This window comes from uncultured Collinsella sp. (assembly GCF_959026545.1).
GTDB lineage: Bacteria > Actinomycetota > Coriobacteriia > Coriobacteriales > Coriobacteriaceae > Collinsella.
This window is the reverse complement of record NZ_CAUFLV010000014.1, coordinates 1-51834: the sequence shown is the minus strand read 5'-3', so window position 1 is coordinate 51834 and position 51834 is coordinate 1. Positions and strand designations below refer to the sequence as shown.

General features: G+C 62.1%; 35 protein-coding genes and 4 tRNA genes. 19 read left to right on the top strand and 20 right to left on the bottom strand.

Going from position 1 to position 51834, the window contains the following annotated elements:
* Positions 1-406 (top strand): iron-containing alcohol dehydrogenase (locus tag Q5Q88_RS07265; RefSeq protein ID WP_302742603.1); only part of this gene is annotated, 406 nt, incomplete at its 5' end.
* 107 nt (positions 407-513) lie between these two features.
* On the top strand, positions 514-1281 hold the full coding sequence (locus Q5Q88_RS07260) for a phosphotransferase family protein (protein ID WP_302742607.1): 768 nt from the start codon (positions 514-516) through the stop codon (positions 1279-1281).
* Between the two features lie 110 nt (positions 1282-1391).
* Here the strand turns inward: Q5Q88_RS07260 and Q5Q88_RS07255 are convergent, their stop codons facing one another.
* Complete coding sequence (locus tag Q5Q88_RS07255) at positions 1392-1994, bottom strand: thiamine diphosphokinase (RefSeq protein WP_302742601.1); 603 nt, start codon at positions 1992-1994, stop codon at positions 1392-1394.
* 503 nt (positions 1995-2497) lie between these two features.
* Between Q5Q88_RS07255 and glgB the strand changes: the two genes are divergently transcribed.
* The 7 genes from glgB (at position 2498) to Q5Q88_RS07220 (ending at position 15845) form a co-directional block, all read left to right on the top strand.
* Complete coding sequence (gene glgB / locus Q5Q88_RS07250; RefSeq protein WP_302742605.1) at positions 2498-4549, top strand: 1,4-alpha-glucan branching protein GlgB; 2052 nt, start codon at positions 2498-2500, stop codon at positions 4547-4549.
* A 92-nt stretch (positions 4550-4641) separates the two neighbouring features.
* The gene (locus Q5Q88_RS07245; RefSeq protein ID WP_302742599.1) at positions 4642-7068 is read left to right on the top strand and encodes a glycogen/starch/alpha-glucan phosphorylase; all 2427 of its coding nucleotides are present in this window, start codon (positions 4642-4644) and stop codon (positions 7066-7068) included.
* Positions 7069-7203: 135 nt separating this feature from the next.
* Positions 7204-8352, top strand: coding sequence for a glucose-1-phosphate adenylyltransferase (locus Q5Q88_RS07240; RefSeq protein WP_294123379.1), 1149 nt, complete (start codon positions 7204-7206; stop codon positions 8350-8352).
* 4 nt (positions 8353-8356) lie between these two features.
* Positions 8357-9466 (top strand): glucose-1-phosphate adenylyltransferase subunit GlgD, encoded by a 1110-nt coding sequence (gene glgD / locus Q5Q88_RS07235; protein WP_302742597.1) that lies wholly within the window; start codon positions 8357-8359, stop codon positions 9464-9466.
* Positions 9467-9610: 144 nt separating this feature from the next.
* Positions 9611-11806 (top strand): glycogen synthase GlgA, encoded by a 2196-nt coding sequence (gene glgA, locus Q5Q88_RS07230; RefSeq protein WP_302742595.1) that lies wholly within the window; start codon positions 9611-9613, stop codon positions 11804-11806.
* 234 nt (positions 11807-12040) lie between these two features.
* Complete coding sequence (locus Q5Q88_RS07225) at positions 12041-15337, top strand: 4-alpha-glucanotransferase (RefSeq protein ID WP_302742593.1); 3297 nt, start codon at positions 12041-12043, stop codon at positions 15335-15337.
* Positions 15338-15587: 250 nt separating this feature from the next.
* Positions 15588-15845, top strand: coding sequence for an FmdB family zinc ribbon protein (locus Q5Q88_RS07220; protein WP_302742591.1), 258 nt, complete (start codon positions 15588-15590; stop codon positions 15843-15845).
* A gap of 58 nt (positions 15846-15903) precedes the next feature.
* Here Q5Q88_RS07220 and Q5Q88_RS07215 read toward each other — a convergent pair whose 3' ends face one another.
* The 5 genes from Q5Q88_RS07215 to metK form a co-directional block, all read right to left on the bottom strand.
* A complete protein-coding gene (locus Q5Q88_RS07215) occupies positions 15904-17310 on the bottom strand; it encodes an RsmB/NOP family class I SAM-dependent RNA methyltransferase (protein ID WP_302742589.1) in 1407 nt (468 codons plus the stop codon).
* A gap of 109 nt (positions 17311-17419) precedes the next feature.
* Positions 17420-18343 (bottom strand): methionyl-tRNA formyltransferase, encoded by a 924-nt coding sequence (gene fmt / locus Q5Q88_RS07210; RefSeq protein WP_302742587.1) that lies wholly within the window; start codon positions 18341-18343, stop codon positions 17420-17422.
* 2 nt (positions 18344-18345) lie between these two features.
* Positions 18346-18882 carry a peptide deformylase gene (def, locus tag Q5Q88_RS07205; protein WP_302741724.1) on the bottom strand — a complete coding sequence of 179 codons (537 nt, stop codon included), beginning with the start codon at positions 18880-18882 and terminating at the stop codon, positions 18346-18348.
* Positions 18883-19035: 153 nt separating this feature from the next.
* The gene (gene priA, locus Q5Q88_RS07200) at positions 19036-21561 is read right to left on the bottom strand and encodes a primosomal protein N' (protein WP_302742585.1); all 2526 of its coding nucleotides are present in this window, start codon (positions 21559-21561) and stop codon (positions 19036-19038) included.
* A gap of 10 nt (positions 21562-21571) precedes the next feature.
* Positions 21572-22879, bottom strand: a complete 1308-nt coding sequence (gene metK, locus Q5Q88_RS07195) for a methionine adenosyltransferase (RefSeq protein WP_302742583.1) — start codon at positions 22877-22879, stop codon at positions 21572-21574.
* Positions 22880-23050: 171 nt separating this feature from the next.
* On the opposite strand from metK, the gene gltX reads away from it, so the two are divergent.
* Positions 23051-24526 (top strand): glutamate--tRNA ligase, encoded by a 1476-nt coding sequence (gene gltX, locus Q5Q88_RS07190; protein ID WP_118653782.1) that lies wholly within the window; start codon positions 23051-23053, stop codon positions 24524-24526.
* Between the two features lie 316 nt (positions 24527-24842).
* Complete coding sequence (gene sdaAA, locus Q5Q88_RS07185; RefSeq protein ID WP_118653781.1) at positions 24843-26462, top strand: L-serine ammonia-lyase, iron-sulfur-dependent, subunit alpha; 1620 nt, start codon at positions 24843-24845, stop codon at positions 26460-26462.
* Here sdaAA and Q5Q88_RS07180 read toward each other — a convergent pair.
* Positions 26459-28078: a L,D-transpeptidase gene (locus Q5Q88_RS07180; protein WP_302742580.1), complete on the bottom strand. Its 1620-nt coding sequence runs from the start codon at positions 28076-28078 to the stop codon at positions 26459-26461. The genes sdaAA and Q5Q88_RS07180 overlap by 4 nt on opposite strands.
* A gap of 257 nt (positions 28079-28335) precedes the next feature.
* On the opposite strand from Q5Q88_RS07180, the gene Q5Q88_RS07175 reads away from it, so the two are divergent.
* The 7 genes from Q5Q88_RS07175 to Q5Q88_RS07145 all read left to right on the top strand — a co-directional run bounded on the left by Q5Q88_RS07175 (position 28336) and on the right by Q5Q88_RS07145 (position 37865).
* Positions 28336-29025, top strand: a complete 690-nt coding sequence (locus Q5Q88_RS07175) for a response regulator transcription factor (RefSeq protein WP_302742578.1) — start codon at positions 28336-28338, stop codon at positions 29023-29025.
* Between the two features lie 147 nt (positions 29026-29172).
* On the top strand, positions 29173-30198 hold the full coding sequence (locus Q5Q88_RS07170; RefSeq protein WP_233546174.1) for a sensor histidine kinase KdpD: 1026 nt from the start codon (positions 29173-29175) through the stop codon (positions 30196-30198).
* Positions 30199-30419: 221 nt separating this feature from the next.
* Positions 30420-31100 carry an ABC transporter ATP-binding protein gene (locus tag Q5Q88_RS07165; RefSeq protein ID WP_302742576.1) on the top strand — a complete coding sequence of 227 codons (681 nt, stop codon included), beginning with the start codon at positions 30420-30422 and terminating at the stop codon, positions 31098-31100.
* 1 nt (position 31101) lies between these two features.
* Positions 31102-34281, top strand: a complete 3180-nt coding sequence (locus Q5Q88_RS07160; RefSeq protein WP_302742574.1) for an ABC transporter permease — start codon at positions 31102-31104, stop codon at positions 34279-34281.
* A gap of 127 nt (positions 34282-34408) precedes the next feature.
* Entirely contained in the window at positions 34409-35893 is a 1485-nt protein-coding gene (locus Q5Q88_RS07155) for an efflux RND transporter periplasmic adaptor subunit (protein ID WP_302742572.1), read from the top strand.
* Positions 35893-36633, top strand: coding sequence for an ABC transporter ATP-binding protein (locus tag Q5Q88_RS07150; protein ID WP_302742570.1), 741 nt, complete (start codon positions 35893-35895; stop codon positions 36631-36633). The genes Q5Q88_RS07155 and Q5Q88_RS07150 overlap by 1 nt, the downstream gene beginning before the upstream one ends.
* Positions 36630-37865: an ABC transporter permease gene (locus tag Q5Q88_RS07145; RefSeq protein WP_302742568.1), complete on the top strand. Its 1236-nt coding sequence runs from the start codon at positions 36630-36632 to the stop codon at positions 37863-37865. The genes Q5Q88_RS07150 and Q5Q88_RS07145 overlap by 4 nt, the downstream gene beginning before the upstream one ends.
* Before the next feature lie 400 nt (positions 37866-38265).
* On the opposite strand, the gene Q5Q88_RS07140 is transcribed toward Q5Q88_RS07145, so the two are convergent.
* The 13 genes from Q5Q88_RS07140 to Q5Q88_RS07080 form a co-directional block, all read right to left on the bottom strand.
* Positions 38266-38342, bottom strand: a tRNA-Glu gene (locus Q5Q88_RS07140).
* A 37-nt stretch (positions 38343-38379) separates the two neighbouring features.
* Positions 38380-38456: transfer RNA gene (locus tag Q5Q88_RS07135), tRNA-Glu, on the bottom strand.
* A 25-nt stretch (positions 38457-38481) separates the two neighbouring features.
* Positions 38482-38555: transfer RNA gene (locus tag Q5Q88_RS07130), tRNA-Gln, on the bottom strand.
* A 99-nt stretch (positions 38556-38654) separates the two neighbouring features.
* Positions 38655-40385: an ABC transporter ATP-binding protein gene (locus tag Q5Q88_RS07125; RefSeq protein ID WP_302742566.1), complete on the bottom strand. Its 1731-nt coding sequence runs from the start codon at positions 40383-40385 to the stop codon at positions 38655-38657.
* 9 nt (positions 40386-40394) lie between these two features.
* Positions 40395-41300 carry an ABC transporter permease gene (locus Q5Q88_RS07120; RefSeq protein WP_302742564.1) on the bottom strand — a complete coding sequence of 302 codons (906 nt, stop codon included), beginning with the start codon at positions 41298-41300 and terminating at the stop codon, positions 40395-40397.
* Positions 41287-42300, bottom strand: coding sequence for an ABC transporter permease (locus Q5Q88_RS07115; RefSeq protein ID WP_302742562.1), 1014 nt, complete (start codon positions 42298-42300; stop codon positions 41287-41289). The genes Q5Q88_RS07120 and Q5Q88_RS07115 overlap by 14 nt, the downstream gene beginning before the upstream one ends.
* A 1-nt stretch (position 42301) precedes the next feature.
* Positions 42302-43999 carry an ABC transporter substrate-binding protein gene (locus Q5Q88_RS07110; RefSeq protein WP_233546171.1) on the bottom strand — a complete coding sequence of 566 codons (1698 nt, stop codon included), beginning with the start codon at positions 43997-43999 and terminating at the stop codon, positions 42302-42304.
* 184 nt (positions 44000-44183) lie between these two features.
* A complete protein-coding gene (locus Q5Q88_RS07105; RefSeq protein WP_302742560.1) occupies positions 44184-45617 on the bottom strand; it encodes a CCA tRNA nucleotidyltransferase in 1434 nt (477 codons plus the stop codon).
* Positions 45618-45780: 163 nt separating this feature from the next.
* Complete coding sequence (locus tag Q5Q88_RS07100; RefSeq protein ID WP_118653771.1) at positions 45781-46713, bottom strand: 1-phosphofructokinase family hexose kinase; 933 nt, start codon at positions 46711-46713, stop codon at positions 45781-45783.
* 160 nt (positions 46714-46873) lie between these two features.
* Positions 46874-48577, bottom strand: a complete 1704-nt coding sequence (gene ptsP, locus Q5Q88_RS07095) for a phosphoenolpyruvate--protein phosphotransferase (protein WP_294123485.1) — start codon at positions 48575-48577, stop codon at positions 46874-46876.
* 134 nt (positions 48578-48711) lie between these two features.
* The gene (locus Q5Q88_RS07090; RefSeq protein WP_118653769.1) at positions 48712-48975 is read right to left on the bottom strand and encodes an HPr family phosphocarrier protein; all 264 of its coding nucleotides are present in this window, start codon (positions 48973-48975) and stop codon (positions 48712-48714) included.
* Positions 48976-49365: 390 nt separating this feature from the next.
* A tRNA-Arg gene (locus Q5Q88_RS07085) sits at positions 49366-49439 on the bottom strand.
* 47 nt (positions 49440-49486) lie between these two features.
* Complete coding sequence (locus tag Q5Q88_RS07080; protein WP_302742556.1) at positions 49487-51121, bottom strand: DUF4012 domain-containing protein; 1635 nt, start codon at positions 51119-51121, stop codon at positions 49487-49489.
* Positions 51122-51564: 443 nt separating this feature from the next.
* On the opposite strand from Q5Q88_RS07080, the gene Q5Q88_RS07075 reads away from it, so the two are divergent.
* Positions 51565-51804 (top strand): glycosyltransferase, encoded by a 240-nt coding sequence (locus Q5Q88_RS07075; protein WP_302742554.1) that lies wholly within the window; start codon positions 51565-51567, stop codon positions 51802-51804.
* Positions 51805-51834 lie beyond the last annotated feature (30 nt).

Sequence of the window (51834 nt, the reverse complement as noted above, 5' to 3'; positions counted from 1 at the left end):
CGGCATCGCCAACGCCGTCATCCTGACCCGCGTCATGCGCTACAACGCCGCCGAGTCCCCGGTGAAGATGGGCACCTTCTCCCAGTACCCCTACCCCAACGCGCTCGCCGCATACGCCGAGATGGCCCGCTACTGCGGCGTCGAGGGCAAGGACGATGCCGAGGTCTTTGAGAACTTCGTTGCCAAGCTCGAGGAGCTCAAGGATTTCATCGGCGTCAAGAAGACCATCGCCGACTACGGCGTCGACGAGGCCTACTTCCTCGAGACCCTCGACGATATGGTCGAGCAGGCGTTCAACGACCAGTGCACCGGCGCTAACCCGCGCTACCCGCTCATGAGCGAAATCAAGGAGCTCTACCTTGACGCCTTCTACGGTCGCGAGCCCCAGGACTACGCCGTCCTGTAGACCCGTCCGTTTCCCGCCCGATTTACGCCGCTCGCGCCATTCTCGGCCGAGCGGCGCCCCAGGCGTTCTACGATGGTGCAAGACCTATGAGAAAGGACGGTAGCGCCATGATTCTTCCCGAGTCCAAGACCGTGCTCGTCGAGCACTCCAACAAGAAGGTCTACGACCTCGGCGACAAGATCGCCAAGGTGTTCAACGCCAACAAGCCTGCATCCGATGTGTTCAACGAGGCCCTGAACCTCGCCCGCATCTCCGAGTCCGGCATCCGCACTCCCAAGCCTCTCAAAGTTTCCGAGGTCGAGGGCACTGGTTGGGCGCTGCTCACCGAGAAGGTTCCCGGCGTCACGCTTGCCGACAAGATGGCTGCCGAGCCCTCCAAGTTCTACGAGTATCTGGAGCAGTTCGTCGATCTTCAGGTCGAGATCCACGCCAACCGCTCCCCGTTGCTCAACCGCCAGCGCGACAAGTACGCCCGCATGATCAACGGCCTTCCCCACATCAACGCCACCACGCGCTACAACCTCATGGAGCGTCTCGATGGCATGAAGAAGGAGTTCCAGATCTGCCATGGCGACTTCAATCCCAGCAACGTTATCGTCGCTGAGGACGGTCAGCTCTATGTCTGCGACTGGGCCCATGCCACCCAGGGCTCTCCTGCAGCCGATGCCGCTATGACCTACCTGCTCTTCGCGCTCACCGACAAGCAGCAGGCCGATGCCTACCTCGAGCTCTACTGTGATCGCGCCGATGTGCCCATGCAGGTCGTCCGCCAGTGGATGTCCATCGTTGCCGCAGCCGAGCTCTCTCGCAAGCGCACCGATGTCAATGACGAGTTCCTCATGAGCTGGATCGACGTTGTGGATTACCAGGGCTAAAGCCCAACCACCTTCGCATACAGCGTCAAACCAAGGGTCTCCGAGCTTGCTCGGGGACCCTTTTGCCTATGTCGATGTCGACGGAACCAACCCAAAAACGTCATCCAACGTCAGCGGATGAGGTAGGCGGCTATAAGGCCCTCGTGGCAGATGATGCGAGCCCCTGCGTGAAGAACATTTGATATTCCAATATCCTCAAGGAGCTGTACACGACGATGGTCCAGTGTCCACTCCATCCCCTCTTCCGAGACGCTCGCAGAGGGGCTCAGAGGCACGAATGAAAACGTAGAGCCCTCGCATTCGTCTAAAGCCCAAGAATCTCCCGCCTTGAGCAAGCGAGCGGAATACGCGTCTTCTATCCAAGCGATAGGCGCTTTCCACCTGGCAACACAGCCAAGAGCCGCGAGCGCGTGATCAGTCCGGCCACCAGACAGGCACGTGCAGAGAATGGGGGCGTAACCCCAACGACACTCCACAGCGCGAAGGGCGAGGGACAAGTCGGTATAGTCCTTATACGGGTCATACCGTTCGACTTCGCCAACCAGGCTTTCCGCGCCTGACAAAGCCGCCTGTACTTGATCTCGTCCAAACGAGGACACCGAGTCGGCATCGCCGCAAAACAGGTCGCAGGGGACATGAGCTGAGATGAGGGAATCGAGGCCACGGTCGACAGCGACGACGTGCGCGCATGACTGCGCGAGACTTGTCAGCATTTCAGCCCCTGTTGCCTCCGGAGAACCGCCAACAATCAGCGTGTACGGAAACAAGTCATCAATGACCTTCGACGCAAACCGTACTCCCATTGAACACCCCCACCGACGGCGCCCAAAGGGCGACAAAACGGCATATTATGCAACCCATCATTTCCTTAACGCTCTTACGGCGTCTGTCAAGGAAGATTTTACCTGTTTCATCCAGAGGTCGAATCGCGCCAGTGACGGTATTTTTGTCCACTTTATGATGAGCAAGTGGTACGGTAAGAATGTCGATGGTTCCACATACGCCGCAGTGTGTGGACGAACGCAGAGCCATCTGCGTCCTCACCTACAGATTTGCGTATGCCGAGAGCCCGAGACGTTTTCGTTGGTCCACGGCAGAACGCCGCATATACGATGGAGAGGTTCAGATGGCTGCAACATCGACACCCTCGAAAACCAAATCCAATGCCCCCAACAAGGCACGCCCCTCGCGCACCAAGGACGACCGACCCTCCCTCATGCTCACGAGCGACGACATTTTTCTCTTCTCGAACGGTACGTGGCAACGCGCTTGGGAGAAAATGGGTGCGCACAGGGATATCCAGGATGGCGTGGAAGGCTGGCTGTTCCGCGTATGGGCACCGCAGGTCGCAAGCGTGCATCTCGTGGGCGATTTCAATGGCTGGGATCCCCTTTCAACGCCACTCACCCGCGCAGACAACAGCGACATCTGGAATGCCTTCGTTCCCGGTCTCCAACCCGGCGACCTCTACAAATATGCCATCGAGACCGACGAGGGCGAACTCCTGTGGAAGGCCGACCCTTTCGGGTTCCTTGCAGAAACCTGCCCCGGAACGGCTTCTAAGCTCTGGGACATCTCCGGCTACGCCTGGAAGGACACTACTTGGCTGCGCCGCCGCTCGGAGCGCGACATCATGAAGAGCCCCCTCAACATCTACGAGGTGCACCTGGGCAGTTGGAAGCGCCACGGAAACGAACCTCAGGGAGAGCCTCGCGAAGATGGCACCTGGCCTGGTCCCGGCGATCCGTTCCCCGCTCAACGAGGCACCTATTACACGTATGACGACCTCTCCGATGAGCTTGTAGCGTACGTCTCCAAGATGGGCTACACGCATATCGAGGTCATGCCCCTCATGGAGCACCCCTTTGACGGCTCATGGGGTTATCAAGCCACCGGGTACTATGCCGCCACCTCACGCTACGGCACACCACAACAGCTGATGCACTTCGTCGACGCCTGCCACAAGGCGGGCATCGGTGTCATTCTTGATTGGGTACCGGGCGGTTTCTGCGCAAACGCCGAAGGTCTTGCGACGTTTAACGGCCACATGCTCTTTGAACGTGAGGTCCACCCTAATTGGGGAACCCACAAGTTCGATTTCGGCCGCCCCGAGGTGCGCAGCTTCCTCGTGTCGAACGTCCTGTTCTGGATCGAACAGTTCCATGTCGACGGCATCCGCATGGATGGCGTCTCGAGCATGCTCTACCTCAACTTCGGCGTCGACAACCCTGCTGATAAGAAGTTCAACAAGTACGGCACCGAAGAGGACCTCGATGCATCGGCGTTCATCCGCCAGGTGAATTGCGCGGTGGGGCGCGAGTTCCCCGATGTCATGATGATCGCCGAAGAGTCCACCGCATGGCCCCTCGTCACGTACCCCGCCGAAGACGGCGGATTGGGATTCCACCTCAAATGGGATATGGGGTGGATGAACGATACCCTTCACTACATGCAGTGCGACTTCCCTTGGCGTCCGGGAAACCACAGCCTGCTCACGTTCTCCATCATGTACGCCTTCTCCGAGAACTTCGTACTGCCCCTTTCCCACGACGAAGTGGTAAACGGAAAATGTTCGTTGATAGGCCGCATGCCTGGTGACGACTGGCGCCGCTTCGCGGGCCTGCGTACGCTTGCCTTCTATCAGATGACCCATCCCGGTGCCAAGCTCAACTTCATGGGCAACGAGATCGGCCAACAAATCGAATGGCGCTACTACGAGGCCATCGAATGGTTCCTCGCTAAGGACTTCGACGCTACTCACGGCGCTCAGCAGCGCTTTATCGAGGCTCTCAACCACCTGTACACGTCGCAGCGTGGCCTATGGCAGAACGCCTACAGTGAGCAGGGCTTCGAATGGATCGATGCTGACAACTCGGATCAATCCATCGTGAGCTTCGTCCGCCACGGTGACAAACCCGCCGACGACCTGCTCGTGCTCATCAATTTCGACCCTGCCTCCTATGAGACGTATCGCGTCGGCACCCCGCGCGAGGGCGATTGGGAGCTCGTGTTCAACACCGACGACCCCGCATACGGCGGTTCCGGATTCCCGGTCATCGAGATGGCATCGTCCAAGCCCGAGCCCTGGAACATGCGCGACACGTCGATTGAGATCGGCGTCCCCGGCCTTGCCGGATTGGTGTACCGACGCCGCCGCACCTCTTCCTACAAACCACCCAAACCACTAAAGGTTACGTCCAAAAGTACAAAGAAACAAACACGCGGAACTAAAAAGCCGGCGTCATCGCGTGCGAAGATCATCAAATAACCCGACTAGAAGCCTACGCGAATAGCCTTCCACGCGCCGGGTCGACTGCGCGGAATGGATACCCGTACCCAACCCGAACCCGAAAGGAAACCATGGATAAGATCTACCAAAGCAAAGAAGAATTCGCCGAGCAGTATCGCCAGCATGTGCGCGCTCTTTCTGGCAAGGAATTTGAGGACACGAGCGATATCGACCGATTCACCGCTCTCGCCAAGATGATCGCAGGCGATTCGCGCGTCATCGCCGCCCAGACCGACGAGCGCAATCGCATAGAGGGGAAGAAGCGCGTCTATTATTTCTCGATCGAGTTCCTCATCGGCCGCCTTCTCGACAACTACCTGCTCAACCTTGGCATCCGCGACCTCGTCGCCGAGGCGATCGCTGACATGGGCGGCGACCTCGATGAGATCGAGCACCAGGAACCCGACCCGGCGCTCGGCAACGGCGGCCTCGGCCGTCTCGCCGCCTGCTTCCTCGACTCCATGGCACACGAGGGCATCGCGGGCTACGGTAACGGCATGCGCTACCGCTACGGCCTGTTCAAGCAGGAGATCGTTGACGGACGCCAGGTGGAAGTCGCCGATGAGTGGCTCTCCAAGGGCTATCCATGGGAGGTCAAGCGCCCGGACAAGGCGGTTCGCATCGGCTTTGGCGGGCACGTCGTCTCTCGTCAAGAAGGTGACCGTCTGATCTATTCCGTTGAGGACACCCAGGACGTCCTTGCCGTCCCCTACGACATCCCGATCGTCGGCTACGGCGGAAAGACGGTGAACAAACTGCGCTGCTGGAGCGCAGAGCCCATCGACGTGCACTTCGATCTTGAAGCCTTCAACGCCGGCGATTACACGGGTGCCGACCGCGACCGCGCCAACGCCGAGGCAATTTCCGCCATTTTGTACCCCAATGATGCCGGTGAGCACGGCCGCCTACTTCGCCTCAAGCAGGAGTACCTGTTTGTCGCGGCTGGTATCCGCACGCTTCTCGACACCTTTGAGCGCGAGCATGGTGACGCTTGGGATGAACTGCCCCGCTACGTCGCCATCCACACCAACGACACGCACCCCGCCATGTGCGGCCCCGAACTCATGCGCATCCTCATGGATGAAAAGGGCCTCAGCTGGGATGAGGCATGGGATATCGTGACCAGCACGGTGTCCTACACCAACCACACGATCCTTCCCGAGGCACTTGAAAAGTGGCCCATCTCCACGTTCTCCGTTCTACTGCCGCGCGTCTACCAGATCATCGATGAGATCAATCGTCGTTGGCGCGAAGGTTTTGACATGTCTCAGCCTGAAAGCGCAGAGCGCCTGCGTGCCACCGCCGTCCTGTGGGACGGAGAGGTGCGTATGGCCAACCTTTCGGTCATCTGCAGCCACTCGGTCAACGGCGTGGCGAAGATCCACACCGATATCCTCAAGGCGAGCACGCTCAAGGATTTTGCCGCCCTCAAGCCCGCGATATTCAACAACAAGACCAATGGTATCTGCCACCGCCGCTTCTTCGCCGAAGCAAACCCCACCTACGCGAAACTCGTCAGCGAGGCGATCGGCGATGCCTGGCTCGATGACGCCTCCGAACTTGAAAAGCTCACCGACTTCGAAGGTGATGCCTCCTTCCTCGAGCGCGTCGGCGCCTCCAAGCGCGCGAACAAGATTCGTCTCGCGGAGTACGTCAAACGCGAGTGCGGGCTCGTCATTGACCCGAACACCATCTTCGATGTCCAGGTCAAGCGCTTCCATGCATACAAGCGCCAGCTGTTGAACATCATGAAGGTGATGGATCTCTATAACCGCCGTCTGGCGGATCCCAATTTCAAGATCCAACCCACCACCTTCATCTTCTCCGGTAAGGCGGCGTCGAGCTACACCTTCGCCAAGGAGGTCATCCGCCTCATCAACGGGGTCGCCAACGTGGTGAACAACGATCCCCGCGTCAACGACATCATGAAAGTCTGCTTCATCCCCAACTTCCGTGTATCCAACGCTCAGTTGATCTACCCTGCCGCCGAGATCTCCGAGCAGATTTCCACTGCGGGCAAGGAGGCCTCGGGCACCTCGAACATGAAGCTCATGATGAACGGCGCCATCACCCTCGGGACCATGGACGGCGCCAATATCGAGATCGTCGACCTCGCTGGTCGAGAGAACGAGGCGATCTTTGGACTCACCACACCCGAGGTCGACGAGCTTCGCGCGAATGGCCAGTATTTCGCCTGGGATATCGTGAATTCCGATCGCACTCGACTGGGACGCATCATCGAGGAGCTCACCGATGGCACCTTTGCCGCCCTTTCCGGCAACTTCGAGAGTATCCACCACGAGGTCATGCTCAACAACGACTACGACCTGGTCCTCAAGGATTTCCACTCCTACGTGGATACTTGGGAGGCCCTCACCGCTACGTATCCCAATGCGCAGGATTGGAACAGGAGAGCCCTGCACAATACTGCGATGTCCGGCTGGTTCTCGTCCGATCGCACCATTCGCGAGTATCGTGACGAGATCTGGCACGCGTAAAGGAGGTAGGTCGCACCGGAACGCAGCCGGAATTCCAGGAATGCAACGGTGGCGGCGAGCACGGGAAAGCTGCCACCGGTCCCGATTTCCCGCTTAGACATCTATACATCCCATCGGACTTTAAGGGAGAAATTGATGGCAAGCAAAGAATGCATCGCGATGCTCCTCGCAGGAGGACAGGGCAGCAGGTTGATGGCGCTCACCTCGAAGATTGCCAAGCCCGCCGTCAGCTTCGGTGGCAAGTTCCGCATTATCGACTTCTCTTTGTCGAACTGCGCCAACTCTGGCATCGACACCGTCGGCGTCCTCACGCAGTATCGCCCCTATCAGCTGCATGAGTATGTGGGCTCCGGGCGCGCATGGGATCTGGCGGAACATGGAGCGGGCGTTTCGATTCTGCCCCCCTACGCCACCCAAGACGGCGGTGCGTGGTACGCGGGAACAGCAGACGCGATCACGCAGAACCTCGACTACATCAAGGGTCATGACCCCAAGTACGTGCTCATCCTCTCAGGCGACCACCTGTATCGCATGGACTACCGCAAGATGCTCGAGAGCCATATCGAGCATGGCGCCGACCTCACCGTCTCGGTCAAGCCCGTCCCGTGGGAGGAGGCCAGTCGCTTCGGCATCATCACCGCCAACCCGGACGATGGGCGCATCGAGAAGTTCACTGAAAAGCCCGAGGTGCCCGACTCGAACCTCGCCTCCATGGGCATCTACATCTTCTCGACGGACGTTCTGGTAAAGGCCCTCGAGGAGGACGCCGTCGACCAGCGTTCCAGCCATGACTTTGGTAACGACATCATCCCGAAGCTGCTCGGCGAAGGCAAGCGCCTGTACACCTATGAGTTCCACGGATTCTGGAAAGACGTCGGCACGATCGCGAGCTTCCACGAGACCTCGATGGACCTGCTGGGCGAGAACCCCGAGTTCGACCTATTCGACAAGACCTTCCCGGTCATGAGCAACGACTCCACTCGTCCGCCGCACTTCATCGGCCCCGACGGCCGCGTGGACGACTGCCTCGTTTCGAACGGATGCCGCGTCTACGGCACCGCGCGCCACTCGATCCTTTCCACCGACTGCATCGTTGGCGAGCGCGCCATCGTCGAAGACTCGGTGCTGCTGCCCGGCGCCGTCGTGAAGGACGGAGCACATGTGGTGCGTGCCATTTTGGGCGAGAACGCCATCGTGGAAGAGGGCGTCAAGCTCGGAAGCGTCGACATGACTAAGGACACCGCCGTCGTTGGAAACGACGTCGTCATCGGAAGGGGGGAATGATCCGATGATCAACCGTAAGGCCATCGGCTATATCACTGCCAACTATACAAGCAAGCAGCACAGCGCCCTGCTCGAGAGCCGCCCGCTCGCATCCGTCCCGTACATGGGCCGCTATCGTCTTATCGACTTCCCGCTCTCCAACATGATGAACGCGGGCATCCGCACCGTGGGCGTCGTGCTGCCCGGCAACTACCGCAGCCTCGTCGACCACCTTGGAAGCGGTCGAGAGTGGGAGCTCGATCGCAAGAAGGGCGGCTTGTTCCTGCTGCAGGGCAGCGCCTACGGCACCGCAAAGAAGGGCATTCGCTTCCTTCTACGCGACATCAACACGAACAAGATGCTGTTCCAGCGTGCCTCTGAGCCCTATGTGGTCATGAGTGCCACGAACATCGTCTTCAACATGGATCTCTCCGATGTCATCGACGCTCATGAGCGTAGCGGCTCGGGCGTGACCATGATCTATAAGAAGGCGGATCGCCAGATCGGCGATGTCATGAAGCTCGATATCGACGACAACGGCCGCGTGACCGACCTCGGCTCTGGCTGCGCCTACGGCGAGAACGAGTTCCTCGACTGCTTCATCATCAACCGCGATCTGCTCCTGCAGATCTGCGAGGAGTATGAGACGCTCGACTACCTCGACCTGTTCGACGCCATCCGCCCGGACTTCAGTCGCATCGACGTGTGCACCTATGAGTTCAAGGGTCTCGCCGTCGGCATGTTCAACGAGGAGACCTACTACCGTCGCAGCATGGAGATGCTCAACCCTGACGTCATGCACCAGCTGTTCACCCACAGCCGTCCGGTCATGACCAAGGCGCACGACACCCCGCCGGCAAAGTACAGCTCCGGGTCCAACGCCACGAACTCCTTCATCTCCGCCGGTTGCCGCATCGACGGCACCGTGCGCGGCTCCACCCTCTCCCGTGACGTCGTGGTGGAGAGTGGTGCCTACGTGGCCAACTCGATCATCATGCAGGGCTGCGTCATCAAACGCGGCGCCCGCGTGGAGAACGCGATCGTGGACAAGAACAACGTCATCGAGGCGGGTACCGTCATGACCGGCACTCCCGACAACGTCCTCGTAGTTCCCAAGGTCGCACTCGAGAATTAACAACCCCGCAAAACGCGCAACACGCGCTGAGCGTACAGAAGCGTTACCATGGATACGCCGCCTTGAGGATTCACCCCCGGGCGGCGTATCCGCACGGGCGCCTTTGACCCCGCGCTAGCACACATCAAGGAGATTGGTTACCCCATGTCCGATACCACCCCATCCAAGCTGCACATCGCCTTCGCCAGCGCCGAGGCGGAGCCCTTCGTGAAGACGGGCGGCCTGGGCGATGTCGCGGGCTCCCTGCCCCATGCCCTCAAGGCCGCCGGCGCCGACGTCGTCGTCTTCGTCCCCAGGTACGACACGATCGCCCAGGAATACAAGGACCGCATGGAGCACCTGTGCGATTTCTACGTGCCCTTGGGATGGCGCAACGAGTACTGTGGCCTCGAACGCCTCAACCATGAAGGCGTTGACTACTTGTTCGTCGACAACGAGCGCTATTTCAGCCGCGGCTACCCTTACGGCTTCTTTGACGACGGAGAGCGCTTTGCCTACTTCTCCAAGGCGATCGTCGAGGCGCTGCAATACCTTCCGCACACACTCGACAACTTCACCTGCGACGTGCTGCACTGCAATGACTGGCATACCGCCATGGCTCCCGTGTTCCTGCGCGAGTTCTACCAGGCGCTGCCCCTGTACCAGAACGTGAAGACCGTCTTCTCCATCCACAACATCGCTTTCCAGGGCCAGTACAGCGCCAAGGTCCTGAACGACATCCTCGGCCTCGCACACATCCCCGCCGCCGCCTTCCAGCTCACCTGCGGGCCGGACGCAGTCAACTACATGCAGGGTGCGCTCAACTACACCGACGCCATCACCACGGTCTCCCCCACCTACGCCGAGGAGATCAAGACTCCTGATTTCGGCGAGCACCTCGACGGCATCCTGCGCCGCCGCGCCCCCATCCTGCAGGGCATTGTCAACGGTATCGACACCACCGCCTTCGATCCCACGACCGATCCGCGCATCGCCGCGAACTACTCCGTTCAGGACCGTGCCGGCAAGGCGGAGTGCAAGGCACGCCTACAGCAGGAGCTCGGCCTTGAGGCACGCGACGACCGTCCGCTCATGGTCATGGTCACGCGTCTCACGCGCCAGAAGGGCATGGACCTCGTAACCTACGCTCTCGATCGTATCCTCTCTGGCGGCGTCCAGGTCGCGGTTCTGGGCACCGGCGACACCGAGTACGAGAACGCCCTGCGCTATTTTGAGGGCAAGTACCCCGGCACTATGGCGGTGCGCATCCAATTCGACCCCGCGCTCTCGCAGCGCATGTACGCCGGAGCCGACCTCTTCCTCATGCCGTCGCTGTTCGAGCCCTGTGGCTTATCGCAGATGATCGCCATGCGCTACGGCACGCTTCCCATCGTACGCGAGACGGGTGGCCTCAAAGACACGGTCATCCCGTACAACCAGTACACCGGGGAGGGCACCGGCTTCTCGTTTACCCACTTCAACGGTGACGAAATGGCTGACGCCGTCTTCCGTGCCGTCCACCTGTTCTGGGATAACCGTGATGCCTTCAACGGCTTGGTCGAAAACGCCATGAAGGCGGACTTTAGCTGGAAGCGCTCCGCCGACGCCTACATCACCCTCTATCACAACCTGCATCCCGAGATCCCGATGCCGCAGCCACAGTCCGAAGTTGTCGAAAAGCCCAAGCAGGAGCTCTCCCCCGCCGTCGAGACCGATGCTGAACCCAAGACGGAAGTGAAGAAGGAGTCTGCCGAGAAACCCGCTCCGGCGAAGAAGGCCACCACACGCAAGGCCGCCGCTAAGCCGGCCGCGTCCAAGACCGCCGCGACCAAGTCCACAGCGACCAAGAAGACCACGACGACCAAGGCCGCTGCTGCCAAAGCGAGCGCCGCCGCCAAGACGACCACCCCCGCAAAGGCACCGGCGACCAAGACCCCGACTGCCAAGGCGACCGCCGCTGCAAAGACGACGGCAAACACCAAGACGGCCGAAACGAAGGCACCTGTCGCCAAAGCAACAGCTGCCAAGACTGCCAAGACGAGGGCAGCAACCCCCAAGACCGCTTCGACAAAGGCGGCAGCAGCAAAGCCTGCCACCTCGAAGGCCAGCGCCACCACATCCGCGGCCCCAAAGGTCACTGCGACCAAGACGGCGGCCAAGACGGCTGCGGCAGCCCCTGCGGCCAAGCCTGCCACTACCACGTCCGCCGCAGCCGCCACTGTGACTAAGGCAACCACCGCCAAGCCGGCAACAACCACTGCTGCGACCAAACCCGCCGCAGCTGCCACCACGGCAAAACCGGCCTCCCAGCCGACCATGAAGACCGTTCCCAAGGCGACGCGCCGTGGGAGCAAGAAGTAGCCTTAATGCCCCCCCTTGCAACTCCACGAGCAAGTGAGCCGGATTTCATCCGGCTCACTATTTATTGCTTCGCCGCGCGTCCCATTCGCGGCATCACCGGCACAACAACGCCCCCGTCCAATGCCCCTGGCCTTGCGCCCAGCACACGCCGACCGCGCCGCTCGCAATTCCAGACGACCCCTCCTACCTGTATAATGTACGCGCATTATTCCCGAATCCCCAACGGTTACCCTCATGAAGCTGATTCACAACTCCCGCCGCTCAGAGCACCGCGTTCCCTTCGGTGCCGTTTGCGTCGGTACGACCGTCCACATCTCCCTCAGCGTCGAGGAGGCAGATGCGAGCTTCCTCAAGGGTGAAGTCCGCACCTGGGTCGATGGCCGAGGCGAAGCGCTCATCCCCATGACTCTCGGCGACAACAACACACTCGTCGCCGATATTCCCTGCCATGAGCCGTGCCTCATCTGGTACAGCTTCATCGTCACCACCTCCGATGGCGCCCAGGTGCGCGTGGGCGCGCGCGATGGTTCAACGGGCGGTCAAGGCGTGATGTACACCGACCGCAATGACGTTCCGTCCTTCCAAATCACCGTATACAAGCACCGCGAGCACCGCCCCTCGTGGTACGAACGGGGCATGGTATATCAGATCTTCCCCGATCGCTACCGCCGCGACGCCAAGTGGCGCGAGCGCGCGCAGGCAGTCGTTGCCAAACCGCGCAAAGGACCTGGCAAGCATCTGGTCGAACGCTGGGAGGAGCCTCCCGTCTATGACCGCAACGAGGACAAGTCGATTCGTAGCTGGGACTTTTACGGTGGCTCCCTTGAAGGCATCAGGGAAGACCTGCCGCGCCTTAAGGGCATGGGCATCACTGCCATCTACCTCAACCCGATATTCGAAGCGCTGAGCAACCACCGCTACGACACGGGCGATTACCTCAGCATCGACCCGATGCTCGGCACGGAGGAAGATTTCCGCCGCCTTGCCGATGACGCGGCCGCCATGGGCATCTCGCTTATCCTCGATGGCGTGTTCAACCACACGGGCGACGATTCCATCTACTTCAACCGTTTTGGAAACTACTCCGGCACGGGCGCGTGGCAAAGCGAGGATTCGCCCTGGCGCGACGCCTACTGCTGGCACGAGGATGGCACATACGACTCATGGTGGGGCATCGATAATATGCCCGCCCTCAACGAGAAATCCGAACACGTGCGCAATCTCTTGCTCGGCAAGGACGGCGTGATTCGCACATGGCTGCGCGCCGGCGCGCGCGGCTGGCGCCTCGACGTTGCCGATGAACTGTCCGATGAACTCATCGCAGAGATTAAGAGCGCAGTGCTCGAAGAGCGCTCCGATGGCCTGCTGCTGGGCGAAGTGTGGGAGGACGCCTCGAACAAGGTAAGCTACAGTGAGTTGCGCCGCTACTTGCTGGGCGATGAGCTCGACTCGGCCATGAACTACCCACTGCGCGACGCTATCCTTGGCTTCCTTGTGGGAGGCGAGACCGCGCATCAATGCGCCGAGCGTCTAGAGACCCTCCGCGAGAACTACCCGCCTGAGGCGCTCTCCTGCTGCCTCAACCTGCTCGGCAGCCACGACAAGCCGCGCATCGCCTCCGTGCTGGGCGGCGGCCCTGACGAGTCTCAACTGCCCGAGGAGGAGCGTGGGCGCTTCCGCTTGGACGAGAACTCGATGGGTCTCGCCAAAGGGCGCTTCTGGCTTGCCACGCTCATGCAGATGACGTTTCCCGGTGTCCCCTCCATCTACTACGGCGACGAATACGGCCTTGAGGGCCTCTCCGACCCCGGCAATCGCCGCACGCTGCCCACGCCCGAGGATGCGCGCGATCGCGACATGCTCACCATGGTGCGCAACACTTCGATGCTCCGTCGCGCGCTGCCGTTTTTGATCGACGGTACGCTCGAGAGCTTCGCTCTCAACGATGACGTGCTGTGTGTGAAGCGCCGCGGCGCCGACGGCCAGGTGGTCTCGCTACTCATCAACCATAGCCTTTCCAATACGCGCTCGGTGCGCGTGCCGGTGGAAAACGACGGCGCCGTGGACCTTATCTCGGGCGCGGACCTCGAGCGCGGGCAAGACGGCTGCGCCGAAGTGCGCTTGTGGCCGCTCGGCAGCTCCTTGGTGTATGCGCACCGCACGAAACGCCTGCAAAAGCCGCTCGACCGCGGCGCAGGCGTGGTGGCGCACATCACCTCGATTCCCAACACGGGCGGACGTTCCGGCACGCTGGGTGCCCCCGCGCGGCGCTTCATCGACCACCTCTCGACCATGGGCATGCGCTATTGGCAGGTCCTGCCGGTAAACCCCACCGACGCCTTCGGTTCGCCCTACGCCGGCCCCTCGGCCTTCGCGGGCAACGCGAACCTGCTGGAGGAGTCCGCCGTCGAGCTCGCTCATGCCTACAAGCAGTTCAAATCTCAAGGCGGATTCACGAGCAGGGAGTTCTTTGACTTCGCCTTGGAGAACGAGAGCTGGCTCGATCCGTACTGCGCCTTCATGGCCGTCAAAGATGCGCTGGGCGGCACCTCCTGGCATACATGGCCGGCCGAGCTGAGGCGCTACAACGTTTCCATCTTCGCCGATCAGCGCTTCTCCGATCGCGCTCGCTTCCACGCCTTCGCCCAATTCCGATTTGAGCGCGAGTGGGCCGAGATGCGCACGTATGCCAACGAGCACGGCATCCAGATCATCGGCGATATCCCCATGTACGTGGCTGACGACTCAGCCGACGCCTGGAGCGAACCCGATATGTTCAGTCTAGGCAAGGACGGGATGCCCTACGAGATCGCCGGCGTCCCACCCGACCGCTTCTCCGCCACCGGACAAGTGTGGGGCAACCCCACCTACCGCTGGGACGCCATGAAGGCCGACGGCTACGTATGGTGGCTCGCGCGCCTGCGTCGCAGCTTCAAGCTGTATGACCGCGTGCGTCTGGACCACTTCGTTGGCTTCCACAATTACTTCGGCATCCCCGCCGGCGGTACCGGCGCGGACGGCCAGTGGATGCCCGGTCCCGGCATCGACCTGTTCGAGCGCGCTTACGAGGAAATGGGGCCATTGCCGCTCATTGCCGAGGATTTGGGCATCCTCACACCCGGCGTGCGCGGCCTTCTGGCAAGCACGGGCTTCCCCGGCATGGACGTGCTCGAGTTCGCCGACTACGACGTGCGCCAGGGTATTCACCCGCACAAGGAGAAGGTGCTCTACATCTCCACGCATGACACTTCGACCCTCGTGGGCTTCTGCCGACGCTCGTTCTGCTCGGACGGAAGCGTGGAGGGTTCGCGCTACATCGCCACCGAGATCTTGAACCAAGCGCTCGGCAGCAATGCCGACGTGGCTATGATGCAGATCCAGGACGTGCTGCGGTTGGGCGACGAGGCTCGCATGAACGTACCCGGCACCGCCGAGGGCAACTGGAGCTGGCAGGCAGATGAGGCGGACCTCGTAGAAAACGAGCAACCCATGGCCATCGTCATGAACGAGACGGGGCGCTTTGCCGGGTGATCCTGCGCCGCGCCGCTTCGGATGCGCATTTGGCCAGGGGGGGTATCTAGAGCCCGCCCTCGGCACGCTCTTCACACCGCTGGTATGCGCCTCGACCCTCCTTTGGCATATCGTGCGCGTGCGATTTATGGATGTCTTGAACTGCAGACTCGGACATCGTGGGCATGATGGGGTAAAGTATCCCGCGTACACGTTTTGCGCCCGCCAGGCTTAGACCGGCGGGCGCCTTTGAGAGATTTGGGTGAGAATAATGGCACGTTACGACTATCGCTGCAGCGCATGTGGCAATGTATTCGAGGTTGAGCACGGCATGACCGAACATCCCGCGGTCGCCTGTCCCGCATGCGGCGGCATGGCCGACAAGGTCTTCAGCGCAAGCGGCATCAAGTTCGAAGGGTCGGGCTTCTACAACACCGACCAACGCAACGGCGGGTCGGCAACTCCGGCCACGAGCGCGCCAGAGCCCAGCTCCTCCGGCTGCGCCTGCGAGAATTGCCCGCACGCGTAAGACAAGACGCGAAAGTTGACCTCAATTAAGTACAGATACGTAATTGAGGTTGCCAGGGCTACTTCCGGACAAAGCGCGCACAGAAGTGGCCATCGAATCCATCGCGAGTGGGATGGCTCTGGAATAGCCCGTCAGCATTTTCGCATACGGCGAGATCGTGCGCTGCCGCTGCGTACGCACTTCCCGCGTCGCGCAGAGCGTCGGACACCGAGACGGGTACAAAGCCCTCCCCTTCCGGCGAGGCCAAAAACGCGGTCACGACCCCGATGTTCTCGGCCCGCAGCACCGAGCAAGTGGCGTAGATAAGCTCCCCGTGGGGCGCCACGCGGTCTGCGGCGGCGCGGAGCATGGCGAGCTGCAGCTTAGGCAGGTCGCGATCACACTCCTGCGGCGTGAGGCGCCAGGGAATCTCGCCATGGCGACGCATGGTGCCGGTACCCGAGCACGGCGCGTCGACAAACACGGTGTCGAATCTAGCAGCATGGCGATACTCTTTGTCCAACACGGCCAAACAGGCATCCAAATCGGTCGCATCGCCGGCGACAAAACGTATCTCGCCTAGGCCGGATCGATCCACGCGCAGGGAGTTCGCCTGGCATTTGCCCTCGTACAAGTCGAGCGCGAGGTGATCATGGTCCAAGTCACGCCGTTTGGCATAAGCCATCATCATGAAGGTCTTGGTGCCACGCCCCGCACCGATCTCCAAGCATGTCCCCTCACGGGTGGCGACAGCCGCGATCAGCTGTGCGTAGTAGTCAGAGGCCACCAGATCACCCCGGTCAAAGGCGCCGGCACGAACGAGAGCTCCCACACGGTCGACGCGCATGGCACCAGGAAGGCCCAACGCGGTGGCACCGTCCTCCTCAAGCGCTTCCGCCACGGCATCGGTGCGCAGCGGGTTCACGTGTACGGATATGGGCGCCGACTCAAGTTGGGCATCCAGCACATCCTGTGCGCCAGCTTCACCCAGGGAGTCCACGATCCTGCGCACGAGCCACACGGGCAGTCCGGCACGGCGCGCGCGGGCTACCGCCTCGCGATGATCCTCGGCAACGTCCTCGGCGCTCAGAAAAGAGAGTCGGTTCTCGCACACGCGTCTCAACACGGCGTTGGCGAGTCCGGCGGCTCCGCGCGAGACGCTCCGAACGAGCTCAACGCCCTGACTTACCACGACCTCGGGCGCGGTTTTGAGATATAGGGACTCGAAGACGGCGATGCGCAGAGCCATGCGGACAGAAGGCTCGAGCGCTTTTGGTTTCGTGATATGAGGGGCAAGGGCATCGTCAAGACATCCGGCGGTGGCCGTTGACCCCAAAGCAAGGCGCAGAGCGAACGCGGCGTCGCGAGGGTCGAGTGCCGCGGACTCGGCGGCATGCGGCAGAAGCTCGCGGGCGTAGCGACCTGTTCGCTCGGCTTCGCTCAACACGGTCAGCGCAACGCGTCGCGCCGGTGACAGCCGTGCCATCTCTCCTCCTTATCTCCAACCCCAATGGTGCAATTGGGGTACGTCCCCAACTGTGTCAATTTCGCGCGCCATTGCGGCACGCCCCCTTTTAGCACACTCCGCAAACCGCCTAGGCGAGTTTGCCCCACCCGGCGGTCTCCTCTCGTATACCCGCGCAGAAAGACGCAGCGTCCATTTCGCGCTTGCCGTCGGGCTTGATGGAGGTGACCTCGAGGACGCCGTCGGCACATGCGAGTAATAAGCGCTTATCGCTCATGGAACACACGCCTCCCGTCAGGCAGGGCGCGTGGCTCGCGACGGCGGCACGCATGATGCGCACCGGCTTACCGGCAACGATGCAGCGTGCGGGTGCCGCATCGGAAGATGCCAGCACGCGACGCTCGTTACTCTGGACGCTCACAGCGGGATCGAGGCGCAACTCCGCCTTGACGATCTTTGCGGCATGCGTCACGAGCGACTCATCCTGCTCGGTCCAGACGGCCGAACCGTCCGCGATGGCGGGAAGCGTGCTCACCAGCAGTTCGCCGCCGAGCTCGGCCAACTCGGCCGTCAACTCATCAGCGGACTTGCCCGGGACCGGGCAGCTCGCCTGAGCGCAATACGCACCCGTGTCCACGCCGTGGCCGATACGCATGATGGACACGCCGGTCTCGGCATCACCCTCCAGGATGGAACGCTGGATGGGAGCCGCACCGCGCCAACGCGGAAGCAGCGAGGCGTGAACGTTCACGCAGCCGTGAGGGGCCATGGTGAGTACCTCATCGGGCAGGATGCAGCCGTAGGCGGCGACGCAGAAGATTTCGGCCTCGACGGCGCGCAGAGCGTCGAGCACCTCGGGCGTCATGCGATTGGCCTCCATCACGGGCAAGCCAAGCCCGAGCGCGGCCTCCTTGACCGGCGACGGCTCGAGCTTCTTGCCGCGCGAGCGCACGGCGTCCGGACGCGTGAGCACCAAGGCGACATCGTGGGCGGCAGCGAGCTTGCGAAGCGAAGGCACGGCGAAGGCGGGCGTACCCATAAAGACGACGCGCATGGCTACTCCGTCTCGCCCGGCTTTGCGCCACGAGCAAGCGCCTCTTGATACTGCTTCATAGCATGCATGCGCTGCTTGGGGAGCAAGCGCTCGAACATCGTCTTGCCGTGCAGGTGATCGATCTCGTGCTGAAGGCACACACAGAACAGGTCGCCGGCGGCCTCGTAGCGAATGCACTCGCCCTCGAGGTTATAGGCCTCGACCACCACGTGATCGGGACGGCTGATCTCGCAATTAATGCCCGGTATGGACAGGCAGCCCTCGTTGTAAGGCACGCGGTTGTCGGACTGCTCCACGATCACCGGATTGATGAGGACGTAGGGGTCGTAATCCTTCTCGGAGGTATACTCGGTGTCCACGATGGCGAGCTGGATGGTCTCGCCCACCTGCGGGGCGGCCAGGCCGCAGCCGCCGTTCTCGAACATCTGGACCTTCATGCGCTCCACGAGGGCACGCAGGTCGGAGTTGATCTCCTCGACCTCGGCGCACTCCTGGCGCAGACGCGGGTCCGGCGACAGCACGATACCGTTGATCTCCATGGTCTTCCTTTCGTACGCGGGCGCAAACCCGCACGTATTCACCGTGTTCTATAGTACCCGCATTGCCTTGCGAGGTGATGGGCGATATGTGCGCGCGAAGCATCTCCACCGGCGCGTACGTCTCAATTTGCACCTGTCCCCAATTGAGACCCACTACATAAGGTCATAGGCATCGACGTCGACGGCGATGCTCACACCGGGACGCGTGCCGGCGCGCGAGACCGACGCACTCAGAGCTCCGGACAAATCACAGCCAAGCGGCGCCTTGACGATGATGTGGAAGCGATACCGGTCCTTGGCCCGCTCGATCACACACGGCGTGGGTCCCAAGAGCTGCGGGCGACCCAATAGCTCGCGAGACGAGAACTCTCCGTTGGCGCTGCCGATCTCGACCGCCGGGTGCAACATGGGCGCCTCGTCCAATCCGAACTCGGCGCGGAGCTCCTCCGCGATACGCACGACCAGGCCACGAGTGGCGCGTTCGTCCTTTCCCCACACCAGCACGTTGGCGAGCCGCACGTACGGCGGATACAGGGCCTCGCGGCGCATGCCCAGGTCATGCTCGGTAAACAGGGACCGATTATGCAATTTGACAGCACGGATGACGGGTTCGTCGGGCAGGTAGGTCTGGATGACCACGCGGCCCGGGTCCTCACCGCGACCGGCGCGACCCGCGACCTGCTCGAGGAGGTCGAACGCGCGCTCCCCCGCGCGGAAGTCGGGCATCTTGAGGGCGTAGTCGGCATTGATCACACCCACGAGCGTCACCTCGGGGAAGTCCAGGCCCTTGGCGATCATCTGCGTGCCGAGCAGAACCGCGCATTCGGCTGCATCGAACTGCTCAAGTAGCTTTTGATGCGCGCCCTTGGTGCGCGTGGAATCGGCGTCCATGCGGATCACCGCCACATCCCCGGGCAGCAGCGCGCGCAGGGCGTCCTCGACCTGCTGGGTGCCCAGCCCCATTTTGGCGAGGTAGCGGCTCCCACATTTGGGACAGGCGCTGCCGTACTCGGGGTACGGCCGCACGCGATAGGAGGAACCGCAGGTATGGCACTCGAGCGTGTGCGTGCGCTCATGATAGGTGAGCGCCGTGGAGCAGTGCTTGCACGTGGGAACGCACCCGCACTCACGGCACATGAGGAAGCTCGCGAACCCACGGCGGTTGTGGAGCAGCACGGCCTTCTGGCGCTTCTCCACAACCTCATCGAGCGCGTCGAGCAAAGGCTTTGAGAAGATGGAGCGGCTGCCGGAGGCGAACTCGCGGCGCAGGTCGGCAACGATGACCTCGGGCAGGCACGCGGTGCCGGGGCGCTCGGGCATCTCGACCCGGGTCCAGCGGGCGCCTCCGAACGTGCCCGCCTCGCATCGCGCAAGCGCCTCGGCCGACGGCGTGGCGGACCCCAGCACCAGGGCGCACCCGTGGAGCCGCGCCAACCTGGCGGCAACCTCGCGCGCATGGTAACGAGGGCTGCTCCCCTGCTTGTAGCTCTGCTCGTGCTCCTCGTCGATGACGATGAGTCCGAGGTCGGCAAGCGGGCAGAAGAGCGCCGAACGCGCGCCCACCACCACACGGGCGGCACCGGAGCGCACCATGTCCCATTGATCCAAGCGCTCTCCCGCAGAAAGGCGCGAGTGGAACACCGCGACCGCGTCGCCGAAACGTGATCGGAAGCGGCCCACGGTCTGGGCCGTGAGCGAGATCTCAGGCACGAGCACGCAGGCGGAGCAGCCCTGGGCGAGGACGCGCTCGATGGCGGCGAGGTAGACCTCGGTCTTACCCGAACCGGTGACGCCGTCCACCAGGACCACATCGCCGGATGCGGTCTCGGTCGCGCGCGCGATCGCGTTGAGGGCACTTCGCTGCCCCGCCGTGAGCTCTTTGGGCGCCGCGGCGTTCGCGGAAGACAGCGTGGTCGAGCCCTCGCACCCGCGCCAGCTGCGGCGCTCCTCCACCGTCACCACACCGCGCTTCTCGAGCGCGCGGATCGTGGCGGACAGGTCGCCGTTCATGAGATTGAGTTCACGCGTAGTGACGGGTCCGCAGGAGAGCGCCTCGATGAGCTGGCGCTGACGCACGGCGCGCTCCGCCGGCTCGAACGAACGCCCCTCCTCGGTGAGGCTCACCCAGCGGGCCGTGACGGGCGTCACCGCCGGCGGTTCATACGCATACGATCCGTCCTCCTGACGCACGACCTTGCCGGCGCCACCCGGGGGCAGCAGCAGGCGCAGGCACTCGGAGAGCGGCGCCACGTATTCGCGGCTCATCCAAAACGCGAGCTCGGCGGAGGCGGTGGAGAACGCCGGAGCGGCAACGACGTCACGAACCGGCTTGATGCGCGCGGGGTCGAGGCCCTCCGCGCCCGGGAGCTCCCCCAGGGTGCCCGCGCGCGCAACCACATACCCCGCCTCAACGCGGCGCCCAAACGGCACGAGCACCGTGGTGCCCACCCGGCAGCCACCATCCAGCGCGGAAGGCACTGCGTAGGCGAAGGGCTCGGACAGCGCTCGTGCCGGGATGTCGATCACCACGGAGACATAGCCCAACACGGGCTCCGAGGCCGCCCGCGCCACGTCTCCACCGGGTACGGCCCCTCCTAGGGGGCGAAGGGCGCCCGCTTGCGCAGACGCCCCCTGATCGGCCGTATTCAATTCGGGAAAGAGCGATTCCTGGCCCGCCATGCGAAAACCGCTACTCGGCCAGCCCGCACGCGGCGCGGAGCTCTGCCACGCGGTCGGTGCACTCCCAGGTGAAGTCCTCGTCCTCGCGACCGAAGTGGCCGTAGGCGGCCGTCTTCTCGTAGATGGGACGACGCAGGTCCAGGTCGCGGATGATCGCGCCAGGACGCAGATCGAACACGTGCTTGACGGCCTCGGTGATGGTGACTTCGTCGACCGCACCCGTGCCGAACGTATCAACCATGATGGACAGCGGGTAACTCACGCCGATGGCGTAGGCGAGCTCGATCTCGCAGCGGTCGGCGAAACCCGCGGCAACCACGTTTTTGGCAACCCAACGCGCGGCGTACGCGGCGGAGCGGTCGACCTTGGTGCAATCCTTACCGCTGAACGCACCGCCACCGTGGCGGCCCATGCCGCCGTAGGTATCGACGATGATCTTGCGGCCGGTGAGGCCGGTGTCGCCCATGGGGCCGCCCACCACGAAGCGGCCAGTGGGGTTCACGTAGAGGGTCGCACCCTCCCACGGGATGCCCGCGGCCTCCATGACGGGTGCGATCACGTGCTCGCGCATGTCGGCCTCGATGACGGACATGTCCTCGATCTCGGGTGCATGCTGCGTGGAGATGACGATGGTCTCCACCGCGACGGGGCGCCCGCCTTCGTAGCGAACGGTGACCTGGGTCTTGCCGTCGGGGCGCAGATACGGCAGCGTGCCGTCGTGGCGCACCGCGGCGAGGCGCTCCGCCAGGCGGCTGGACAGATAATGCGGCATCGGCATGAGCGTAGGCGTCTCGTTGGACGCGTAGCCGAACATCATACCCTGGTCACCCGCGCCGATGAGGTCGAGCGGGTCGGTGGTGCGGCCGGCCTGGGCGTCGAAGGACTCGTCCACGCCCTGCGCGATATCGGGGCTCTGCTCGTGGATAAGGTTAAGCACGCCGCAGGTGTCGCAGTCGAAGCCGAACTTGGCACGGTCGTACCCGATGCGACGAACGACCTCGCGCGCGATATTCTGCACATCGATGTAGGCCTCCGTGCGGATCTCGCCGGCAACGATCACGGTGCCGGTGGTGACGAAGGTCTCGCATGCGCAGCGGACGTTCTCGAGCTTGGCCGGCTGGCCGCTGGGTGCGATATAGCCCTTAGCCTCGAGCTCGGCCTCCTTCGCGAGGATGGCGTCGAGAATGGCGTCGGAGATCTGGTCCGCGATTTTGTCGGGGTGACCCTCAGTGACCGACTCGGAGGTGAAGACGAAGGAATCTGCGCCGAAGTCGGCGGCGCGAGCCGGTTCCATGGTGGAACGATTCTCAGTTGGCATGGATGCCCCTTTCATATAGACGCCCGGCGACCGTTACCATTCCGCCGGGCATGTGGCTGAACGATTGTACCGCGCATGCGCTTTTCGCGCGCATCGTCAAGCGAACAACATGCGAACGCTATAATGGCTCTGTTTGAACGTATGCCTTCTGCAACCACAAGGAGCACGAGAATGAGCGATTCCGTCCGCGTCCGCTTTGCGCCCTCGCCCACCGGCAAGCTGCACATCGGCGGCGCCCGCACCGCCATCTACAACTGGGCCTTCGCCCGCGCCAATGGCGGCACCTTCATCCTGCGCATCGACGACACCGACCCAACCCGCTCCACCGACGAGAACACCCAGATCATCCTGCGCGCCATGCGCTGGCTGGGACTCGACTGGGACGAGGGCCCCGAGGTCGGCGGTGACTTCGGCCCCTATTCGCAGACCGAGCGCCTGAACCTCTACAAGCAGACCGCCGAGCGCCTGCTCGCCGAGGGCAAAGCCTACCCCTGCTTCTGCACGCCCGAGCAGCTGGCCGCCGACCGCGAGGCCGCCCAGGCCCGCAAGGACCCCTTCCAGGGCTATCAGCGCCGCTGCCGCGACCTCTCGCCGGAGGAGGCCCAGGCGCGCATCGACGCCGGCGAGCCCTACGTCCTGCGCATCAAGGTGCCGGAGGATCGCGGCAACGTCGTGATCAACGACGCCGTCCACGGCGAGGTCACCTTCGACGCCAAGGAGCTCGATGACTTCGTGATCTTCCGCTCCGACGGAACCCCCACGTACAACTTCGCCACCGTGGTGGACGACGCGCTCATGGGCATCACCCACGTCATCCGCGGCGACGACCACCTCTCCAACACCCCCCGCCAGGTCATGGTCTACGAGGCCATGGGCGCCCCCGTGCCCGTGTTCGCCCATATCTCCATGATCTTGGGTGCCGACGGCAAGAAGCTCTCCAAGCGCCACGGCGCCACCTCCGTGGAGGAGTACCGCGACGCCGGCTACCTGTCCGACGCCTTCGTGAACTACCTGGCGCTGCTCGGCTGGTCGCTCGATGGCGAGACCACGGTCATCCCGCGCGACGTACTCGCAAGCCAGTTCAGCCTGGAGCGCATCTCCAAGAACCCCGCGACCTTCGATCCCAAGAAGCTCGACTGGATGAACGCCGAGTACATCAACGCGATGTCCAACGCCGACTTCGCCGATCAGATCATGCTGCCGGAGCTGCTCAAGGCCGGGCTGATTAAGGAGGGTTTCGAAGCCGATGCGGCATGGCTCGACGCCCTTGCCGAGATCGTTCGCCCGCGCACCAAGATGCCAGCCGACGCCGCGACCGTTGCCGCGCCCGTCTTCGCCACCGCCGAGACGCTCGCGTACGACGAGAAATCCGTGTCCAAGGGCCTCGCCAAGGAGGGCATGGGTGCGGTGCTCGACGCCGCGCGTACCGCACTTGAGGCCGTGACCGACTGGACGGCCGAGAACATCGACGGCGCGCTCGAGCCTCTACCCGAGGTACTCGATGTGAAGAAGCGCCTGGTGTTCGGCGCCGTGCGCGTGGCAGAATGCGGCAACATGGTGAGCCCCCCGCTCGGTGAGACCATGGCGCTCATCGGCCGCGACGACTGCCTCGCCCGTATCGACCGCGCCCGCCCGATGGCGCTCTAGTCCGTCAACCTGTCCGGAACCCCACATATCTTGCCTCTGCGCTCAGCTTCGCGCTGCTCAGAAATCGCTTCGAGGCAAGATGTGTGGGGTTCCTGCATTTACCCACTCGAAGCCATCGGACGGGCGCGATCGCTCCGGTGCAGCTCGCCCCGACGATTCGCTACACTTATTTTGTTGTTGCGTGATTTGAACGCTGGATGTTCGGATTCGTGATGGTCAGGGCGCGCATGGGGTTTACGCCCTGCGCGATTTCTGAGCAAAGCGAAGCTGAGCGCAGGGCGTAAACCCCATGCGCGCCCGTCGACAAGGAGAGACCATGCCCACCAAGCCGCTTTCGTTTGCGACCACCTCTGCGTTCGAGATCTTAGGGCCAATCATGGTGGGCCCCTCGTCCTCGCACACGGCCGGTGCCCTACGATGCGCTCGCGTTGCCGCGACCTTGCTCGAGGGCGAGCCCACACACGTCACCTTTACCCTGTGGAACAGCTTTGCCCATACGTACCGCGGCCACGGCACCGACCGCGCGCTCGTGGCAGGTGTCCTCGGGCTTGATACGGATGACGAACGCATCCGTGATGCGTTCTCGCTCGCAAAAGGAAAAGGACTCGACTACAAGTTCGTCATAGGCGGAGACGACCCCTCGATCCATCCCAATACGGTTGACATTGCACTCGAAAGCTCGAAGGGATCGTCGTGCAATGTGCGCGGCGAGAGCCTTGGCGGAGGTAAGATGCGCATCAGCGCGATCAATGGCGTCCACGTTGAGATCTCGGGGCTGTACACGACGCTCTTCGTCGCTCACCTTGATGCTCCGGGGGCCCTCGCCGCGCTCACCGGCGCCCTCGCGAAAGCCCACATGAATATCGCCTTCTGCCGCACGTACCGCACGGAGCAGGGCGGGCATGCGTATTCGGTCTTTGAGACCGATGGCGCACCACAGCATGGCGTGCTTCCCATCGTCCGCTCGCTCGACCTGGTGACCTACGCGACCTTCATCGAGCTCCCCGGCTCGGTCGCTACCCTGGGCCCCGGAATCTCCGTACCCGATCTATTCGATGACGCGGCGCAGCTGCTCCAAGCGTGCGTAGAGCACGATTCGAACATCGGACACGTCATGCGCATGCGCGAAGAGCGCATGGTTGGCGCCGATCGCGCGCGTCGCTGCATGGAGCGCGTGATTAATGTCATGCGCGAGGAAACGACCAAACCCCTCGTAGATCCGCAGCGCTCCCTTGGGGGCTTCCTCAACGGCGAAGCACAACGTGTCCATCTCGGAAGCGCGCTGCATGCCCCAAGCCTCCTGGGCTCAACGCAGACTGAGGCGGTCGCGCGTGCGATGGCGGTGCTCGAGCGCTCGGCAACCATGGGCGTCATCGTCGCAGCCCCCACCGCCGGCTCCGCGGGTGTCGTGCCGGGATGCGTGCTCGCAGTGGCGCCTAAGCTGGCACATGACCGGGATGCAATCGACACGATGATCGAGGAAGCCTTGTATTGCGCAGCGGCAGTAGGGCTCATCCTCTCAACGTCCGCCTGCGTGGCGGGTGCGGAGGGCGGCTGTCAGGCTGAAGTCGGATCTGCAGCGGCCATGGCGGCGGCGGCGTTGGTCCAAATGCATGGGGGAACGCCCGCACAGGCGCTCGATGCGGCGTCGATCACCCTTTCCAACCTTCTCGGCCTTGTGTGCGACCCTGTGGGCGGGCTCGTCGAGGTGCCCTGTCAAAACCGTAATGCCATCGGTGTCGCGGCAGCATTCACCTCGGCTCAGCTCGTGCTCTCGGGCGTGCACGCCCTCGTGCCGCTTGACGAGATGGCAAAGGTCATGCTCAATGTGGGGCACGCCCTCCCCTCGTCGCTACGTGAAACGGCCAAGGGAGGCATCGCCGTGGCTCCCTCCGCCCTGCGTGCCTGCGACCGGTGCGGCATGTGCATGGCCTAGTTGTGCACGATCACGCAATCGCCCACTTGAATGAGGTTGTAGAGTTCCCCCGCTTTATCCGTGGGAAGATTGATGCAACCGTGGCTACCCGCCCATAGATATGCAGTCGGATTCGTGAACACGGAGGGCGACTGCCAACTCGCATCGTGCAGACCAATGAGATTGCCCACAAACGGCATCCAGTACGCGACAGGCGAACGGTAGTCAGGCTCACCGTCTTTATCCATATCCATGCCGATGAGCGTCTCGTTTTGACGCTTGGCATTCAAGATGTACACACCGGTGGGCGTGGCGTCCCCCTCATTCGGGTTGCCCGTCACGCAGCCACTCTCCCACAGGATATTGCCCGACGCATCGTAATAGCGGCAATGTTGCTCGGTGAGGTCGATATCGCAGTAGGCACCCCAGTCCTTCTCGCCCTTGGCCGTCCAAACGGCGGCATTCTGGAGCGTCGGGATGTCGATCTCGCCTACCTGCTTGTTCGCGACGGCCTCCTGCAGGAGCGTCACCAACTGTTGCTCGTCGCTATTCCAACCATAGGTGCCACCCGAAACCGTGACGACCTTGCCGTCTGGACGCGTATACGTCCTCTGGCAACCGATGGTGTCGAGCTTAGTCTCCGCAAGATCACGCACCCACTGGGCAAGGGGTTCCGTACTCAATGTGGGCTTGAGGGACTCGTCGAACGTCATCCACTGGACAAACGTGGCCCCGTCGAGCGTAGCGACCACCGATCCGCCCATCTTCAAATCGACATCGGTTCCAATCAAGCTATTGGCTTGATCTATCGCGGCCTGCAGCTCAGACTCCGATGCCCCGCCCGCGAGCGGAACAAAGCTCCCCTCATCGAGCGTCACGCTTTTACTCAGGGTCGAAATCGCCCGCAACGCGGCGACCTCAATGGCCTCCTTGTCGAGCCTTTGATTGGAACGCGCCTTTTCCAGCGTGAACTTGCCCGCATCGGCGTCATACGCTCCCGCGGCGTCGAACGTACCAGTGCGCGTCTCATTAAATGCATCGAGGGCAGCATCCAAATCGGCAAGGAAGGCATCGCGGTCGAATCCTTGCGGCAGGTCGATCTGGTCGAGTGAGACCTCCTCAGCACCATCGGCACTCGACTCGACGGCATCATTGGAATCAGTATTGGAGAGCGCCTCAACCAGGCGGACCGGCCACTCGAACGGATCGTTCGCACCGATGGTGCGATCGACCGCGGCCTCCGCGTCAATCACCTCACTGGCGGACTCCGGATCGAACGTCCAGGTAAAGCCATCGCCCTCAACCGTGAGCCTATAGCCCTCCGCGGACGAACGGACGCGTGAAATCGCAGTGTCGCGGGTCATAAGCGATACATCGGTGTCGGCAATGACCGTGTTGGGGTAGCACACGTTGCCGAACAAGACGACACCACCGCCATAGGCGATGATGAGCACGGCGAGAACGACGCCGAGCGCGATGAGGACACGATGCCCGCGAGATCCGTTCGGCTTGCTCCCGGGCGTTTCGCGCCAGTGACCCCCGCCGGCATGAACCCGCCCGCGGTCGCTCTCGAACGATCGCCCGCGCGCGCCATGGGAAAGCGGTGCCGGTGACATGACGGTCGTCTTCTCCTGCATGGGCGATGGCGTATTCTGAAGCGGCGTGTTCATCTTGAAGATCAGCTCTCATGGTAATCGTTGCCTGAACGCAGCCATTATAGCTTAGACGAGCACCGACAACAGGAGGCCAATCGCCCGCAAATGGCGAGGTATCGCTTGCGTAAACCCCGCTTACAGAAGTGTCACCCCGCGTTGGCTCCACTCGATTTTACAATGGAGACACATACCCGAAATCACCGGCACCGTTCGCATCAAACGCGATTTGGAGGCACATCTTGTCAACCCGCATCCTTCTGGTCGAAGACGACCCCCTCATCATCGAGGCACTCACCGAGCTCCTCGTCGAGTCGGGTTATCACGTCGACACCGCGGACACGCAGCAGCGTGCCATCGAACTCGCTGCGCCCGCAACGGGATTGCATCTCTATCAGCTCGTGCTCCTCGACGTCACGCTCAGGCAGGGCAACGGATTCGCAGTCTGCGCAGCCATTAAGGAGAACACTCCTGACGTCCCCGTGATCTTCCTCACCGCATCCGACGATGAGTTCAACACGGTCACCGGGCTTCAAATGGGTGCCGACGACTACGTTGCCAAGCCCTTTCGCCCACGCGAGCTGCTCGCCCGCATCGCCGCGATCATGAGGCGCTCGCAGCCAAGCAGACGCATCGTGGGCCTCGGGCCCATACGCATCGACACCGATCGCGCGTATGTCGAACGGGCAGGCAAGGAGCTTACGCTCTCGGCACTCGAATATCGCCTGCTGTTGCTCTTCGCCACCAATCCTGGCAAGCTCGTGACACGCGACAAGATACGCGACGCCCTTTGGGACAGCGCGGGGACCTACATCGAGGAGAACACGCTCTCCGTATACATCAAGCGCCTGCGCGACAAGATTGAAGACGACCCCAGCCACCCCAGGCTCATCCAGACGGTCCGCGGCATGGGCTACAAGGCGGAAGGGTAACCGATGCTGTTGAGGAATCGAGAGGTCAGATGCGCCCTCCTTGTCTGCCTCACCGTGACGATAGCGGGAAGCATTGCAACGTATCTGGGAACGATGCACCTGGTTAAACAGATTCAGAGTCAGTCTTATCTTGTCATGACGGGCATAGTGCAAGAGAGCACAACGAACGCAATCACGTTCACCTCATCTGCCGGAGCCATCGCCATGGTGGCGGGGCTTTGCACCCTCGCCACGGGGTCACTGGTCACCGGTGTCTTCATCATTACCACCCGTCATCGGTACCGTGAGCTCGCACGCATGGCGCAGAATCTGGACCGTGTTCTCGCCGGGGAACGCGACATAAAACTACGCGACATGAACGAGGGAGAGCTCGCCATTCTCTCCAGCGAGATCGGCAAGGTCATCGCACGCCTGCACCTCACCGTCGATGAGCTGCAGGCAGAAAAGCTCGCCCTCTCGGACGCGCTTGCCGATATCTCGCATCAGCTCAAAACGCCCTTGACCTCCATCGCCATCAGCACCGAGCTCATCCGCGACCGTCTGGCCGAACGCGGGGACGCACGTGACATGGTCGAACGCCTGCGTCTGGTGCAAAGGCTCCAAGGGCGCGTTGAGGACCTGGTGTCCGCTCTGCTCAAGCTCGCGCGGATCGACGCCGGCGTCGTCAAACTCGTGAGCGGCCCGGTCGACGCCTCCGAGCTTGTGCGCAAGAGCTTTGAGCCCCTCGCCATCGCCTTCGATATCGCTGGTGTGGATTTCTCCTCATCCGTTCAGGAGGGATCCGGATACGAGGGCGATTTGTCCTGGAGCATCGAGGCGCTCGGCAACATACTCAAGAACTGCATGGAGCACACGCCGGCAGGGGGACGCGTGACCCTGTGCGTCACGCAAGATGTCCTGGCGTGTCGCATACGCGTGGAGGACACCGGCCCGGGCATCGCCGAGGCCGACCTTCCCCACATCTTCGAGCGTTTCTACCGCGGGGAACGAGGTCGTGCCGAAGACGAGCCCTCGACCGAGGTGAATCCGGCGGGAGTCGGCATCGGACTTTCGCTCGCCAAAAGCCTCGTCACGGCCCAAGGAGGCACCCTCACCGCCGAGAACGTTCGAGATGAGGCAGGCGCGGTCACGGGGGCCGCATTCACCATCGTCTTCTTCAAGACAGTCGTGTAGGGGGCAACGAGCGATTGCGGATCCACACGCTTTGTGTCACGGACCGCTTCGCTCCAGAACCGCCCTTGCGACATGCAACACCGCCCAATGCCTGCTGCCACCGCCCCCCCAACGCCACGGGATCATTGCGCACGTGACATATCTGTCACCCCGCGGTCATGGCATGGAAAGGACACTCGTCCAGTATCGTAGACAAGCATCCGCCAGGCGAAAGGACGGCCATGAACATCCTCGAAGTCGAGCATCTCACCCGCGTATACGGATCGGGCGACACGGCCGTGACCGCCCTCGACGATGTGAGCTTCTCCGTCGAAGCAGGCGAGTTCATCGCGATCATCGGCAGCTCGGGGTCGGGCAAATCAACCCTCATGCACCTCATGGGCGGCGTCGACCGCCCCACCTCCGGCACCGTCAAGCTGCAGGGGCAGGACATCTTCGCCCGTAGCGATGAGCAGCTGGCCGTATTCCGTCGTCGGGAGGTGGGACTGGTCTACCAGTTCTACAATCTCATTCCCGTACTCGATGTAGTCGAAAACATGACGCTTCCCGTCCTCATGGACGGACGCACCATCAACGAGCAGCGGCTTTCGGCGCTCATGCGCGCGCTCGGCCTCACCGGTCGCGAGCACTACCTTCCTAACCAGCTCTCCGGCGGCCAGCAGCAGCGCGTCGCGATCGGTCGAGCCCTCATGAACGCCCCCTCCGTTGTTCTCGCCGACGAGCCCACCGGCAATCTCGATTCGAGAAACTCCGCCGAGATCATGAACTTGTTGAGGGCCTCGAACAAACAATTCAAGCAGACCCTCATCGTCATCACCCACGACGAGGATGTCGCGCTTATGGCCGACCGCGTGATCGCCATCGAGGACGGCCGCGTCGTGAGTGATGAGCGGAGGGCATAACATGAACGCGCCACGTACCCCCCGCGCCTCCTCGAACGAGGGTGGCACCTCCCCGCTCGGTTCCCGCAGCGGTATTTTTCGGCACTTCGCCGCACGCTCACTCAAGCTCAACCGCACACGCTCCATCGTCTCCATCATCGGCATCGCCCTCTCGTGCGCCCTCATCACGGCCATCTTCACGAGCGTCGTCACCCTGTACGGGGGATTGCTCAAAGCGGAGATCGTCACTGACGGCACTTGGCAGGTCGAACTGGTGAACGTGCCCGAAGACGAGCTCGACACCGTGCATGCCGACACGCGCGTGGAGGAAAGCTATGATCGCATCTCATACGGCGATGCCCTCATGCCCAAGAGCTTTGAGGGGTACTGGGGCCGCTACCTGAGCGTACAGGAATGGCCCACGGCGGACGCCGTGGGAGATCTCAAGCCGCTCCCCACCATCCCCGAGGGCCGCGCGCCCGAGGCCGCCGACGAGATCGTCCTCAACCTCGACCTCAAGGGCATGACCGTCGAGAACGGCAGACAACTCTACGACGCCCTGCCCTCGACCGTTAAGGACGCTGACGCCCCGCGTGCCAGCTGGGACGGTGCCCTCGAGATCGGTAGCACCATTGAGCTTGCACTCGGCCAGCGTATGTTCGTGGACGCCGAGAGCGGCACGGAGATTCCCTGCCTCTACGACGAGTCGCTCTATACCACCACGACCGATAAGGGCGATGTGATCAGTGAGTACCTGGCCGACATCGAACCCGCTCGGACGTACAAGGTCGTGGGCTTCTATGCACCCAAGAACGCGCAAGCCATGGACGTGTGGGGCTACTCCCTGCCTGGATATTTGGGCTTCGTCTCCTCGTCAGACCTCCCGGTGCGTCAGACGAGCGTGTACCTCACCACCAACCTTACCAGTCGCGCCGCGATCGACAAGTTCATCGTGGATTACACCGGCCTCGACCACGCCCTCTTCAACGGCGGCAATCGGGGCGACCTCGAGAACATGACCGTAACTGGCCAGACCGTCGCGTATTCGCATAACTCCCTCCTGCGCTACCAGGGTATGACGGACGACCGCTCCATCTGGGGAACCCTCTACACGCTTGCCGCGATCCTCTCAACCGTGGTGATCGTCGCCTCCATATCGCTCATCTACAACTCCTTCGCCATCGCGGTGTCCGAGCGCACCCGCCAGTTCGGGCTGCTGTCCTCGCTCGGAGCCAGTAAGCGCCAGTTGCGCCGCACGGTCTACGCCGAGGCACTCATGCTCGCCGGCATTGGCATCCCCATAGGCCTGGCCGTCGGGCTCGCAGGCACCTTCGTGGTGTTCAACGTCGCGGGCGAGGGCATAGGCATGCTCATCGACCAGGAGGCTTTCGCCGACACGGGTCTCACCTCCATCACCGTGAACCCCATCGTGCTAGCCGTCTGCGCCCTGCTGGCACTCGTGACGGTGCTCGTCAGTGCCGCCATTCCGGCGTGGCGCGCGAGCCGCGTGTCCGCCGTGGACGCCATCCGCGCGAGCCGCGATGTGCGCCTCACCCGCCGTGAACGCCGCGGCATACGCGGCATGGGACGAGCCGCACGCACCGGAGCTCACGCACACCCCATCGCGCGCACCCTCGACGGCCTGCGCCTTCGCATGGGCGGCGTGCCGGCGCTGCTCTCCCATCGCAACCTCACGCGTGCCAGCTCCAAGGGACGCGTCGCCGTCGCCTCGCTCGCAGTCTCCGTCGCGCTCATCATCATTTCCGGTGGCATCTCGCACTACCTCGGCTTTCTCACCCAAGTGGTCGACAGCGGCGGTGGCGATATCGAGGTGAACCTCAGCCGCATGCTGACGGACGAAGAGACCACCGCTGACGGCGTCGCCGCGATAGACCAGGCGTATCGAGAGCTCGGCGGCGCGAAGACCGCTACCGGCAACGGCTACATGATCATGAGTTCGCTCTTCGCCAGCTTCGACGCCGGCATGATCGACTACGACGAGCTGTCCAGCCAAAGCGACCAGTACGATATGCCCGACCGTGGGCAGACGGCGGACGGCACCGTGTACGCGCCCACCTCGGCCCTGTTCGTCGACGAGGACTCCTGGCGCGAGATCCTCGAGGCCAACGGGCTCGACGAGGCACGCTACGACGACCCCGACAGCCCCGTGGCCGTAGCGCTCAACGGTACGCAATCCAACGACGGCAGGCGCTATTCGGTGCGTGACCTGTTCGAGGGCACGGGCTCAGCGCGTATCTTCACGAACATCTCGACCGTGGAGGACACCTCGCTCGTCGAGGTTGGAGTCGAAGATGGTGCCCCCATCGTGCGCTACGAGGGCTACGGCAGCGGCGACGAGGCGCGCTACGACGAAGACGGCAACCCGATCTTCCGCAACGTGACCCGCCCGCTCGAAGAGGTTCTGCTCGATTCGTACGACCTGCCCGTAGGCGCGATCGTCAAGACCTTCCCCGACTCCATCAAGTCCTACGCGTCCATCTGGCCCACCCTCGTGCTGCCCGTGAGCGCCCTGCCCGCGCTGGCAGCCGACACGGAGGACGTGAAGACCGACGTCGACACCGGCAGCCTCGCCGCGCCCTTCGCGTTCCACTCGGCGCAAGGGTCGTACGGCAATGCGATGTACGCCTACCTCTCCTACGACGCGGAGGACTCGCGCGCCGCCGAGACCGAGATGAACACGATGGTCGCCAGCGACTTAAGCGGATCCGAGTGGTACACCACGCACCTCACCAACAATGCCGAGAACGTGAGGACCTCCCGTCTCATGGCCGAGACCGTGCAGCTGTTCATCACCTGTTTCATCCTCATCACCAGCGCCATCGCCGTGGCCAACGTATTCAACACGCTCACGAACTCGATCATCCTGCGCCGACGCGAGTTCGCCATGCTCAAGAGCATCGGCATGGGCAATCGCGCATTCTGGCGCATGATCGCACTCGAGTGCCTGTCCTACGCATGGCGCGGGCTTGCCCTCGGGCTCGCACTCGGCGGCATCGTGACGTTCTTCATCTACCAGGCCATGATGATGAGCTTTGCTGGACTCGACTTCGTGGTGCCCGCTGGCTGGGTATTCGCCGCCGTTGGCGTGGTCGTGCTCGTGCTCGCGCTCTCGACCATTTACGCTTTACGGAAGTCAAGTGTCAGGTCCATCGTGCAGACCCTGCGCGAGGACGCCATCTAATGAGCGAGGGATGCGCCGGGGGTGGGCGCGCCGAGCATTCCACGCGCATCCTCAAATGTGAGTGATGCGCAGGCTGCACCTGCCTCCTTCGCCCCACGACCGTATCAACCCGACGAAAGGATTGACCGTGTCCGACTCCACGCCCGAGAACACCAACCCTACCGATGAGTTCCTGAGCACGCTCGAAGACACTCCGCAGCCCACGCGGAAACTCAAGCTCCCCGAGATCATACCGGTGATTCACCGCGGACCAAGCGGTGACGGCGGTACAACCGGCGCGTCGACTGGCACCGAATCTCCCTACGCTGAGGATGCCGACGCGACACCGCTTGAGGGCTCCGACGCGGAGGCATACGCGGCCCTCAAGGCCAAGCGCGCAAAGCGCCGCAAGAAGAAGCTCATCCATCGCGCCATCATCGCCGGCATAGCGGGTGCCCTCGTCATCGGCGGCGTCGTTGCCGTGAACGTGCTCAACCAACAACCCGAGCAGGTCATGGAAGCCGTGACCGACATCGCGACGCAAGGCACGTTCTCCACGGTCATCGACTCAAAAGGCACTCTACAGCCCATGTCCTCGACGGTCATCACGCCCGAGGTGACCGGGCAGATCGAGTCCATCAACGTCGTCGCCGGGCAGCACGTGAACGAGGGCGATGTCCTCATGACCATCAAGAATCCGGATCTCGACCGCGCCGTTGCCGAGGCGGAGCGGAACCTCAAGCAGGCGAAGTCCGACCTAGCCCTCGCCCAACAGACGCTCAAGCAGGCCAGCCAGATCGCCGCGGCACCCATAAACGATCCGACCGTAGCCACGGTCGATGACACGTCGAGCACGCAGTCGGCCGTCAACAGCGCACAATCTGCCGTAGAGGCCGCGCAGGCCGCGTACGACGACGCGCTTGCCAAGGCCGCGCTGCGCACGGTGAAGGCACCCGCAGGCGGTTCCATCGTCGCGCTCAACGCACAGGTGGGAGCCGACGTTGCCGAGAGCCTAGGCGGGACGAACGGAACGAGCGGACCCCTCATGCAGATCGCCGACCTCTCCAAGATGAAGGTCACTATCCAGGTTGACGAGCAGGATATCGCGAACGTCGCCGTTGATCAAACCGCGACCATCACCTGCCCTGCCTTCACCGACCTCATGCTCACCGGGCGCGTCACGGCAATCGCCTCCATCGCCTCGGGCAACACATCGACGATGTCCTATGACATGGGCGGCTCCCCCACCTTCGCCGTCGACATCCTCATAGATGCTCCCGACGCGCGCCTCAAGCCGGGAATGACCGCCGAGGTCTCACTCACCACGCAGCAACTCGACAACGTCGTGATGGTACCCGTGACGGCCCTTCTCACCGATGACGGGCAGAGCTACTACGTCAACGTCGAGACCGACCCCGAGACGCACGCCATGGAGCGTCTCGACGTCGAAGTCATCGCCAAGAACGACGACTTCGCCGTGATCGGCAAACCCGCCGACGCGCCTGCAGACCAGAACCCAGACATGCCCGAATCGCCCCTTTCAGACGGTGATGTCCTCGTGATAGCGGGCGGGAGCATGCCCGAGGGCATGGTTGACGGGGTCGAATCAGGCGGCGGAATGGCGGTGCTCTAATGGCCGTCCACCCCGTCATCGATATACGCCATATCCACCGCATCTTCGAAAGCGATGCGGGGCTGGCGCACATCTTGCACGACATCTCACTCTCCGTGATGCCCGGTGAGTTCGTGGCGATCACCGGCCCCTCGGGCTCCGGCAAATCGACCCTCATGAACATCCTGGGCTGCCTGGATACGCCCACCTCCGGTCGCTATCTGCTCGAAGGCCTCAACGTGGCGGAGCTTACCGACGATGAGCTTGCCGAGGTCCGCGCACTGCGCATCGGGTTCGTGTTCCAAAGCTTCAACCTGCTGCCGCGCATGACCGTGCTCGACAACGTGATGCTGCCGCTCTCCTATACCGATGTGCCACGCCGCGAGCGTGAAATGCGCGCCGTACACGCACTGCGCGCCGTGGGGCTGCCGGTGGACCATTACGACCATCGCACGAACGAGCTCTCGGGCGGTCAGATGCAACGCGTCGCCATTGCCCGCGCGCTCGTAAACGACCCGGCGATCATCCTTGCGGACGAGCCGACGGGAAACCTCGACTCCACCACCGGGCGGCAGGTCATGGACACCTTCCATGTGCTCAAACGAGTCGGCAAGACCATCGTACTCATCACGCACGACGCGGGCATCGCGGCCGAGGCGGACCGCGCCGTGCAAATCCGCGATGGACGTATCTTCGAGGGTGCCTATATCCCCTCGCCCAGTCCTTCCGCCCCCTCACTTCAGAACGGAGGTGCACGATGAGTTTCATCGACCTTGCGCGCGAGGCGTTACGCTCACTCGAAGCCAACCGCGGCCGCAGCCTGCTCACCATCCTCGGCATCGTCATCGGCATCGCCGCCGTCATCGCCATGACATCGCTCATCGGAGGCGTGCGTAACAGCCTCATAAGCGGCATGGGCCTCAATGCGGCGCGCATTGTCTACATCAATTGCGGCTATCCGCTCACGGACGACGACCTGGAGGACCTCAAGCGCCTCGTGCCCGACTACGAGGCCATTGAGGGGACGTGCGACAGCTATACGCAGGTGCAGGTGGGCGATAAAACCGTGAGCGCGGGCATCACGGGTGCCAGCCCCACATTCCTCGAGATGACCGGTGCCGCCTCCAAGCTCGCCGAGGGACGCATCTACACGTCCGCAGAGGCCGACGCGAGCAGCCGCGTGGCCCTCATTGGGCGCAACGGCGTCGAGGCGTTCTTCGGCAGCCCGGGTGCCGAAGCGGTTGGCAAGACCATCCAGCTCAACAACAAGAGCTACACGGTGCTCGGCATCCTCGACGACGGCACGACGGGCACGGACTACTGCAACATTTACATGCCCAAGGCCACCGTCTTACAGGATATCTCCCAGGACTGGGAATATCTTTCGAGCGTCGTGGGCCTAGCACGCGAAGGTGTTGACATCGAGTCCATCCAAGCCCAGACGGTCGAGCAGATCGCTACGCTCAAGAACATCCCCGAGGAGGACCGCGAATCGATGGTCTCCGTATGGTCCATGAAATCATCGATCGACCAGCTTGATACGTTCATGATGTCCTTCCAACTCATGATGGGATCTGTAGCGGGGATCTCCCTGCTTGTGGGTGGCATCGGCATCATGAACATGATGCTCACCAACGTGACCGAGAGGATTCGCGAAATCGGCGTGCGCCGTGCGCTCGGCGCCCGCAGACGCGATATCACTCTGCAATTCTTGGCAGAGAGCGCGACGCTATGCGTTGCCGGCGGCATCTTGGGCACACTCGCCGGATACGGAATCGCCTGGGGACTTGCGATCGGTGCCGGCGCCCTTGGCTTCGATCTGGGAAGCATGACGGGGATGGGTTCGACCGGAGCGGCGCTAACCCCTGCAGTGGAACCCGGCGCCATCGCACTTGCCGTCGGCATATCTATACTTATTGGCCTGGTATTCGGCTACTACCCAGCGCGGCGTGCGGCCAAACTCGATCCCGTCGAGTGCCTGCGATATCAGTGACATCGCCCGAGAGTGTAGAACCCGCGGCAACTGAACCTTGATCAGCCCCTGTGTGGCCCAGAATGTGAGACATTCTGGGCCACACATACAAATATCGACTATGTGTACCGTCTTCGCTTGATCCATGCGCACCGGCGAACCTGTTCAAGGACATTTGTTTATTATTTTTCGATAATCGGCGTTGATATAGCCCGTCGGAGCAGAAGAATCGTGCTCCGAGCTGCAAGTTGACGGCGATTTTGGTACACATTGTCGTTTTTTGTAATCTGAGTTGGCGGGCAGCATCCCTGCACCGAAAAAGCGAACGATCTCATCGATAGCGGTCGTGATGAACGCGTAGACACGAGTTTTGGAATAAAAATTTGGCGAACCAAAAGAATGGTTCGCCAAAAGAAAAGTTTGGTAGCCCGTACCGGATTCGAACCGGTGATCTCCGCCTTGAGAGGGCGGCGTCCTGAACCGCTAGACGAACGGGCCGTTATGTAGAGGAGCTTACGAGTGCCCCGAGAACTCATGGTAGCCCGTACCGGATTCGAACCGGTGATCTCCGCCTTGAGAGGGCGGCGTCCTGAACCGCTAGACGAACGGGCCAAAAGCGAGAAGCAAGCAGCGCATATGGCTGGGATGGAGGGAGTCGAACCCCCATTGACGGAACCAGAATCCGCTGTCCTGCCATTAGACGACATCCCAAGGTGATGCGCGTCACGCCTCAGCGCGAGGAAATACTATACGGAATCGTCTCTCTTCGCGCAAGCCCCAAACGCAAAGTTTTTTGAGTTTGTGGACGTATTACGAACGCAGCAGCTCAGAATACGACCTTGTGGCTATCCGGCGAACGAGCGCGGGGTGATGCGAGACGAAAATCAAGCCGAACCTCATCTGAACTTGCAGATGCAGGATCTGACGCCACAGCTCCGCCTGCGTCACCAGATCGAGCATCGCCGTCGATTCGTCGCATATCAAAATCGCCGGGCGCGTCATGAAAGCGCGCACAAGGCAGAACCTCATGAGTTCCCCACCAGAGAGCTCATGAGGCAGACGGTCGAGCCAGCCCCTGTGAATTCCAAAGCGCTCAAGAAGCTCTTGCGTCCGCGGAGCATCGAAATCACCCGCCTCGGCAAGTGATGCCTCCATGCGCATACGGGGATCGAAGGCCTTCTCGGGATGCTGGGAGATGAGCTGCACGCGCCGCGGCGAACGCCCCCTCTCCCCTGCAGATGCCCCCTCGACACGCACCGATCCAGCTGAGGGCTCCATATACCCCGCAAGCACGCGGCAGAGGGTCGTTTTCCCTGCGCCAGATGCCCCCAGAAGCGCCACGCGCTCGTTGGCGCGAACCGTAAGCTCAACGTCGGCAAAGAGCGGCTCCTTCGCAGCGTATGCGAAGGAGAGACCGTGAGCCTCCAGAAGCACCGGCTCTGCCGCATCGGGGCTCCCAGGTGGCAACGAAGCCCCCACGGCGTCATCCGGGTCACCAACTCCCCCACCTACCCCATGGAGGGCAATGAGCTCGCGACACAAGGCCTGCGAAAACGGATCCTCGAGCAAATGCGGGTTGGCGAAGCAGCGGGCCGCAGTCTCCTCAACCACGCGCCCATCCTTGAACACCGCAATGCGGTCCGCAACACGCACCGCCAGCTCAAGATCGTGCGTGATGAGGATGACGCCCGCACCGGTATCGGCAAATGCCCGAAGATCATCGACAGCCCGTACGGAAAGTTCGACGTCAAGTCCAGGCGTGGGTTCATCGGCAATCAAAAGGCGCGGCTCCTCCATAAGGGCGCACATGAGCAGTACGCGACGCGCCATGCCGCCCGAGAGCTCATGGGGATACATTTGCTCGACCTCGGGTGCCAGGCCATACAGCTCGAACAGTTCCCGCTGACGAACCTCGCGGCGGCGACGGTCGCGCAGCCGCTCCGCACGCGTCACGCCCCGCGGAGCGCCCTGAACCTGCCTGCCCACCCGCATGAGCGGGTCGAGATGCGACACACTCTGAGGAACAAGGCTTACACCGCTGCCCCTCAAACGTGCAAGCGAGCAGGCATCCATTTGCTCGCCATCGAACCAGATGTCACCCGAGACCGTGGAATTTGGCTCATAGAGCCCCAGCAGTGCGTCAGCGAGGACGGTTTTTCCCGAACCACTTGCGCCCACGACCGCCACCATCTCCCCCTCGTGAACGGAAAGCGTGAGACCATGAAGGACTTCGCCCCTCGAACGCTTGGGAAAAATGCGCCGCGGACGGGACGCGGACCCCGAGTTGCCAGCGCGAGGCTCATCACGTGAATCGAGCGGCTCATCGCAAGCGGCGGCGTACCGGTCAAATGAAACCGTTAGCCCCTCGACCGTGAGAAGATGGTGGTTGCCCGGATGATGAGATGACGGTGCGTGCGTATGGTTGTGGTGCCGCTCGGCGTCGGCATGGCGCTCCCCATGCTCTCCTGTGCCACACGGCGAATTCCCGCCCTCCCGGCAAGCGGAGCGACGCAAGCACGGAGCGGCAGATTGGTCGGCCATCTCTTCCCCTTACTCCTGCGACGTGCGCGCATCGACGAGGCGTCTCAAGCTCGAACCGAGCGCATCGAACAAGGCGATACAGGCAACCAGCGCCGCACCCGGCAAGACCGCAAGCCACCAAGCGCCAGCCGTGAGATATCCCATCGACTCGGACAAGATCACGCCAATGGCGGGCTGGTCGGGCGAGAGGCCAAATCCCAAAAACGTGATAGATGCCTCATGCAAGATCGCATGAGGAAACGCCAAAACCGCCCCAACAATGAGCTGCGGGGCAATCGCCGGAATGAGGTGACGCACGACCACGCGCGGCCAAGAGACGCCCAGGGCAGCACTCGCCTCAAGATACGGTTCACGCTTTGCCTGCAGCAACTCCGCCCGCAGCAATCGGGTCAAACTCGGCCAATGCGTGAGCGCGACGCCAATCGTCACGCCCCAAAACCCACGTCCGAGCGCATAACTTATGAGCAACAACAGCACGATATGCGGAACGCCCATTACGAGGTCCGTGAGCCATGAGACGGCCGCATCGGCCGCTCGCCCCCCAAAGGCGGCGAGTACGGCCAGGACAAGCGAGATACAGGTCGTGACGACCGAGGCCAACAGCCCGACGAACAGGGACGTTGACAAGCCTGCGAGGGTACGCAGCAGCATGTCCCTGCCCATCTGATCCGTCCCAAAGGGATGCGCGTATGACGGAGGCAGCATTTTAGACGCGAAGTCGGTGACGGAGGCTCGGGCGGCCACCACTCCCCCCGCAATGGCGACGACGAGTAGCACGGAGATGCACAGCGTGCACGCAGCCACAAGGCGCACGCGATTGTCCATTGCACGTGATGCGGGACGATGGAACACGGTCGGACCGTCGCGACGGGAGCTCCCCGAGCCCTCCGTGCGCAAGGTATCAGTGGGCGGCATGGGGCTTCCCCTCTCGCATGCGCGGATCGACAAAGGCATACAGCACGTTCGCAATCGCATTGCCCGCGAATACAAATGCGGCGCTACCAAGCGCGATACCCACGAGCAAGGGCGCGTCACCGCCCAAACCCGCCGTCACCGCCGCCTGACCCAACCCAGGATAGGAAAACACCTGTTCGACCAATACCGAGCCTCCAAAAATCTCTCCAACAGAGGCGAACTGAAGCGTCAAGGCGGGCAGAATCAAATTGCGAAAACCATGGCGCAGCAAAACGTCGCGACCCGATTCACCGCGAGCACGCGCAAAGCGAACGTAATCGCTCTCCAGCACGTCAACGACCTTTTCACGCGTATGGAGGGCGATGCTGGGAAGTCCGGTGACCGAGAGGGTGAGCACCGGTAGGGCCACATGACGCACACGCTCGAACAGGGAGATGTCCGAAACGCTTGCGCCAATGGGTGCCGAGAAACCAATGGGAAACCATCCGAGGGCGACGGAAAAGACCATAAGCGCGACGATTCCCACCCAAAAAGCGGGCGTGGACGAGAGCGCGATGCACGCTCCGCGGACCACTCGATCAACCGGGCCGTCACGATGCGCGCCCGCCGCAATGCCGAGGGTCACGCCAAGGACACCCGACAGCAACCATGCGCTCACCATGAGCACGAACGAACTTGCGAAACGCTCCCCTACCACGTGGATGACCGGCGCGTTATACCGAAGACTCGTGCCCCAATCACCCACGACCACGCCTTGAGCCCACAGGACATACCGCTCCCAAAACGGCGCGCCCGACCCCCAGTGCGCGGCGAGCTGGGCCCGCTTGGCGGCGCTCATGCCCAAGAGCGCCTGCTGTCCCACGTTCGCCTGAACCGGATCGATGGGAGAAGCCGCCACGAGCGCGAACGTGACGAAGCTGACGGCAATCATCAGCGCGCAGAACCTCAGCACCTCGCGCAAAGCGAACCGCCCCGCAAGGCCCACATCCAGATGCCTCACGTTATGCCCAGCTCCACGTGTCCACGTTGTTCACCAGCGACCAGCCGTGCCCATGGGGGTGCGGCTTTTGATGGGCGACATCCAGCCCCTCGCGCTTGAAATACAGGTGGTCGACGTTGGCGATCCATGCCCACGTCGCGGCGCCCTTGGGTGCCACGCCCTCAGTTCCGTCCCACATCGCCTTTTTCCAGAACTCATACGACGCCTCGACATCCGTCTGCGCGAGCGCTTGGTCGAGGTACGCATCGACAGTCTCGTTCTCATAGCAGCTGTAATTGCCCCAGCCCGTGGAATAATGCAGTTCATAGACCTCAACCGGCGAGTTCGAGCCCCAGCCCCACAGGATGGGCTGGCTAAATTGCCGAGGATAGATCTCGTCCCAGCTCCCGCCTCGAGGCGTCACCTCAAGGCCGAGTTCGCTCATCTGATTGGCGAATTCATTCGCCAGCGCCTGGCGCACGGAGTCGTCGGACGAATACCATATGTCGAAGGCGGCGCGCACGCCATCACGGCTCCGAACACCATCCTCGCCGCGGAGCCAACCCGCCTCCTCGAGCAGACGGTTGGCCTGCTCGCGATCGAAATCGACCTGCATGTCGTCGCTCGACCACGGCATGCCGTCGCCGACCGAATACGCAACCTTGCCGTACCCGTCTAGCACCTGCTCGATCATGGACTCACGGTCTATACCGCAGTTGATGGCACGACGGATCGCAAGGTCGCAGGTCACGTCATTGCCCATCTCATACGCAATGTCGCCCTCGAGCACCTTGGTCTGGCCGGAAGGCACCGTCGGAAGCGAGACACCACGCGAGTCGACCGTCTCGTACGCCACAAGCTCATATCCATCAAAGGACTGATGGGCATGCGTGGCGTACGTATAGGCGATGTCGACCTCGCCCTTCTGCACCGCGGCGAGCGCGGCATCCTCATCCATGAACACCACGACCACGCGCTCCATAGTCGGCGTCGTACCGTAGTAATCGGGATTGGAGGCGAACACGACCTGCTGCCCCTTGTCCCAACGCTCCAAGACATACCGGCCCGATCCAATGGGCTGCGCACCGTACCCCTCGCCATATGCGTGCTCCGGCACGATACCGAGAACGGCAAGCGTGTACAGCAGGGCATTATACGGTTTGTTGAGGTGAAGCTCGACAACCGTATCGCTCACGGCGACGGCGGTGTCGACCATGGAAAGATCTGCCTCCGAGGCCGAGCTTTGGATAACGCCGTTGACCGTAAAGGCGACGTCGCGAGCGGTAAGAGGCTCGCCGTCCGTAAACAAGACATCGTCGCGAATGGTGAACGTCCAAACAAGGCCATCGTCCGAGCACAGGTACTCGGTAGCCAAATCGCTCACGATGTTGAGCTGTTCATCGGTTGTCACGAGCGTCGACTGAATAAGCGGCTCATGCACGTGCTCGCCGCAGCCCCACGAGACGAGCGGATCGAATCCCGCGGCAGGCTCGCTCGTCGCGTTCATGGCGACGACGACCTGCGAGTGCCCACTGGAATCGGTGGACGGGCCGCTCCCCGTAGTCTCATCGGACGATGAGCACCCCGCGAGCACGCACGCCACGGCAAAGGCCGTTCCAGCGGCGGAACCGGCGAGAAGCCCCCTACGGCTGCATACCGGACATCGTCCATCAGCAAACTCGGGACGGGCAGGGGGCGTAATCAAAGCGCGGTGGGTCACGATAGCTCCTCAATAGTGTTACGCATATGTATATTCGTAATACTGGCAAGTGCCATGATACCACTGATGGATTGTCCTCGAGAGAAAAGATGGAGAGGCGCCTCGCCGCCTCGCAGACCCGAGGTGCCACCTCAACCCGCCGCCCGATCGACTCGACCGCCACGACCCGGCCCAGCAAATCCCGCTACAGACCGAGAAATTCGAGGAGCGCGGCCTTGTCGTTGGCAACGGTCCCGACGATCGTTGCCTCCAAGGCGCGCTTGAGCGCCGCCCCGACGTGCGGCCCAGGCGTCATGCCGCGCGCGATGAGGTCCCCGCCCGTCAAAGCGAGCGTCTTGATGCTAAATGCCTCGTGATTCGCCATGAGCTCGCGGCACATCTCGCGCATGCGCTCAATCTCGTCCACGTAGTAAAAGCAACTCGGGGCCTTGCCGAGGGTATCGGCGCGTTTGAGGTCGAACAGCTCGCCCATAAGACGAGCGGTGTCGACCCCCGGTGCCGAGAAGCGTTGCATCATGCGCAGCAAGTCAACGCGTTGCGGCCTGAGCGGCTGATCATGATACCGGATGAGAAGGGTCGCGTCGCGAATCAAATCGTTGCCACATGAGAGGCGCCGCATAATCGTCTTTGCCATGACCTCGCCACGCTCCGGGTGGCCGTAAAAGTGTCCACGCCCCCGGTCGTCAAGGGTAAACGTCTGGGGCTTGGCGATGTCGTGCAGCAGAGCCGCCCACATGAGCGACGCTGAGACGGGGGTATTGGGGTCCCCGCCGTCAATGCGAAAACTCGACAACTCCCCTGCAACCGTGAGAACGCGCGCAACGTGCTCGTACACATCGAAGGCATGGTATTTGGTGTGCTGGTCAAATCCGCGCGCTACGGCGAGCTCGGGAATCGCCGCACACATGACCTCGGGATACCGCACAAGGGCGTCACCCCCGCGGCGAGTAACGAGAATCCCCTCGAGCTCAATACCCACACGTTCACGTGCCACCTGGTCGAGCAACGGAGCACAAGACGCCAGTGCCATCGCCGTGGCAGCATCCATGGAGAAGTCAAGGCGGCAGGCAAAGCGCACGGCACGCAGCATACGCAACGCATCTTCCTCGAAACGACGACGGGGCTCCCCCACCGCGCGAATCTGCCTACGCTCTAAATCACCACGACCGTCATAGCGGTCGAGCAGCCCTCGCTCGGGATGCCATGCCATCGCATTGACGGTAAAGTCCCTGCGCGCCAGGTCGTCTTCAACGCAGGAGGCTCGTTGCACATCCTCGGGGTGACGGCCATCCGTATAGAATCCGTCCAAACGGTATGCCGTGACCTCAATGCGCTCTCCGCCGACGACGGCAGTGATGCCCCCGAATTTGATGCCCGACTCGATTACTGAGATCCCCGCGCCTCGCAGAGCCGCCGCGCTCTCCCCCCACGAACCGCTGCAACAGATGTCGATATCGTGACCGGACGTGCCCATAAGCGCGTCGCGAACCCAACCTCCAACAATCCACGCCTCGAGACCGGAAGCCTCGAGCGTGCGCAAGACCATGACCGCGGCATCGCTCGGCACCGCGCTGTTAAGGGCGCTCCCCGCAAAAGACATGTCCGTGGAATGCTGCATGGTCCTCCTTGCTCCTGCGCCCCAGTATACCAAGCATAAGACCCCATTATCCTCAATCTAATGGTGCAATTGGGGGCGTACCCCAATTGCACCAGTTGAACCAAAAGGGCGCCACCGGCGAGAGGCCGACGGCGCCCAAAAGAGGCAAGATCAAGGTCGAGAATTACTTGCGCTCGAGCTTGCGAACAGTGACGCGCTTGGAGTACTCGTCAACGCGGCCGAAGTCACCCAGACCAACGCTCTCGGCGACGTTGGCGCCGGTGGCCATGGCGAGCTTCATGGCCTCCTCGACATTGTCGCGATCCTTGTACCACTTGAGCAGGAAGGCGGCGAGGGTGCAGTCGCCGGCGCAGACGGAGGACACGAGCTTGATGTTGAACTCGCGCTTGGCGTACCAGATGTCCTCGCCGTTGGAGAAGTAGGCGTCGCCGCGGCTACCGCGGGTGAGCAGCACGTTCTGGACGCCGGCCTCATGGGCGAGCTTCATGGCGACGCGGACCTCGTCGTCGGTGTTCACCGGAACGCCGAAGATCTCACGCATCTCGTGATGGTTCGGCTTGATGAGCAACGGCTTCTTGGAGGCAAGCGTCTTGAGCTTGTCGGAGGAGAGGTCGAGGACCACGTCGGCGCCGCGCTCCTGGGCATGCTCCATGACCTGATCGAGGAAGTCCTTGGAGGCGCGGGGCGGAACGGAACCGGAGACGATCAGGCAGTCCATGCCGGTGCTGGTGTCGAGGATGTCGTAGAGCTCCTGCTCGTACTGAGGGGTAAGCGGGGCACCGGGGTTGAGGACGCCGTACTCGTGCTCGCCGTCGTTGATATAGGCGCAGATGCGCGTCACGCCGTCAATCCAGACCGGACGGCACAGGCAGCCGAGGTTCATGGTCTCCTCGACGATGAACTTGCCGGTGAAGCCGCCAAAGAAACCGAGGGCGACGGAGTCGACGCCGAACTTCTTGAGGGCGAACGACACGTCGAGACCCTTGCCGTTGGCGGTATAGCTGGCGGAGTTCGCACGAACGTTCTCATCGGGAACGAGCGCGGGGCCGGCGACCGTCATGTCAACGGCGGGATTGGCAGTCAGAGTGTAAAACATACAGCCTCCTAATCAGACGCACTGACCTCCATAGCGTAGCGCAAATGAAAGCAGAACATCGGCCACATAGGTGATAAATCGATTTATCGGCAAATATACGATGGCCGGCTGCAGCCCGTACCGCGGTGGTGGAGCGTGCAGCCGGCAAATTTGCTCGCGTTTAGCGAGCGGCGGCCTCGAGCAGCGCCTTGACTTCCTCAGCAGTTGAGCAGGCAAGCGCCTTCTCGGCAAGCTCATCGCACTCTGCCTTGGACCACTGGGAGATGGTCTTGCGGGCGCGAAGGATGGACGGCGCGGACATGGAGAACTCCTCCAGACCGAAGGAGATCAACAGCGGCTCGAGCAGCGGATCGGCCGCAGCCTCACCGCACATGCCCACCATGATGCCGGCATTGACGCCGTTCTCAATGATGTTCTTGATGGAACGGAGCACGGCCGGGTAGTACACCTGATAGAGGTTGGAGATGTGGTCGTTACCACGGTCGGCGCACATGGTGTAGCCGATGAGGTCGTTGGTGCCGATGGAGAAGAAGTCGGCCTCCTCGGCGAGCTTGTCGGCGATGAGGGAGGCGGCAGGAGTCTCCATCATGACGCCGACCTCGATGTTCTCGTCATACTTGAGACCCTCGGCCTCAAGCTCGTGCTTGCACTCCTCGACGAGCGCCTTGACGGCACGGACCTCCTCAACGCAGGTGACGAGCGGGATCATGATCTTGACGTCGCCGAAGGCACCGGCGCGCAGCAGGGCGCGGAGCTGGACCTTGTACTGGTCGACGTACTCAAGGCAGTAACGCACAGCGCGGAAGCCCATGAAGGGATTCTCCTCCGGCTCCATGGCGAGGTAAGGAATCGCCTTGTCGCCGCCCACGTCAAGCGTGCGGATGATGACCGGGGCGCCCTTCATGGCAGAGGCGACCTTGCGATAGGCCTGGAACTGCTCCTCCTCGGAAGGAAGCTCGGTGGCGTCCATGAACAGGAACTCGGAGCGGAACAGGCCGATGGCCTCGGCATCGTGCTCGAGCGCGTTGGGAACGTCGTTGGGGCTGCCGATATTGCAGGCGAGGATCTTCTTGATGCCGTCGGCGGTGACGGTCTCCTGGCCGCGGAAGGCCTCGAGGGCCGCCTTCTCCTCGGCGAACGCCTGGGCCTTGGCCTGGTAGTCGGCGAGGACGTCACCTTCGGGCTCGGCGATGACAACGCCCTTGGAGCCGTCGACGATGGCGGTCATGCCGTTGCGCAACGCGGAGCAGCTGTTGGCAACGGAGAGCACCGCGGGGATCTCCAGGGCGCGGGCGATGATGGCGGAGTGGGAGGTGCGGCCACCGGTCTCGGTGACGATGCCGGCGACGTGCTCCTTGTCGATGGTGGCCGTCATAGACGGAGTCAGGTCGTGCACGACCACGACGGTGTTCTCGGGGAGAACGGAGAGGTCGACGACCTCGACGCCGAGCAGCTCGGCGAGGATGCCGGTGCGGATGTCGGCGATGTCGGCGGCGCGCAGGCGGAACATCTCGTCGTCCATGGACAGGAACATGTTCTCGAACATGGTGCTAGCGTCGACGAGGGCCTGCTCGGCGCAGGCGCCGCCGTCGATGGCACCGTTGATGGCGTCGGTCATGCCGGGGTCCTGGGCAAGGATGATGTGGCCGGCCATGATCTCGGCCTCGTTCTCGCCCACCGCGACCTTCATGTGATCGGCCTGGGCCTGGGTCTTCTCACAGAAGACGGCCAGCGCGGCCTGGTAGCGCTCCTTCTCGGCGGCAGTGTCGGCGACCTCGTGGGGCTCGAAGGTGAGGTCGGGATCGACGGCGACCATAACCTTGCCGATACCGATGCCCTCCGAGGCGTTAACTCCCTGATACATTACGTTTCCTCTCTCCCGTTTCCCTCCCGTGCGCGAGGGAAACAAAAAGCAGGCGCCCACGAGTTCGCGGACACCTGCAATTACACCTATATGATTAGATGTCTGTCATCAAAGACAATGCTCGCGGGCGCGAACTACTCGCCGAGACCGCTCTTGATGAGCTCGATGGCGGCAGCGAGGGCCTCCTTCTCGTCAGCACCGTCGCACTTGACCTCGACCTCGGTGCCACAAGGGATGCCGGCAGCCATGAGGGCCATCGGGGACTTACCGTTGACCTCCTTGTCGGGGGCGACAACGGTGACATCGGAGGCGAACTTGCCCATGGTGGAGGCGAAGAGGCCGGCAGGACGCATGTGGAGACCCTGGGGGTTGACGAGGGTAGCCTTCTCAGAAACCATAACCTGACTCCTTTGAGTGATGCTCGCGCGGCATGACTATCCACGCGGCACAAAAACACGACTCGCTCATTGTATACCCTTTACGGAAGTTTGGGGAGTAGGTTTGGAATGAAACGATTTATCGTGAGGCGGAATGGTCGGGGCTTGACCTCAGAGCGCAAAATGCCCGGATGCCGTGACGGCATCCGGGCATTGGATGTAAGGGTGCGCCATGGGGGATTCGCGTCCGCCTACGGCGTCCGCAGCTCCGGGCGCTACGCGCCCTCGCACGCTCGCTGGAAAACGCTCACGCGTTTTCTCAGTCTCGCGACCCTAATGGGTTCGAATCCCCCGCACATACCCGATAAAAGCCCGGATGCCGTGATGGCATCCGGGCATTGGATGTAAGGGTGCGCCATGGGGGATTCGAACCCTCGACCATCGGATTAGAAGTCCGGTGCTCTATCCAGCTGAGCTAATGGCGCGTCATATGAACCGCATCGCGGCAGGGATGATTATAAACGAATGAGGCCTACTCGCGATACTTCGTGAGTGTTGGGGTGCTCATGAAGGTGAGTTCAGCAGCTCCAGGCGCAGTTGTCACCTCATAGGTGCATACGATTGACTCGCCTGCGCGCAAGTTGGGTCGAGAGGCATGAAAAACCTGCAGACCCTCATGCTCAGCCTCTACAAACTCTGCTCCATTCGACGCCTCAAGAGTCGAGATGGAACCCCCAGAAGGAGCATAGATGTACAGTTCGGGGTAAAGATTGTCTCGATCGAAGCCGTCTAAATAGCCCGAAATATAGTCCCCTGCGGTCTCGATAATATCGGACGTAGCGGTATTCGCAAAGGTCGTTTGCACGTGATATGTACGTGATCCATCGGCATTATCGCTCGAGGAGAGCACCTGATTGTCGATATCGATGTACCAGCCCATCTTCGAGCCAATCCACAACGAGAAATACGTGCCCACTGCAGGCTCTGAAGCATCGGTCAGCACTGAGCCCGAGCAATCGAGAGCGCTCAGTGCATCCTGCTCGGTCTCATCGGAGAGCCAGAACATGACAGAGCGATTGTCGACGCCCTTGGCCATAAGCTCTGCAAACTGCATGAGGGTACCGGAGTTGAGGCCCGAGAAAAACTTCTCGAATGCAAGGTCGGCAGCCTGGGCAAACAGCGCATCCGTTAGGTCGCCATTACCAGATGCGGAGGTCTCCTTAGACAGATAATTCCAGTACAGGTCGTGCTGGAGAACCTTTGTGGCATTCGAACCGTCGACAACCGTTCCGTCTTCAAGGGTGATGGAGCCCGCAATGGCAAGCAAATCTTGAACTACGGCAGGAGTCACGGAGATAACACCATCTAGCTGAACGCCGGTCTTCTCTTCATATGCAGCAGCCCAAATCGCCGCAACGCGCGGAAAATCGGGATCCATACCCGCATCGCGCGCAACGTCCATAAAACCACCGAACAATGCACGCTCGGCATCGGTGATGCCCATGGAGGCGGGAGTGGCCTCCTCCATAACGTCATACACCTTGGAAAACTCGTCGAGCTCGATCTTGCCGTCCTGAATGCGCAGGGTTCCCATTGATCCGGGAAAACCGCCCGAAGCACGCATCTCGGCGGAATTTTGAGCAACAATTAAGTACGTTCGATTACCTTCGGCTCCCAGAACGGGCGCAGCAAGCGGGGAGAAATCCGCAGCCCCCTGAACAAGCGCGTTAACTTCAGAAAGCTTTTGGCGAGCCGGACCCATAATCTCCTCCAGCTGCGGCAACGCGAACTGCGGAAGAGACTCGACGGTCTCAGCGCATTCCGCGAGTGACGGAGCGGCGTCCCCCACCGCCTCGAACAGCTGGGTTGCTGCTGCCACGTTAATTGTCTTATCAGATGAAATGAGTTCCGCAGGAGGATTCGCCTCGAGAGCATCGAGCACGGGCACAAGAGCATCGGTGGCGACCTTGTCCAAGGAGCCGACGAGCGTGCGGGCAGATGTAATATCTTGGCCATAGACCGGCATGAGAGAGACCGCCGTCCAAAGCGGAGAATCAAGGCCGTCAGTCATTTCTCTTGTAAGGTCGGCGAGGCTTTGAGCCGCTTGGGAGGCGGAAGAAAAATCTTGCGCCTTAACCGAATCGGTAATGGCAGAAATTGCGGACATCGCGCCCGAGGCCTTTGCTTTGAGATTCTTGGCAGAGAAAAACGCGGACACGCCCACACCGGATATTGCGACGATCAGAACAAGGATTGCACCCAACAGAACAAAAGTAGCCTTCTTGCGATCCTTGCGCCGAGGGCCCTGAGCATGAGAGGAAGAGGACAGACCATAGACCGGCTTATAAGAAGAATCATAAGCATCGTGGACGCTGCTGGGAACATAAGGATTCCGAGGCTGAAGTGGCTCCGGATGCCGCTCTTCTTCCGTCTTAAAATGACGGCCTCGTGATTGGTTATCCACATCAGACATGCTGGACTATCCTCCTCAATGTCAGTCGCATTCGACTCTGTATTTTAGCCGAAGCCTTAAGCTGCCATCCTGACCCCGCAAAACTCTACTAAACTAACCACAGTGAACCATCGCACTGCCAAGCACCGGAGTGACACATGCCAAATCAAACGCCCGACATTTCCATCGTGGTCCCTTGCTACAACGAAGAAGCCAGCCTCCCCTTGTTTTTAAACGAACTGGCCCAAGTTGTCCGTAGCATGAGAGCCGCCAAGCCACTGGAATTTGAAGTAGTGCTCGTGGACGATGGCTCGAGCGACAGTACTCTTGCCATCATGAAGGAGCAGGCAAACGTCTGCTGCAATGATTATTGTATTAGGCTCTGTCACAACAGTTAGTTGATATATATGCACTGAGCTGGGTACAAG

Excerpts from the sequence above, each read along its gene's own strand:
- sdaAA (WP_118653781.1), top strand. The coding sequence starts at position 24,843 with ATGCCCACCAAGCCGCTTTCGTTTGCGACCACCTCTGCGTTCGAGATC.
- Q5Q88_RS07245 (WP_302742599.1), top strand. The coding sequence starts at position 4,642 with ATGGATAAGATCTACCAAAGCAAAGAAGAATTCGCCGAGCAGTATCGC.
- Q5Q88_RS07080 (WP_302742556.1), bottom strand. The coding sequence starts at position 51,121 with ATGTCCGCAATTTCTGCCATTACCGATTCGGTTAAGGCGCAAGATTTT.
- Q5Q88_RS07120 (WP_302742564.1), bottom strand. The coding sequence starts at position 41,300 with ATGCCGCCCACTGATACCTTGCGCACGGAGGGCTCGGGGAGCTCCCGT.
- Q5Q88_RS07255 (WP_302742601.1), bottom strand. The coding sequence starts at position 1,994 with ATGCTGACAAGTCTCGCGCAGTCATGCGCGCACGTCGTCGCTGTCGAC.
- Q5Q88_RS07215 (WP_302742589.1), bottom strand. The coding sequence starts at position 17,310 with ATGGCACGGCTGTCACCGGCGCGACGCGTTGCGCTGACCGTGTTGAGC.
- def (WP_302741724.1), bottom strand. The coding sequence starts at position 18,882 with ATGGAGATCAACGGTATCGTGCTGTCGCCGGACCCGCGTCTGCGCCAG.
- glgA (WP_302742595.1), top strand. The coding sequence starts at position 9,611 with ATGTCCGATACCACCCCATCCAAGCTGCACATCGCCTTCGCCAGCGCC.
- Q5Q88_RS07180 (WP_302742580.1), bottom strand. The coding sequence starts at position 28,078 with ATGCAGGAGAAGACGACCGTCATGTCACCGGCACCGCTTTCCCATGGC.
- gltX (WP_118653782.1), top strand. The coding sequence starts at position 23,051 with ATGAGCGATTCCGTCCGCGTCCGCTTTGCGCCCTCGCCCACCGGCAAG.
- Q5Q88_RS07145 (WP_302742568.1), top strand. The coding sequence starts at position 36,630 with ATGAGTTTCATCGACCTTGCGCGCGAGGCGTTACGCTCACTCGAAGCC.
- ptsP (WP_294123485.1), bottom strand. The coding sequence starts at position 48,577 with ATGTATCAGGGAGTTAACGCCTCGGAGGGCATCGGTATCGGCAAGGTT.
- Q5Q88_RS07220 (WP_302742591.1), top strand. The coding sequence starts at position 15,588 with ATGGCACGTTACGACTATCGCTGCAGCGCATGTGGCAATGTATTCGAG.
- metK (WP_302742583.1), bottom strand. The coding sequence starts at position 22,879 with ATGCCAACTGAGAATCGTTCCACCATGGAACCGGCTCGCGCCGCCGAC.
- fmt (WP_302742587.1), bottom strand. The coding sequence starts at position 18,343 with ATGCGCGTCGTCTTTATGGGTACGCCCGCCTTCGCCGTGCCTTCGCTT.
- Q5Q88_RS07160 (WP_302742574.1), top strand. The coding sequence starts at position 31,102 with ATGAACGCGCCACGTACCCCCCGCGCCTCCTCGAACGAGGGTGGCACC.
- Q5Q88_RS07090 (WP_118653769.1), bottom strand. The coding sequence starts at position 48,975 with ATGGTTTCTGAGAAGGCTACCCTCGTCAACCCCCAGGGTCTCCACATG.
- priA (WP_302742585.1), bottom strand. The coding sequence starts at position 21,561 with ATGGCGGGCCAGGAATCGCTCTTTCCCGAATTGAATACGGCCGATCAG.
- Q5Q88_RS07260 (WP_302742607.1), top strand. The coding sequence starts at position 514 with ATGATTCTTCCCGAGTCCAAGACCGTGCTCGTCGAGCACTCCAACAAG.
- Q5Q88_RS07075 (WP_302742554.1), top strand. The coding sequence starts at position 51,565 with ATGCCAAATCAAACGCCCGACATTTCCATCGTGGTCCCTTGCTACAAC.
- Q5Q88_RS07165 (WP_302742576.1), top strand. The coding sequence starts at position 30,420 with ATGAACATCCTCGAAGTCGAGCATCTCACCCGCGTATACGGATCGGGC.
- glgB (WP_302742605.1), top strand. The coding sequence starts at position 2,498 with ATGCTCACGAGCGACGACATTTTTCTCTTCTCGAACGGTACGTGGCAA.
- Q5Q88_RS07225 (WP_302742593.1), top strand. The coding sequence starts at position 12,041 with ATGAAGCTGATTCACAACTCCCGCCGCTCAGAGCACCGCGTTCCCTTC.
- Q5Q88_RS07125 (WP_302742566.1), bottom strand. The coding sequence starts at position 40,385 with ATGGCCGACCAATCTGCCGCTCCGTGCTTGCGTCGCTCCGCTTGCCGG.
- Q5Q88_RS07100 (WP_118653771.1), bottom strand. The coding sequence starts at position 46,713 with ATGTTTTACACTCTGACTGCCAATCCCGCCGTTGACATGACGGTCGCC.
- Q5Q88_RS07150 (WP_302742570.1), top strand. The coding sequence starts at position 35,893 with ATGGCCGTCCACCCCGTCATCGATATACGCCATATCCACCGCATCTTC.
- Q5Q88_RS07240 (WP_294123379.1), top strand. The coding sequence starts at position 7,204 with ATGGCAAGCAAAGAATGCATCGCGATGCTCCTCGCAGGAGGACAGGGC.
- glgD (WP_302742597.1), top strand. The coding sequence starts at position 8,357 with ATGATCAACCGTAAGGCCATCGGCTATATCACTGCCAACTATACAAGC.
- Q5Q88_RS07105 (WP_302742560.1), bottom strand. The coding sequence starts at position 45,617 with ATGCAGCATTCCACGGACATGTCTTTTGCGGGGAGCGCCCTTAACAGC.